The organism is Providencia sp. PROV116, assembly GCF_028482485.1.
GTDB classification, from domain to species: domain Bacteria; phylum Pseudomonadota; class Gammaproteobacteria; order Enterobacterales; family Enterobacteriaceae; genus Providencia; species Providencia rettgeri.
Map to the genome: position 1 here is coordinate 1 of NZ_JAMPQO010000021.1, position 57,671 is coordinate 57,671.

Genomic DNA, 57,671 nt, shown 5'->3' on the forward strand with positions numbered 1-57,671 from the left:
GAGCGAGTGCGTGCAGCCAACACCCCTACAAATTGAAATATGACGAGTATTAGCGTTGAATGATTTCGTCGAACACCCCTCCATTCGCAAAATGGGTTGCTTGCGCGGCTTGCCAGCCGCCAAAGCTGCCATCAACCGTCAGCAGTTTTAGTTCAGGAAACTGTTGTTGATATTTTTTGGCCACTTCGCTATTTCGTGGGCGATAGTAGTTTTTAGCTGCAATTTCCTGCCCTTGCGCAGAATAGAGGTGCTCTAGATAAGCTTCTGCAACCGCCCTGCGGTCACGTTTATCGACGGTTTTATCGACAACAGCGACGGTTGGCTCAGCGAGAATCGAAATACTTGGCGTCACAATTTCAAACTGTCCGCTTTCCCCTAACTCATTTATGGCTAATAACGCTTCATTTTCCCAAGCAATTAATACATCGCCGATACCACGTTCAACAAAACTATTGGTTGCGCCACGAGCCCCTGAATCGAGGACTTCTACATTTTGATACAGCTGTTTAACAAACTGCTTCGCTTTTTCAGAGTCTTGCTGGTTTTTATCTAATGCATATCCCCATGCTGCTAGATAATTCCAACGAGCTCCACCAGAGGTTTTCGGGTTGGGTGTCACCACAGAGACATCTTTGCGGACTAAATCGTCCCAATCTTTGATGTTTTTCGGGTTATCTTTACGAACTAGAAAGACGATAGTCGATGTATAAGGAGCTGAGTTATCGGGAAGTTTTTCTATCCAGTTTTTATCTATACGACCACTTTGTGCAATAGCATCAACATCATAGGCTAAAGCTAACGTCACAACATCGGCTTCTAACCCATTCACCACTGATATAGCTTGCTTACCTGAGCCACCATGAGACTGGCGAACAGTGACGGTATCCCCCGTTTTCTTTTGCCAATAATCACTAAATTCCTGATTATATTGCTGATAAAACTCACGAGTCGGATCATAAGACACATTCAACAATTGAATGTTTTTCGCCCATGTCCCTGTCGCTAACAGCAATAGCAATGCTGTCGTGAATTGTGATTTTTTTACCTGCCATGAACGTGTCATTTGCCTTCCCTCATTAAATTTGCGATAAGGAGAGGCTGACAGATAGCATCAATTACGGGAAATAATTAAAAAGAAAAACTTATAAGAATGAGGAATATATGAACAGAGTATTATCTGGAATACAGGATCAAACCTGCATAGCGGGAAATCACTATGCAGGAGAGATTTGCAATTATAGAGGGATTAGTACAGCTTCTTCGCCGTATCAAACCAATCCTTCTTAAAGACGCGCTTCATATTCATAACCGCATCAATAATGTCATGATGGACTAATTTTTCATTTTGAATACCCACACAGCGCCCGCCGTAGCCTTCCAACAGAAGTTGAATGGAATAAGCCCCCATGCGTGATGCTAAAATACGGTCATAAGCAACCGGAGAACCACCACGTTGGATATGACCAAGAACCGTTGCACGGGTTTCGTGGTGTGTTTCCTGCTCAATATATTTCGCTAATTCACCCACATCACAAACGTGTTCGGTAATAGCAACAATCGCATGGCGTTTGCCTTTTTCAATACCACGTTTGATTTCTGATAATAGTTCTTCGCGGTCAAAAGCCATTTCCTGCTCAGGTAACACTAAGAACTCACAGCCCCCAGCAATCGCAGCAGATAGCGTTAAATCACCACAGTAGCGACCCATTACTTCAACAATAGAAATACGTTTATGGGACGTCGAGGTATCGCGAAGGCGGTCAATAGCCTCAACAACTGTTTCAAGTGCAGTGAAATAACCGATGGTATAGTCTGTGCCAGCAACGTCATTATCAATCGTTCCCGGTAAACCAATACATGGGAACCCAGCTTCCGTCAGTGCTTTAGCCCCCAAATAAGAACCGTCACCACCAATAACAACTAATGCGTCAATATGATTTTTCTTCAGATTATCGAATGCGACAGCACGCACTTTTTCATCACGGAATTGTGGAAAACGAGCTGAGCCTAAGAAGGTACCACCACGGTTAATCATATCTGACACGCTATACCGGTCTAATTGCTTCATGCGGTTTTCATATAGGCCAAGGTACCCGTCAAAAATACCCATGACTTCTAAACCTTCACCTAATGCCGCGCGAACCACACCGCGGATCGCTGCATTCATGCCTGGCGCGTCACCACCACTCGTTAAAACCCCAATTCTTTTAATCTGCTTGACCATGATGACCTCTGATTAATGAACATAAAATTGCAAATCGATAAAACCGTTACGCTGCTAATCTTTTTAACGCTAATTACGCTGGCTTACTAGTGCTGAATTGATTCACCTAACAGCATAATACGGCAAAGAGTGAATTATGCATCTGCTTTCCATCAAGCTTTTATGTTTTATTGTGATCCAGTTTACATAATTCTAGCCGATCACCCCAATAGGTAAATCTTTCAATGCAAAAAAAGCCCTAGAGTACCAACTAAAGCGAATTACCCTAGTTGAATCTTAGTTTGAAATAAAAATTAAGTATTGATGATAACACTTAAATTCCTTCGATGCTGTACCTATAAAACAAAAGAAAAGCACCATTTGGTGCTCTTTTAATTAACGAACAAAAACGAAAATAAAATTGGCCTATGTATAGTAATAACGCGTTAAATGGAAAAAAATAGGCGCGGCAAAACACAATGAGTCAATGCGATCCAGCATGCCCCCATGTCCTTCAATAATCGCCCCAAAATCTTTAATACCACTATCACGCTTAATGGCTGACATACATAACCCTCCCACAAACCCCATAATGGTAATCGCTAATGACATCAGTCCCGCAACCCACCAGCTAAATGGAGTTACCCAGTAAAGGCAAATACCAATAAGCACTGAAGATAATACGCCGCCAATAAAGCCTTCAATGGTCTTGTTTGGGCTCAACTTAGGCACAATAGGCCGTTTACCCATTAACTTACCAAAAACATACTGCAACACGTCTGAAATTTGCGTCACAATAATCAAGAAAAGTAATAATTTTACGTTTTCGCCTTCATAACCTTGAATATTCAGCATCAACAACGCGGGTACATGGCTCAAACAGAAAACCGCCACCAACATTCCCCACTGAATTTTTGCTGTTCGCTCAAGAAAATGAAAGGTATCTCCCGCTAAAGCAATGCGAGTCGGCAAGAAAAGGAAGACAAAGACAGGCACAAAAATTGAAAATAACCCATACCATTCAATACCAACTAAGACATATTGCAATGGAATAAAAACAAAAAAGCACCAAAATAATGCTTCATGGTCACTGCGCCGTGTTGGCGTTAAGGTAATAAACTCTCTGAGTGCAAAGAACGATATCAGCGCAAATAAGATCACCACACCTATATTGCCAAGCACAACAGCCAGTACACAAATAATGCACATGACCCACCATGCACGAATACGCGCATTCAAATTATCAATAGTTGGGGTGCTTTTTTCACCTGAATAACGGTATGCAAGAATACCACCAATAACACTAGCAAATACCAGTATCCCAAAAACACCTGACAACAATAATACTAATTCCCTGTCCCCAATATTCATGGCATTAGCTCCTCAAGCGCTACTTTTGCTCGCTGCAAAAAGGCGATTTTATTTTCATTTTCCATAAGAGGCTCCAGAGGCTTACCAACGATGGCTGAACAAATCACCGGCACAACAAGCTTTGACCCCTTCGGTAACACACGATTTAAATTTTCCAAATAAACGGGAACAACTTCAACATCAGGGTATTTTTTCGCGAGATGGTAAAGCCCACTTTTAAATTGGCTTAAAGTTTCCCCATCACCACGTGTGCCTTCAGGAAAAAATATTAATGAATGCTTTGCCTCTAATACTGACTCTAAAGGAGCTAATGTATTATTTTGAGCTGGCTTATCACCTTTTCTATCGACCAATACCGCCCGAAAAACCTTATTAACTAAATAACGTCGAAACGGTGTTTTGACCCAATAATCTTTAGCGGCAACCGGGTGAACAAAATGACGCATTAACGGCGGTAACCCAGACCAAATAACCAAACCATCAAGATGGCTTGAATGATTGGCATAATAAATACGTGTGGTCATTGAAGGTTGGCACCCTACCCAACGAGTGCGAACACCTGTTAATAAACGGCAGGTTCCCGATAACAGCATGCCCATTCCCTTAGCTAAAAGAGAAATTCTCTGCACTTTTTCCATCTTTTTTCCTTGCTAACGTTTTATCAAACGAAAATTTGCAAAATTACGAAAAGACCTGAATATCGTTTAATTAACAAGATAGAGAGTCGGTTACAGGAGCACAACGGGATAAGTTCTGATTTGCAATATAAGAAAAGTAATATTGAGATAAATAGCAGGAAATACGTGATTGGTGTAGCAATATATCATCATATTACTACACCAAAATAACACTCAACTAACGTCAATAATTAAATATTATTTTTTGTCAGCGGCAATACGGTCACGGATGTTTTGTGCACGTTCGCTTGATGGTGGGTGAGAGTCAAACATGCTTGTCTCGCCGCTACCCATTTTCGCTAATTTTTCAAAACCAGTGACTAAACCGTCAGTTTTAACACCACGTTTTTTTAGTAAGTCATAAGAGAAGTTATCTGCTTCGCTTTCTTGGTGTTGAGAGAACTGTGAGTTAATCAGTTTTTCACCCAGAGCTGCAACTTGTGATGCACTCAGTTGTTCTACAACGCCACCCGCTGATGCTGCGGCAGTACGTGCAGCAACTGCCGCATAAGCAACTTGCATTGCTTTACGTGTATGACCTAATGCAACGTGGCCCATTTCATGACCCAGAACGCCTTCAACTTCGTTATCGTTCATCACATCCATCAGGCCGCTATATACACGCACACAACCATTTGCCATTGCCCATGCGTTGACATCGCTAGTCAGATAAACTTTATAGTTTACTGGAGTACCATCAACTTCGTTACCCAGTGCTTTTGCAATTTTGTCTAAGCGTTTCGCATACTTGCTAGACGCTGGAGCAATTTTGTTTTGCGCATCCATTTCTTTACAAGATTGGTCACTTAATTGTTTAACATCAGAGTCAGTCAGTGTCGCAGCTTGGAATAATTGCATGCCTGAGTTAGTCAACATCCCTTGGTCTAAATTTTTACAACCCGTTAAAATGACAGCAGAAACAGCAACTGCCACAAGCGCTTTCATCTTCATAGAACATTTTTCCTTTAGTATATATAGGTATTATTTTTTAATGACGCTAAAGACTATAAATTCTGCGAAAAATAACAATAGGAATAAAGCCATAATTATCCAATATATGAATTTGATAACGTTTTTATTAAAATTGCAAAATAGACAGAATATTATTCCAATAATAGGTACACATACAGATTGCATGCAAATGGCCATTAGGGCAATGGCCAAAAAATCACTCTAACTACTTAATAAATAACTCAATAACACAAAAATCATTTTCTGTATTCTTTTCAACAATAAATTGCAGAGCTTCTCGATTTTCTTTAATTAATAGAGTGTCAAATGGCTTTAAATAAAAGGAATCTGAATTAATTTTCATACTCAAACGAGGTGTAATATTAAAAATTAAGATCTCACTAGCCCCACTCACCCAAGAATTAATGAACGCAGTATTCACCCATTGTAAGCGAGCCTGATATTTTTCAGGGTTATAGATGACATTAAAATCACGAATTGCACCTTGAACGAGTTCCGCATAAACCTCGCTTTCCCCATTAAAAGCAAAAAATTCTTTTTGCTGTAAGGTCACCGCCGGTTTCTTATCTACATGCAAAATAAGTCCTTCTCCTTCCAATACACCAATAATACGTTGCCGATTTTGGAAAAAGGAAAACGAGCCCGCCGTTTTAACATCTGCTATTGACACTCGCCAATCAAAATCATCTAAACCTTCACCATGGCTGCGCGCCAATTCAAGTGTCGACCCTTGGCCATTTTTCCAAGGCATATTGCGATAATCTTGCGTCGTTAATATCTGAGTCATAAGGTGAACCCTACTTTGGTGGATACATTATTTTTATAGTTAGCTTATCTAATGGCTAACCTAATCATAGATAAGCTATTTTTAGATACTCTTAAACTGTAACTTTAATCCGAGAGAATTAACGATTTTTATAATCGTCATAAATGTTGGATTTCCCTGTCCTGATAGTGCCTTATATAAACCTTCACGACTCATTCCAACTTCTTTAGCTAATTGACTCATATTTCTTGCCTTTGCAATATCACCAAGTGCAGCGAGAACTAGACTAGGGTCACCTTCTTCTAGAATTTCGTTTAGATACATTTGTATTTCTTCTTCACTGTTTAAATACTCAGCGATATCAAATTCTTTTAATTTAGTATTCATAGTTCCCCCTCAACTTCACCAAAAAGGAGTTTAGCTTTATGGATATCTTTCTGCTGCGTTGCCTTTGTTCCACCACAAAGTAAAATTATAATAACATTGCTTTTCTGCTTTAGATAAACACGATACCCTTGTCCTTCATGTACCCTCAGTTCCGAAAAGCCATCACCAATGGGTTGCACATCACCATAATTCCCATTCTTTAACCGCCTAATTCTCATTAGAATTTTAGTTTTAGCTCGAATATCTCTAAGGTTTTTAATCCAACTATCAAAACATTCCGTTGTTAGAACCGTGATCATAAGACTGCTCCTTGTCTTTATGTTTTTATCTTAGCAATCTTCGTTTAGTTGTCAACTATAGTTAACAAACATGAATAAAAGACTAGTTTAGAAATAAAAAAAAAGCCCCTAAAAGGGGCTATAAAAGACAGGGATGGTGTCTATGGCAAGGAAAAACTTCACTTATTGCTACTTCACTACTTACTATGGAACTCAGGATATAAAATTAACTAACTTGCATTACTACAGGTACTAACAACTAAACTTACTGAAACTGCATCGCTTGAAATTCTGCCATTTTATGCTGATTCATTTCTTGTTGGTGAATGTGTTCAAGCTCTGTTTTCTGTTCTGGCGTTAACAACTGGTACAATTCATGATGAATTCGAGCCATTTCAACACGTTGTTCCAGTTCTTTTTGCATTCGTTTTTCAAGTTCTTCACGAACCGCTTTGTCATCAAAGCTATCCGCTATAATTAATTTGTGCAGTGCTTCACGTTCTTTAACTAAAGCAGAGTTATCAACATGATAATGGCGCTGTGTTGCCATTAAATCACGTAATTGCTGACGCTGTTTTTCATTTAACGTGATACCATTAAACATAAAGGTACTGGCACGTTCTTCACTGCTAAATAACTCATGATGTTGAAAGGGCACAACCGCATTGCCTGTTGGCTTAGTCGTTGGCTCGGACTGCATCTGTAACATCAAAGGTGTTGAACTTTCATTTGCAGCACTTTGTGGCTCTTCTGCAAAAGCAACCGCTGGTCCGAACACAAACGCAGAAGCTAAAACTAACATTGCGGTTTTATGTACTGTATTATGTACTTTGCTATGTGTTGTTCTCAGCATTTGACACCTTGTCTCCGAACTGTGCTCGTGATTCAATGTGAACAAATATACACCTGTGGCTGCAAACTAGCGTCAGAGCATGTAAAAGAACGTAAAGTCATGGAATCGTACAGATTGTTATCGTATTTTGGCAGTTGGAGGACTTAAAAAATGCATAAAATCCTATTAGTTGATGACGACCGTGAACTCACGTCGCTGTTAAAAGAACTGCTGGAAATGGAAGGTTTCAATGTTGTCATCGCCTATGATGGTGAACAGGCATTACAGCAAATTGACTCATCCATTGACCTGTTACTACTTGATGTCATGATGCCGAAAAAAAATGGTATTGAGACATTAAAAGAACTGCGCCAAATCCATCAGACCCCTGTTATCATGTTAACGGCTCGCGGTAGTGAGTTAGATAAGGTTCTGGGCCTAGAACTCGGTGCAGACGACTATCTACCTAAACCGTTCAATGACCGTGAACTGGTAGCACGTATTCGTGCTTTATTACGCCGTTCTAACTGGAGCGAGCAAACTCAAGGCGACAATAGCAATACCCCTGTTTTACAAGTTGATAAACTGCAACTTAACCCAGGTCGCCAAGAAGCCAGCTTTGATGAGGAAATTTTGGACTTAACAGGGACAGAATTTACGTTGTTATATCTACTCGCACAGCACCTAGGCCAAGTGGTTTCTCGTGAACACCTTAGCCAAGAAGTACTTGGGAAGCGCTTAACACCGTTTGACCGTGCTATTGATATGCATATTTCAAACTTACGCCGCAAACTTCCAGAACGCACTGATGGCCAGCCGTGGTTTAAAACTCTACGTGGCCGCGGATACTTAATGGTTTCTGCCACATGATCAACAGCTTAACCGCAAGGATCTTTGCGATCTTCTGGTTTACCCTCGCACTAGTATTAATGCTAGTGCTGATGGTGCCCAAGCTCGACTCTCGGCAAATCACCGTCCTGATGGAAAGTGAACAACGCCAAGGGGAGATGCTTGAGCAGCATATTGAAGCCGAACTCGCACAAGCTCCGATGAATGACCTACTTTGGTGGCGGCGTATTTCTAACGCTATCAAAAAATGGGCACCTCCCGGCCAACGGTTGATTATCGTCACCAGTGAAGGCCGTGTGATTGGTGCAATGCCAAGTGAAATGCAGGTAATACGTAACTTTATTGGGCAGTCCGATAACGCGGATCACCCGAAAAAGAAAAAATATGGACGAGCCGAAATCCTCGGTCCTTTCTCCATTCGTGATGGGGAAGACCACTACCAACTATATTTAGTTCGCCCAGCAAGCAGCCCACAATCTGACTTTATTAATTTATTGTTTGATAGGCCTTTCTTATTACTGATTGCCACCATGCTGATCAGTGCTCCACTATTATTATGGTTATCTTGGAGTCTCGCCCGCCCTGCTCGTAAATTAAAAATGGCCGCGGACGATGTAGCGAAAGGAAATTTACGTCCACACCCAGAACTAGAAGCCGGTCCGCAAGAGTTCTTGTCTGCGGGAAATAGCTTTAACCAGATGATCAGTGCCCTTGATGGTATGGTTAGCGCGCAGCAACGCTTAATCTCTGATATTTCTCATGAATTACGCACTCCACTGACTCGTTTGCAACTGGCAACCGCCTTATTGCGCCGTCGCCATGGGGAAAGTAAAGAGCTAGAACGCATCGAAACCGAGACCCATCGCCTAGATAGCATGATTAACGATTTACTGGTGTTATCCCGCAGCCAGCATAAAAACGAAATCTTGCGTGAGAATATCAAAGCCGATGAACTTTGGGGTGATATCCTAGATGATGCTAGCTTTGAAGCTGAGCAAATGAACAAAACGCTCGAAGTCACTTCTCACCCAGGGCCTTGGCCGTTATATTGCAACCCTTCTGCCGTCGGTAGTGCATTTGAAAATATTGTGCGTAACGCATTACGTTATTCGCATACACACATTGCCGTTGATTTCAAAGAAGAAAATAACGGTATTCTCATCACCGTCGATGATGATGGCCCCGGTGTTAGCCCTGCTGACCGCGAGCACATTTTCCGCCCATTCTACCGCACTGATGAAGCTCGAGACCGAGAAACAGGCGGTACTGGTTTAGGCCTTGCAATTGTTGAAACCGCCATAACACAACATAAAGGTTGGGTGAAAGCGGATGACAGCCCATTAGGTGGTTTAAGGTTACAAATCTGGCTACCTGAACACGGCCGATAAATTAGCTTTATTCATTACCAATAACCCCCTTTCTTTTTATTAAAGAAGGGGGGTTATTTTTTTAATCAACATCTACCTACCATTATTAATAGAGAATAGTCCTATATTGCCTCTAAAAACAACAATTCCTAAATACCCGACCAATATAAAACTCTATTTTTATACTATTTAACCCATAAAAAAAGAATAATAGAGAGGAATACTTAAAATTAACCATGTGGTAATCCAAAAAAAAGTATATCGTTTTATATCTTAATATGTTACTAACTTCTACACCGACTATATTAATCTGATATTCTGTTTTACTTAGTTAAAGTGTGATAATTGATATTAACAGAAAGCACAGAAGCCCAACTCAATGCAAATTAAGATACTTATAATGTGGGCTGATAATAATCATATTTTAACTTTATTTAATTTACAGGTTTTCCCTTATTAACCTGTTCAATATTAGGCGAACTCAACTTCAAATGGATTTATCAATGAAAAAATTCAAGCTCACTAAGCTAGCCATACTTGCTGTGTTCGGCGCCATAAGTGCACAAAGCGTTGCGGGGGGATTAGTTCTACCCGATAACAACTTACGCAGTGATCTTGCTTGGCTTTCTGAACGTAACGTCATCCAAATTAGCTTATCAACTTGGCCACTATCCCAAGAAGAAATCACACGTTCTTTAAATAATGCAAATATTACTAATAGCGAACAAGAAGTCATTATTCAGCGCATTAAAAAGAACCTTGACCGTAAGAAAAACAGCGTTCAACTAGAAACTCACCTTGCATCTAGCCACAACTCTATGCCACAGGGCTTTGCCCAGAGTGAATATAGTGATATTCGCTATACCGTTTCAGGTAACTACAGCACTGACGACGTAGACTTAAACCTCACCGCAAATGGCGAACGTGCTTTACGCGTTGAAAATGGTTCTGACTACAACCTCAATGGCTCATATGGTGGTGTAAAAATTTGGAACCAATGGGTATCCTTTGGTGAAATCCCACAATGGTGGGGACCGGGCCACGATGGTAGCTTAATTCGTACCGATGCGGCTCGCCCTGTTACTGGCTTCTTAATTCAACGTGCTGACCAAAGCCCATTTGAAACTCCATGGCTTTCTTGGATTGGTTCGTGGCAATACCAACTCACCGCAGGGCAAATCAAACAATATTCTTCCCAACCCAACACTAAACTGATTGGTTTACGCATGACCATGAACCCAACTGACTTCTTCGAACTCGGTGGTTCTCGCGTAGTCATGTGGGGAGGCGATGGCCGCCCTAATAACTGGAACTCTTTCTGGAACGCGATGGGCGGTAGGGATAATACTGGTGACTATAACGATGACCCAGGCAACCAACTCGCAGGTTTAGACTTTAAACTGAAACTTTACCCGTTAATCGACCTACCTGTCAGCCTATATGGCCAAATGGTCGGTGAAGATGAAGCCAACCTTTTCCCATCGAAAAACGCCTTTATGGGTGGTATCGAAGGTTATCACACACTATGGGGCCAGCCATTAAATTGGTATATTGAAGGTGCGAACACCCATACTGAGTGGGACAAAGACGGCGTAATGTATCGCCACTTTATCTACAAAAATGGTTATTACCAACAAGGTGCATCACTAGGCCATGCGATGGGCGGCGACGGGCGCATGCTCACCACCAAAGTGGAATACACTCTCGATGATGACAACCGCGTCAGTTCTCGCTTGATGTACGCGAAAGTGAATAAATCTAACTTTGATGGCAACAAGTTGTTCCCTAAATCAGAAACCATCAAAGGCGTTGATTTCGGTTGGTGGCATAACTTTGACAATGACGTCAGCACTGATGCGAAAGTTTGGGTATCTAAAACTGATTACGAAACACGCAATGATTTAGGCGCCGCCGTTACGGTAAACGTGCCGTTTAAGTGGTAGTTAGCAGATATTAAGCATATTTTATCAAAAACGGGTTATGTTTTTAGCATAATCCGTTTTTTTATCCCTCGAACATGATTATTCTAGCCAAAAATACGCCATTCATATAATCCCTTATAACAACCAAGTTAATTAATATAATCAATTAAGCATTTTATTAATCTATTCCTACACGGAATTCGGATAAATATAGAAATATTAGGATCTGGCTTTTATTGAACCCACACTAAAAGCAATGATATACAAGGAATAACTTAACTTAAATATTTAATCGCGTACAAAGCGTAAGAATAGGATTATAACCTAATAATTTAAAATAACTTATTCTATTGGTGATTGTGTTAGGACTATTCTCTAACGCTATCGCAGTGATAGTCAGTAACTAGCTTTAATGGTATTATTAATCGCTTTTTACTTGACCAAATAAATGCTGAGGCATACCCTTTGGCGGTAAAAAAACAATAAGCTTTGCTTATCAATTGAGCAAATTAGCAAAAAATGCAATGTTTTCAATTGATAAGTATGCATTTACAAATTCAATGGTGCTCTGGGACCCGACAACCCAGTGCGGTAGCTATGGGTGTTATTAATAATTAACACCTTAAAAGTTAACTATAGACCACTTTTAATTTATTACTTATTTAATAACAAGGTTCTCAGTGAAAATATTCGTGACTGGTGGCGCAGGCTTTATTGGTTCTGCTGTTATTCGCCATATTATTAATAATACTAACGACAGTGTTGTTAATATTGATAAATTAACTTATGCAGGAAATTTAGAATCTTTAGCATCAATTTCTGAAAGCCCCAACTATATATTTGCTCAAGCCGATATTTGTGATTCTGCAGTCATTAAACAACTCTTTGATCTGCACCAACCCGATGTGGTGATGCACTTAGCAGCTGAATCCCATGTTGACCGCTCTATCGATGGCCCAAGTGAATTTATTCAAACGAATATTATCGGTACCTATACTTTATTAGAAGCGGCTCGCCACTATTGGAACCAATTGCCTACCGATAAAAAATCAGCCTTCCGCTTCCACCATATTTCAACCGATGAAGTTTACGGCGACCTTGAATCAACAACTGACCTATTCACTGAAACCACTTCTTATGCACCGAGCAGCCCATATTCTGCATCTAAAGCATCCAGCGACCATTTAGTCCGTGCATGGCAACGTACTTATGGGCTACCAACCATTGTGACTAACTGTTCTAACAACTATGGTCCTTATCATTATCCAGAAAAACTGATCCCGCTTATTATTTTAAATGCTTTAGAAGGTAAGCCATTACCTGTTTATGGTAATGGGCAGCAAATTAGGGACTGGTTATATGTAGAAGACCATGCAAGGGCACTATACAAAGTTGTCACCGAGGGCAAAATTGGTGAAACTTATAATATTGGTGGCCATAACGAAAAAGCCAATATTGATGTGGTTAAAACAATCTGCAGCACCCTCGATAAATTAGTACCAAATAAACCGAATGGTATTAATCACTATGAAGAGTTAATTACTTATGTAACCGACAGACCAGGTCATGACCTCCGTTACGCCATTGATGCTACAAAAATTAAAAATGAGCTGAACTGGGTACCAGAGGAAACATTTGAAACTGGGCTTCGTAAAACAGTGGAATGGTATTTAACGAATGGTGAGTGGGTAGAAAATATAAAAAATGGTAGTTATCAATCATGGGTTCAACAACATTATGGAGATAGTAAGAAATGAAAATCTTGCTTCTCGGTAAGAATGGCCAAGTAGGGTGGGAACTACAACGAGCTTTATTACCACTAGGTGAATTAATTGCCTTAGATAGACACTCGAAGGACTATTGTGGAGATTTATCTAAGCTTGATGATCTAGAAAAAACTATAGAGTTGTTAAAACCGGATGTTATTGTCAATGCTGCGGCTTATACCGCTGTAGATAAAGCAGAAAGTGAGCCCGAATTATCTCAACTAATCAATAGTGAAGCTGTAAAAGTTTTAGCTCAGTCCGCTCAGAAAATTGATGCGCTGTTAGTTCATTATTCAACTGACTATGTCTTTTCTGGAGAAGGTGAACATTTTTGGCAAGAAGGCGATGAAACTGCAGCGTTAAATATATACGGTCAAACAAAGCTAGATGGTGAAAAATACATTCAGCAGTATTGTTCCAATCATCTAATCTTTAGAACCAGTTGGGTTTACTCTACTTATGGTAATAATTTTGCAAAAACAATTCTTAATTTAGCCAAAAAGAGAGAGATATTATCAGTTATCAATGACCAATATGGCGCCCCCACAGGTGCTGAATTGATCGCTGATTGCACGGCGATTGCTATAGTCCAAACGTTACTGGATAAAAACAAATGCGGTGTGTACCACTTAGTCTCTTCTGGTTCAACCAACTGGTATCAATATACTAAATTAGTCACACAAGAAGCACAAATAAATGGTATAGAATTAGCTTTGAGGGAATTAGATGCTATTCCAGCAACCGATTATCCCCTACCGGCCAAACGCCCATATAATTCAAAGATGAATAACAACAAATTTAAAAAAACATTCAATACTGAATTACCAAATTGGGAATTAGGTGTTAAACGCTTAATTAAAGAATTATCAATTAAATAAGAATTTGTAGAATATAAAAATGGAAAAAACGTATAAAGGTATTATCTTAGCAGGCGGTTCAGGAACTCGTTTATATCCAGTAACTATGGCAGTAAGTAAACAACTGCTACCTGTTTATGATAAACCAATGATTTATTATCCATTAAGTACACTGATGCTAGCTGGCATCCGAGATATTCTAATTATTAGTACCCCGCTAGATACCCCTCGCTTTCAACAATTATTAGGTGATGGCAGTCAATGGGGGTTAAATTTAGAATATAAAGTACAAGAAAGTCCTGATGGGCTAGCACAAGCATTTATTATCGGCGAAGAGTTTATTGGTAATGATAATTGTGCCCTTATTCTTGGTGATAATATTTTCTACGGACACGACCTGCAAAATCAACTTGAAAAAGCGACTAAGAAAGAGTCCGGTGCGACTGTTTTTGCTTACCATGTAAATGACCCAGAACGGTATGGCGTTGTTGAATTTAATGAAACTGGTACCGCTATCTCTTTAGAAGAAAAACCTAAAAAACCTAAAAGTAATTATGCGGTTACTGGCCTATATTTTTATGATAACACAGTTATTCAGCTTGCAAAAAACCTGCAACCATCAGAACGCGGTGAATTAGAAATCACCGATATTAATCGCCTTTATCTTGAACAAGGCAACTTATCAGTAGCAATGATGGGTCGCGGTTATGCATGGTTAGATACAGGAACGCACCAAAGCCTAATTGATGCAGGTAATTTTATTCAAACATTAGAAGAACGCCAAGGTTTAAAAGTTGCTAGCCCTGAAGAGATTGCTTACAGAAAAGGGTTTATCACAGCTGATGACGTTAAAAAGCTGGCAAAACCTTTATCCAAAAATTCCTATGGCCAATACTTACTAAAAATGGTTAAAAACAAATGAAAATTACCCCAACTGAAATTTCTGATGTATTAATTATTGAGCCGAAAGTATTTGAAGATGAGCGTGGTTTTTTCTTTGAAAGTTTTAATCAAAAAAAATTTGATGAAGCAGTTGGCTACCATGTAAATTTTGTACAAGACAATCATTCAAAATCAGTAAAAGGTGTACTCAGAGGGTTACATTATCAAGAAGAACCCTATGCACAGGGGAAATTAGTAAGATGTGTTGTTGGAGAAGTATTTGATGTTGCTGTTGATATCCGAAAAGAGTCACCAACCTTTGGTAAATGGGTAGGGGTCAATTTATCAGCCGAAAATAAACGTCAATTATGGATACCTGAAGGTTTTGCACATGGTTTTTTAGTTTTAAGTGAAATAGCTGAGTTTAATTATAAAACAACTAATTATTACCATACACAAAGTGAAAAGTGCATAAGATGGGATGATATAAACTTAAGCATTAAATGGCCTCTATACAGTGCACCAATCTGCTCAGAAAAAGATAATCAAGGTATCCAATTCAATAAGTTATTATAGAAATACAATTGAAGTCATTCTAACGGTTAATTTTAGTACATAAGTATAGTTGCAATTCAAATAACAATAAGAGCAAAACTCACAAGTAATTGTAACTACAATATTTACATATAAACTCATAGTATACATACTTTACGATAATTGTATGTATTATTAAAAATAAACTTAAGGGATTCGCCATGAAAATTCTTGATTGTACACTACGTGATGGTGGTTACTATAATAACTGGGATTTTGAACCACATGTTGTAAAATCTTACCTTCAAGCCGTAGCAAAAGCTAAAATTGACTATGTTGAGTTAGGCTTACGAAACTTTCCTCAAAATCAATTTTTAGGGGCATATGCATATACAACAGAATCTCATCTTGCTACACTTGATCTACCTGAAGGTCCTATATATGGTGTCATGATTGATGCAAAAACTATTCTTTCAGCTCCCCATTCTATTGAAGAGGCTATTGACATACTATTTATACCTTCAGAAAAAAGTAAAATTCAGCTTGTAAGAGTTGCCGCACATTTTCATGAAGTAGAACAAAGTGAAAGAATAGTAAAAAAATTAAAATCCCTGGGATATATGGTTGGGTATAATTTAATGCAAGCGGGAGGTAAACCAGATTCAGTTATTGCAGAGAAATCATCAATAGCTGCATCATGGAATATGCTGGATGTATTATATTTTGCCGATTCATTAGGAAATATGGATACTAATGAAGTAAAACGAATTGTCAAAGCAATAAGAAGCAAATGGAAAGGACCATTAGGTATCCATACCCATGACAATATGAATAAAGGGTTAGAAAATACCTTAACAGCATATAGTGAAGGAGTTGAGTGGTTAGATTCAACAATAACAGGAATGGGCAGAGGGGCTGGCAACACTCAAACTGAATATTTGCTATCTATCATTAAAAATAGTAATTCAAAATATAATGCAAAACCAATCTTTGAATTAGTAGTACGTTATTTTGAGCCCATGCAAAAACAATATGGCTGGGGAAGTAGCCTTCTCTATTTCCTTGGCGCACAAAATGATATTCACCCGACCTATATCCAAAACTTGCTATCCAATCCTCATTATGGTAAGGACGAGATTGTTGGTGCAATAGACTATTTAAGCCAATTAGAAGGAACTACATCATACAATGGCTCCATACTTGATACAGCTATTAATTTCTCAAGTAGCAACCAAAAGATGATACATAGTAAAAGCGATATAACTAATATTTTTGAAGGAAAAAATATTCTAGTACTTGCAAATGGCCCTAGCATAAAAAAATATTCAAGCGCACTTTGCCAATACATAAAAAAAACAAACCCAATAGTTATATCCGTTAATATAATTGATGAAATTCCAGAAGAATTAATTAACTATTATATAATATCTCACAATTCAAAATTCTTATCTGATTCCAAACGATATGAAATGATTAAAAAACCCATAATTCTTCCCAAAAATAGATTTACACCCTCAGAATTAAAATTACTTCAACATAACTCTATTCTAAATTATGGATTGGTAATTGAAAAAAACACATTAGAAATTAAAGATGATTATGTAATATCCCCATATGATGTTACAGCATCTTACACTATGGCACTATTAACTGTAGCTAATGCCAAGAATATAACATTAGCAGGTTTTGATGGATATGAAAAAGAAGATAATAGACAGCAAGAAATGATTGATATATTCAATAAATTTGATTCATTAAAAGTAAAGTCAATCACTCCAACAATATACCCTATTTCAAAAGGTTCCTTATATGCCATCTACCCATAATTATAGTACCTATATTTTTGATTGTGATGGGGTTATTTTAGACTCAAACAAATTAAAAATAGATGCTATGAATAGGGTATTAAATAATATTACTGAACAGTCAGCCTTAGTGGCTGATTGTATTGACTATTTCAAAAACAATTTTGGAAAATCAAGATTTCATCATGTCCAAATATTTGTAGAACATATATTATTAATACCTAAAAAACAAAGAGAACAGTTTAAAAATTTAATTCTTAATGACTATTCTGCATTATGTAAAGAATTATACTTAAACTCTAGCTTAACCCCAGGCTTTTATGAATTTATAAATAGCTTAAAAGGAAAAAAGTATGTAGCAAGTGGCTCTGAAGAAAAAGAATTACAGCTAGTGTTTAAAGAAAAAAATTTAAGCACTTACTTCGATGGTATATTTGGTTCTCCATCTAGAAAATCCGACATTGTCAAATCTATTATTGAAAAAAACAATAGTAAGACATATATTATGTTTGGTGATTCGCTATCAGACCTATCCGCCGCTATAGAAAATAATATACAATTTATTGGTTATACACCGTATTCTAATGTTACCTCCCTATTAATTAAAAAATGTGAAGAGAATAACTTTCAAACCATTAGTAATTGGAGTGAGTTAAATTGATAACAGCATTTCTTCCATGCCGTAAAGGCAGCCAAAGAATTAAAGATAAAAATGTAAAAATTTTTGCTGGAGTATCTGGTGGGCTACTCGAAATAAAATTAAAGCAGCTTTTAGCTTGTAAGGAAATAGATAAAATAATTGTATCTTCAAATGATGATAGAGTTTTATCTTTTTCTAATAAAATCAATCATTCAAAAATTATTATAGATGAAAGGCCAGAGCATTTAGGTAATAGTCAAACAACTACAGATGAATTAATTAAGTATGTACCTACCATAATAAAAGAAGGCTCTATTCTTTGGACTCATGTGACCTCCCCATTTGTTACTAGTGAGATTTATACAAATTTAATTAATACTTATAAAGAAAAATTTTTAGAAGGTTATGACTCTTTACTAACAGCAAAAAAAATCCAAAGTTTTTTGTGGAATTCAAATGAACCTATAAATTATGACAGAAACATTGAAAAATGGCCAAGAACACAGACTATAGAACCAATTTATGAGGTCGATAGTGCCGCATTTATTGCATCACTAGATATATATAAGAAACACAATGACCGCATAGGATTAAAACCTTTTATATATGCTCAAGGAGCCTTAGACTCTATAGATATTGATTGGCCAGAGGATTTTACTATCGCAGAGAAGATATTTGAGTATAAAACAAATAAACACAAAGAGAGCTAAGCCAAGTGCATCTTCCAAAAGTAGCTAAAAATACAATTATATATATAATTGGAGATATAGTTACAAAATCAATACCTTTTTTATTATTACCTATAGTAACTCATTATCTAACTCTAGAAGAGTATGGCCAAGTTAGCTTCTATCTAACTATCATAGAGATTTTAACAATCTTTGTCATAATGGGGGGGCAAAACTACTACCGCTATATATTTTTTTCCACTGAAAATAGGAATGGAATCATTTTCATTCCCTTTTTTCTTTCATCTATATTTTTTCTGATCTTTCAAATTCCGTTATTTTTATATGATGTATTTATAGAGAGCATCGGTAGTTATGTATTTTTACCTACCGTTGCCTTCGGGCAATCTATCTGCGCATTAATAATTTGTAAATTTCAAATGGAAGAGAATCCTATAGGTGTAACTACTATAAATATATCCTTAGCTATTGTGTCTTTTATTTCAACAATAATACTGCTACTAAATGGATTTGGCCTAGAAGGTAGAACTATATCTATAATTATTACACCGGTTCTTATTGGTTGCATTCTAACAATAATTCTACTAAAAAAAGAACATTATTCATTTACAATTATACAAAACCATTTTTACAACTCCCTTAGTTTTGGTGCAAAATCACTAACGACTAGTTTAAGTTGGTGGTTACGTTCGGGAATGGATAGGGTTATTATTCAGCAAATATTAGGTGCTTCTATATTAGGTTTATACGCAATAGCTATACAATTATCTATGGTAATAAGCGTTGTATCTCTAGCATTTAATGTCAGTATTATGCCAAAAATTTTTAGTTTAGTAAGAGAGAAAAAGAAAAAGGTACTTTTAAAATTAATTTTAAGCTCAACTTTAATTATTATATTATTCTCTACAATATTTATCATTTTAGCGCCATATTTAATCGGCTATATTTTACCTCCACAATACTCTAATTCAGTTATTTTGTTAACTCCGATAGTGTGTGGTATTGTTTTACATTTTATTTTCCTATCTTTATGCAATATTGTCACGGCTATGGGAAAACCTGGTACATTATCAGTTATTACAATCGCAGGATCTTTCATACATATTCTTTTATCCTATACTCTAGCAAAAAATATTGGCATTAATGGCATTATTTGGAGTTCTACAATTTCTTATTTAATCTCAATTATACTAATGATTCTAATTTTCTTCAATAAAACAAGCATTAAGGTAGCATAATGTGTTGCTTATTTATGGTTCGAAATTTTCTATCTGTGAAAACGGCATATGCAATTACTGAACAGTATAAGAAAAATGAAAAATATATTTATTCTATAGAATCTGATGATGATGAATATTTTTCCACAATAAAAAATACTGTAGCAACTAATATACCTGTAATTAAAACTGAGCCTATCAATTGGATTTTTAAAAGATTTAATTTTTTATTAAAATACAGATCATTACAATCAAGTTATAAAAAAATTCTTAGTATTTATACTAGATATCAAATTAGTGAAATCTTTATACACTACCCTGTGCATGAAAAAGAAGCACTCTATATGAAGGCAGCTAAAAAACTAAAAATAAAAATAAATTTTTATGAGGAAGGAAGTTGCTTTTATACTGACCGTAGAGGAAGAAAACTAGATGTTTATAGTAGGTTAAAGTTTTTTATACGAAAATCACTCCTAAAATGCCTAAGTATTAACTATGGATATCAATTAAATGCTGATGGCTGGTATTCTATATTACCTGTAAAAAAACAGCCAAATCACCTTATAAAAATATCATATAAAAAAATCGAGTGTCCTAACTTAAAATATTTATTTTTATCTCGTCCCGTTTTTGATGATTACCCTTCAATTTCTTTTGATTTATATATCCAATCCATAATAAAATTCATAAATACAATGCCTAAAAATGAAACACTATTTATTAAATTTCATCCTAGGGAATCACTAGATAATCAAAGAAAGACAATTGATAAATTAAATAGCTACTCTTCCTATATTGAGGTAAAAAAACTCGATTTAAATATAGCTGCCGAAGATATTGTATACAATATGGAAAAAGGCAGTTCAGTTTGTGCTTTTGACTCATCAACACTAATATATGGCAATTCAATAAATTCAAATATTAAATTTCATTCAGTACTAAATCATATTTATATGTATGATGAAATGAATGAGCTTAGTAATTTATACTCGCTATATACCAAAAAATTTAGCCATATTGAATATATAAAATGAATAACAACCTGAAGAAAGTTGATACTTTTACTTTCATAACAGTGTTAAGTATCGCTATACTATGTTTATTACCTTTTTCTCCATATCTATCTTTAATTTTATGTTTTCCTCTTCTTACATTGCTAGAAATTGAAAGTGTTAAAATAAAGAGTTTCTCAGTATTTTTCATTCTTATTTTTATTATATTAATTTCATATTTAGGAGCATCCAGGGGAATATTTGAAACACCTAACGATGACCTAGCTGACTACTATAAAAATTTCATTGCTCTTTCTAAAGGTAATCTCTATGCTCTTTTCGAATTTGGCTTTGGAGTAGAAATAGGTTTACCTTTTTTAAGTTTTTTACTTTCTATTGTGGCACCATATGCCCCCCCCCGTGTTTTTTTACTGTTCCACCTTATTATAATAAATACATTGTATGTTTTATTTATATACAAATACTCGAAAGTTGTTAATATTAAATACAAATCACTACTACTACTAACTTGTTTCCTTTTTTTAGGATATACCGCTGAAGCAAATTTATTGAGGCAGTCTTATTCTTCAATTTTTCTTCTATTTGCATTATTTTCAAAAAATAACAAACAAAAAGTACATTACATTATTATTTCAATGACATTTCATCTATCATCAATTCTATTATATTTTGCCTTCAACTATATATATAGAATAAACTTAAAAAAACTATTGATTTTACTTGCAGCATCACTCCTAACAGCAATATTTTTTGCGTCATTTATTTTGCCAATTTTAGTCCAATATCCTCAAATCAAAATTGATGCTTATATAAATGGTGATGGTGTTAATATTGAAACCATTTTATCAATCTATAAAGAGTTTATAATTATATTTCCCATTTCATTATTTTTATTTATCATTAATAAAATAGATATAAAATACATGTACATGCTAGTAGCATGGTTTGTAATCACATGTATCCTAGAATTTTTAATGTCTGGTATATCCCTAAGGATTAACCACATGATAATTACATTTTTGGTTGGCCCTATTTTATATACAATATTCACGAAATTAAAAAATACAGCTATTGTATTTGCATTTGTTATCATACCATTAATTTTTATATTGAAGATATATTCATTTGTTAACAATAAAAATGAGATGGCTTTATTTTCTGATGGAAATTATTTTTACAGTACACCATTTGAATATGTCGATTTTTTAACTCAAGATATATCTAATAACAAACGAGACTGGAAACGTCTTAATTATGAATAGTATTATAGCGAGTCACTTTATGAAATTTTCACTTATTCTCTGTACTCTAGGAAGAACAGATGAAGTCGCTCTATTTTTAGAATCCCTAAGTTTACAAACTTACCAAAACTATGAACTTATTATTATTGACCAAAATAAGGACGATAGATTAAAAAAAATACTGTCTGATTCATCAATTCAAGATAGTAAGATTTTGCATATTGTGCAATCAGTTCCTGGTTTATCTAGGGCCAGAAATGTTGGCATTCAGCATGCCTCAGGTAATATTATAGCATTCCCTGACGATGATTGTACCTATGATATAGATGTATTAGAAAAAGTAGCATTTTTTTTTACACATAACTCAAATAAACCACTAGCTCTAAGTGTCAACACTCGAGATATTAATTCAAGTTTTTCTCTAATTTTCTCCCCTAAAAATGAATGTTCATTTAGCAAAGATAAATTACTAGGGTGCTCTTTTACTCTTTTTTTCAGTAAAGAAGCCTCAAATATGCTTTTTGATGAACGCTTAGGTGTAGGTTCGGGATTCATTTGGGGAGCTGCAGAAGAAAATGATTTTCTTTACAGATTTTTAACATCTGGTGGTGAAGGATACTATCTACCTTCACCAACCGTTTTTCATCCAGCTAAAGAAAATGATACTTTAGATGTAACAAGAGCATATTTATACGGAGGAGGCTTTGCTGCTTTTAGATTGAAAAACAATGGGTTGGTTAGATTTATTAAGAGTAGCCTTTTAATATTCGTTGATATTTTTAAAAATTTAATTCTAGGGAAATGGAAAAAAGCGTCTTTTAAATTCATTTTCCTTTTGGGATACTTTGTTGGTGGATTGGCATGGAAAATAGCAAATAAATGAAAAAAATACTGATCATTGCACCAAGCTCAATATACGGTGGAGGTGAAGTTTATGTAAAAAACCTCATCAACTATATAAATAAAAACTATATTATTATAGTTGGAGCTTGTAATGAAAGATTAATAAATGAAATTAACAATAATGTTAATTTCATTTTTAAAGTTAAACCATCCACCTCTCAAGCCAATAAGCTTTACAATAATTTGTTAATTAATTACTACTCTTTTAAATATAATGTAGATATTATTTTTTTAAATGGACTCCCCGAATCGGCTCTTTATGCTTTTACCTTATTAAAAAAGAATATAGTTTGCATTGGTCACAGTAATGAGAGTCACTTGCGATATATTAATGACCAACATGGGTTGAAAAATTTCTTATTAAAAATATTATTTAAGCTTTCATTTAAAAAATTAAAATTATTTATTGCCATTAATGAGCAAGCAAAGAGTAATTTATTATATTTTTTCCCTAAATATAAAAAATCTCAAGTTATATATAATGGCGTTCCTGAAATGGTGATTGAAAAGAAAAAAAACAATGATTTTACAGTGGGAAGGATATGTCGATTACTCCCTGATAAAAATGTAAAACTAGCTATTGATAGCATGAAAAAAATCAATAAGGCATCTTTGATTATTGCAGGTGAAGGACCTGAAAAAAACAAACTGGAAGAACATGCCAATAGAAGTAAAATAGACGTAACATTTTTAGGGCATTGTAATGCTGCTGATTTCTTTTCAAAAATTGACGTAATGCTATTAACCACCCCCTCAAATAGTGACGGAGATGCAACTCCACTCGTAATTTTAGAATCGATGTCAGCAGGCATTCCTGTTATATCAACAAAAGTTGGAGGGGTGCCTGAACTAATTGAACATATGGTAACAGGTATTTTATGCGAAGATACTCCAGAAAGTTTTTCAAACGCAATAAATTTATTATTACATGATGAGATGTTATATCAAACAATATCCCATAACAGCAGAAATGCTTATATTGAGCGTTTTAGTTCCAAAATTACATTTGAACAAACACTATCTGAAATTAATAAACACACTAGTAATAATTAATATATTTATGATCACATACAATATATCAGATCAATAATATTGAAAAATATTATAGTTTAATACTGTCACTTACACTTGAATTTAAAAATAATTTGCTGCTTCTCTATTTATTTTTTGTTATTAAAATCACACGTTAGTTATATAATACAATTCCAATAAAGCAATTAGTACATCATCTATTATTCTGTATTCTAGATAGGATAAAAAATTGATACTCGCATTCATTTTCCTTATGCAAAGTAAAAGCGATTTTTTAATTTAATCCAAATATTTAATATTCATTCTTTTAGGTAATGATAGATCTACAGGTTCACATTCAAAGTTGTGTGTAACATTCAATCAATAGTTTAGAAAAGGGAATAAAATTGAAAACAAAGTAGGAATAGATGATTTGCTCATATTGAAGGAATAGGAGGGTAATTATTGATGATGACAAAATCATTAGATCATATTTTAGTATTCACCCCGAAAACCATAATTTTGCAGATTTAGACATACTGATACGAAATCAAGGCGTGAATCATAGAGATATTAATATTGATTCAGATTGCTGGGTAGGCGCTAAAGTAACTATACTAATGCTACAATTATTAGAAATGGCTGTGTTATTGCAGCAAAAGCTGCAGTCAATTCAACTTTTCCTGATAATGTGGTTATTGCTGGGATTTCAGCAAAAATAATTAAAAGAAGGAACTGATGAAAAAACAATCTTTTTTCTTTGTGCATTTATTTAATGACTACAGTGGAAGCCCTTTAGTACTGAAAAACATGATAAATGCAATAAAAAAATCAGGTGAAAGCATTACATTATTGACCAGTAAACATAGTGGATTTTTATCAAATATTAGCGAGACCAGTTACATTAGATTATTTTATAAATACTCTAATATTAAATTAATAACTTTTTTTTTCTTTACATTATCTCAAATTGATGTGTTTTTGAAACTTTCAGTTAATATATTAATTCATCGATTTAAAAAAAATAAATGCACTGTAGTTATTAATACCGTATTACCTTTTTCTGCAGGTTTAGCTGCGTTTTTGTTTGCCAATCGAACAATTTATTACATTCATGAAACACACATCAAACCAAAATTATTAAATAAGCTACTACTTTTTGGTGTTCGTAAATTTTCGGATGAAATAATATATGTTTCTAACTACACAAAAGACGCCATTGACATTCAAAAAAATTGTATTGTCATTCCTAATCCATTAAGAAATGACTTTAATTTAAATCCTAGTCTTGATTTTCATGCTAAACATAATGATAAAAATGTCTTTTTTTCAGGCTCACTTAAAGCATACAAGGGTATATATAATTTCATAAAAATTGCTGAACATTGTCCACAAATTAATTTCATTGCAGCTCTAAATTGCCATGAAACTGATTTTCATGAATTTGTAACTAAGTATCATCATCAAAACATCTCTTTTTTTCATAGACCAAACTTTATTAAATCACTGTATGAAAAATCATTCATTATTCTAAACTTATCAATTCCTGAGGATTGGACTGAAACATTTGGATTATCAATCCTTGAAGGTATGTCGTATGGGTGTGTTCCTATCGTTCCCCCTGCCGGAGGGCCTTTAGAAATTGTTAATCCTGATTTCGGATATTATATTCATTCAAATCATGTAGACAAAATTTCAAAAATAATAAATGATTTATCTTGCAATTATAACGAATGGTATAAAAAATCACAGTCAGCTTTAAATAAGTCTAATGAATTTAGTTTTCAAGAATATACAAAATCTATTAATAATTTTTTAGGAATATAGTGTGAAAGTTATTTCAATTGTAGGAACTGTTGGATTACCGGCTTGTTATGGTGGCTTTGAGTCTTTAATTGAAAATTTGACCAAGAACTCATCAGGTGATATTAAATATAAAGTTTTTTGCTCATCGCAGTTTTTCAAAAATAAAATAAATGCCTATAACAATGCTGATTTAATATATATACCTTTAAATGCAAATGGTATTCAAAGCATTTTTTATGACATTATTTCATTAATAAAAACTTTGTTCTATAAAAATGACGTGACCTTGATATTAGGTGTATCGGGTTGTTTATTCTTGCCTTTTTATAAATTCTTTTCAAAAGCAAAAGTCATAACTAATATCGATGGTTTAGAGTGGAAACGCGATAAATGGGGGGCTGTGGCTAAATGGTTTCTAAAACGTTCTGAGTATTTTGCAGTAAAATACTCGGATATAATTATATCTGATAATCAAGCAATCGCTGATTATGTTAATCAAAGCTATAATTTGTCATCTGAGGTAATAGCATATGGGGGAGATCATGCTATTATATCCAACCATATTGAGAATACTATCCCAACTGGAGATTATTATCTTTCCATTTGTAGAATAGAGCCAGAAAATAATATCTCACTCATTTTAGAGTCCTTTTCTGCCAGTAAAAGAAAAATTAAATTCATAGGGAATTGGAAAAATTCTGTTTATGGCCAGTGCTTATATAAAGAATATCCACAATATGAGAATATAGAACTAATAGACCCCATTTATGACATATCAACCCTTTATAATTATAGAATAAATTGTAAAGCATATATACATGGACATTCCGCAGGGGGAACAAACCCTTCGTTAGTTGAAGCTATGCATATTGGCAGACCCATTTTAGCATTTGACTGTGACTTCAATAGGTATTCAACTGACAATAAAGCTTTATATTTTTCAAACGATAACTCACTTTTAAAATTAATTGAAGATACAGATGATAATATGCTTGTATCTAACTCTGAAAAAATGAAAGAAATTGCTATTGAAAAATATACTTGGAGTAAAATAGCCACACAATATGAAAGCCTTTATTAATAATATGTAAACTTGTTATGAAACTATAAATAGACTATTAAATATCATTTTTATCGAACTATAGCCAGACACTTTAACTAATCGTATAGTATAAGAATCAGTAACTTAGTCGTAAAAAATCTTTACAAAGAGAATGTCCAATATAATTAACCTACAATGCAACGTTAATATCTTCTTTTCCAAAGATTGCTCTCTATAAGCTTCCTTAGAAATTATATTAAAAACGTATAAGTGTGATGATGATAACTCCCACTACTTATATTTTATCTAAACATTTTTTATCATAGGATGGACTTGTGCTTAGTAAGCATCTCTCACTTACATTACTAACCGCCAGCATTTTACTTACAGGCTGCACCGTCACCCCCGGTGCCTATATATCAACCTCAGGCAAAAATGTAGTTGATACGGGTGACCGTGACATTACCAAATTGGTTGATATCTACCCCATTTCACCAAAATTATTGGATGATATGTACACCGCCCCCACCATTGCTAAACCGAATGCGCAGTTAGAAAAGCAACTGACTCACTATGAATACCGCGTGGGTGCCGGTGATGTATTAACCATTACGGTTTGGGACCACCCTGAATTGACTATCCCTGCGGGTTCTTACCGTAGTGCGCAAGACTCCGGTAACTGGGTTCACTCCGACGGCACTATCTATTACCCATATATTGGTAAAGTCAAAGTGATCGGTAAAACCGTTACTGAAATCCGAACCTTGATCAGCAACCGTTTAGCCACCTATATCGAATCCCCACAAGTGGATGTGAGTATTGCCGCCTTCCGTTCACAAAAAATGTATGTGTCAGGAGAAGTCGCCAAACCGGGTACACTCCCTATCACTAACGTTCCTTTAACTATCTTAGAAGCCTTTAATAATGCCGGTGGTTTAACCGAAAAAGCCGATTGGGATAATGTAGTGCTTACTCGTAACGGCAAAGAAACTCGAATTTCGCTGCAATCTCTTGTGCAATATGGGGATTTAACCCAAAACCATTTAATGTTATCTGGTGATGTCCTGTATGTGCCACGTAATGATAGCCAAAAAGTGTTTGTCATGGGTGAAGTGGGTCAACCAACGACCTTAACCATTGACCGTGCGGGTATGAGCATTACTGAAGCTCTAAGCAAAGCGAGTGGGATAGACCAAAATACTGCCAATGCAACGGGTGTATTTGTTATCCGCCCAATTAAAAACCAACCAGCAGAAGACAAAGAACTCGAAGCGCTATTACCGAAAAAAATGGCCGCTGTTTATCAGTTAGACCTATCAGATGCGACATCGCTTGTAATGGGTACTGAATTTAAACTGCAGCCTTATGACTTAGTGTATGTTACCGCTGCGCCTGTGGTGCGTTGGAACCGTTTGATTACCCAACTGTTACCAACTATCGCTTCATATAATCAGTTAACCGAAGGTACCAAGCGTATCCACGACTGGTAATCGATATGTTTAATAATATTCTCGTTGTTTGTATGGGAAATATCTGTCGCTCTCCTACGGGGGAGCGTTTATTGCAACAGTATTTTCCCGAAAAAACTGTTCATTCGGCAGGTATTATCGCTAAAAATGATATGCCCGCTTATGACAGTGCCATCCGGATTGCCGAGCAACATAGCCTTTCCCTTGAAAACCATCAATCACGTCGATTAACCAGCGAAATATGCCATAAAGCAGACTTAATCCTAGTGATGGAAAACGATCATATTGCTAAAATCCACCAGCAGTTTCCTGAAACTCGCGGTAAGGTGATGTTATTTGGGCAATGGATCAATAAAACTGAAATCCCTGACCCGCACAAACGCAGCGATGAAATGTTTGAACATGTTTACCAGTTGATGGAAAAAGCCGCGATTGCTTGGCAAGGCAAAATTTAATTTTATTTATTGGATGACTTAACATTTAACCTATTATGAACACAACAAAAAATAGCTCCCCTGCCTCAGATGAAATCGATCTGCTCGCTCTGTTTAAAGTTTTGAAATCCAACACCATTAAAATTGGGTTTTTTACTGTTATTTTTGCGGCTATCGCCATTGCATACAGTTTATTAGCAACCCCCATATACCAAGCGAATGCGACCTTACAGTATGACAAATTAGGTCAGGTCTCATTACTCGACCAAATGAGTGATGTCATGCCATTTGGTAACAGCAATAACCAAGTCGACTCTGAAATTGAAGTTATCAAATCCCGCATGGTATTGGGCAAAACCGTTGCAGACTTGAACTTAGACACTCAAGCAGCCCCTGAAGGCTTTGTCAGTAAGTTACTTGGTGAAGTGGCTCCCGTCCATATTGCCCTATTTCAATTACCTGAAAACTTAATTGGCCAGCCATTGACCCTAACTTATTTAGGGGATAATAATTATTCCCTAAATGTGGATGGCCAAGTCTTGCAAGGTAAAGTCGGTGAAGTGCTCAAACAAAGTGAAATTAACTTATTAATTTCCAGTTTCGCAGCTGAAACTGGTGAAGAATTTTCGTTAATCAAAAATGCCCGTTACTCTACCATTGAAGACTTACGCAATACCCTAACCATTGCGGAAGTGGGCAAAGGTACCGGTATTATCAGCTTAGCGATTAAAGGTGCGGATCAAGTTGAGAATGTTAACATTCTCAACAGTGTTATCCAAAACTATGTAGACCAAAATACCGAGCGTAAAAAAGAAGTCACCAACAATACACTCGTGTTCTTAGATGGCTACTTACCTACGATTAAAAAGAAATTAGATAACTACGAAAACCAGCTCAATGCCTTTCGCAAAAAGAATGAATCGATTGACCTCTCTCTAGAAGCTAAAGCGGCTTTAGATACTGCTTTGCAGGTCGAAGAGAAACTCAATGAATTGACCTTCAAAGAAGTGGAAATTCAACAGTTATATACCCGTAACCACCCGGCTTATCAGTCTCTATTAGATAAACGCCAGCAACTGTTACGTGAGAAAGAAAAAATCAGTAAAAATATTCAAAAATTACCGAATACCCAACAAGAAATCGTCCGTTTAACCCGTGATGTTGAAGCAGAACAAGCGATTTACGCTCAATTAGTCGCGAAACAACAAGAGCTCAGTGTACTGAACTCCGGTATTACCGCGGATGTGCGTATTATTGACTCTGCGGAGTCCCAACCAAAGCCTGTGGCACCAAAAAAATCACTGATTGTTGCTCTTGCCACTATCCTTGGCTTTATTGTCGGCTGCGCGTATGTCATTGCTCGCGAGTTCTTTAATAATAAAATTAAGAGCACGGAAGATATCGATGCATTGGGTGTCAACGTCTACGCTACCATTCCTTTCTCAGCCCATGAGAAAAAACTGATTGAAGCAGGCAATAAGAGCCCATTAGCGATAGAAAACCCAGCAGATACCGCGGTTGAAGCTATCCGTTCATTACGTACCAGTGTTTATTTCTCGGTAATGAACCAAGGTAACAACCTCGTTATGGTGACTAGTGCGTCACCTGGAGTCGGGAAAAGTTTTGTTACCTCCAATATGGCGGTGGTACTGGCTAACGCAGGTAAGAAAGTTCTGTTAATCGATACCGATTTACGTAAAGGCCGTTTGCATAAAGCCTTTGGCTTAAACAATAAAGCGGGCTTATCTGAATACTTATCGCAACAAAGTTTAGAATCACCGACTATTCATGCCAACGTGATTGAAAACCTCGATGTGATTTGTCGTGGTAAAAATGTTACTCACTCCTCTGAGTTATTAATGGGTGAGCGCTTTAAGCAGTTACTGGATAAAGTCAAAAACCAATACGACATTGTGGTGATCGATACCGCACCAATCTTAGCAATTACTGACTCGGCGATTATTGGTAAATATGTCGGTACTTCATTACTGATTGCTTTCTACGGGGTGAATACCGTGAAAGATGTCGATTTATCACTGAAACGCTTTAAGCAAAATGATATCGAAATTACGGGTGTGATCTTGAATGGTATTGATGCAAGATCTGACGATTATAACTACCATTACGAATATTAAGAATCAGGAATATTGAGATGAATAATCAACACGTTCTCGTTACTGGTGGTCTTGGCTACATTGGTAGCCATACCTGTGTACAGATGATCCAGCAAGGGATGCAGCCGGTTATTTTAGATAACTTGCATAATGCTAACCTTGAGGTGCTTAACCGTATTGAAGCTATCACAGGTGTTAAGCCAGTTTTTTACCAAGGTGATGTGCGTGATGGCCAAATTTTAGAATCTATTTTTGCTAATCATCAAATTCATTCCGTCATTCACTTTGCTGGGTTAAAAGCCGTTGGTGAGTCAGTGCAGAAACCGATTGAATACTATGATGTTAACGTCAATGGCACACTGGTATTAGTGGAAAGCATGAAAAAAGCCGGTGTTAAAAGCCTGATTTTTAGTTCATCGGCAACCGTTTATGGCGACCCTGAAGAAGTACCATTAACAGAAAATTCCAAAGTCGGAGGAACCACCAACCCATATGGAACCAGTAAGTATATGGTTGAGCGTATCCTTTCGGATTTATATACTGCGGAAGATGATTGGTCACTGACATTACTACGTTACTTTAACCCTGTTGGCGCACACCCATCCGGAACCATGGGGGAAGACCCGCAAGGTATTCCAAATAATTTGGCACCGTTTGTTTCACAAGTCGCTGTAGGCCGCCGCCCACAAGTCATGGTATTTGGTAATGATTACCCAACACCGGATGGTACTGGTGTGCGTGACTATATTCACGTGATGGATTTGGCAGATGGCCATATTGCCGCACTAAATAAAGTTAGCCAGCAAGCAGGATTACATGTTTACAATCTTGGTACAGGAACTGGCACAAGTGTGCTGGAAATTATTACTGCTTTTGAAAAAGCGGCAGGTAAACCAATTAAATATGAGATTGTAGCAAGACGCCCCGGTGATATTGCGGAATGCTGGTCTAGCCCAGAAAAAGCGTTGAAAGATTTAAACTGGAAGGCACAGTATTCAATTCAAGATATGGTGAATGATAGCTGGCGTTGGCAGTCCATGAACCCTAATGGTTATAACAGCTAACCTCAACGAGTTATTTCAGAGACGAGCCTTTATGGCTCGTTTTTTGTTTTCAGGGGTACAAATAATTTTTACGGCACAAATCAAAGTTCCACATGAAAACAAACCCATTTGCGCGTAAACTCTTCCCATCATTTCTTATCAAAAATATCAGCTTAACGTTATGCCACACATTGTTTTATTCGAACCGGAAATACCGCCAAATACTGGCAATATCATTCGTCTTTGTGCCAATACTGGCTTTGATTTGCATCTTATTCACCCTCTTGGGTTTACATGGGATGATAAACGCCTACGCCGTGCGGGTTTAGACTATAGCGAATTTGCCGATATCAAGCACCACCATGATTATTTTGCTTTTTTAAAAAGTGAAGGGCTAAACCCGGATAATAACCAATCTGAAAGTGGGGCTCGCGTGTTTGCTTTAACCACTAAAGGTAAGCCAAGTCACAGCAATGTCAGCTACCAACAAAATGACTATTTGATGTTTGGCCCTGAAACCCGTGGGTTGCCACCTTATGTGCTAGATAACATGCCAATGGAGCAGAAAATTCGTATTCCTATGTTGGCAGACAGCCGCAGTATGAATTTATCCAACTCTGTGGCAGTGGTTGTGTTTGAAGCATGGAGGCAGTTGGGGTATACAGGGGCGCTGCTAAAGGACTAGATTATAAAAGGAGCTCAGTTTGAGTTCCTTTAGTTTGAATCAATAAAAAAATGCTCTCCACCAATTAATGGGATCAACCTTGCGAGCACACTATCAAGAACCCCCTCATCAGCAACTACCCCAAACTTCATACTTCTATCTTTCCAAGGTAGTGTTTGAATAAGGTTTGCCGCAGCAACACACGGAGTATCAAGATTATTTATCCCTACTTCTGTTATGTGCCCTCTAATGCTTGTGCTAATAGGACAACAAATTACCAAGCCTGATTTTTTATTATATTCCACACTGGATAAAACGAGTGCAGGCCGATATTTTCCTATTTCTTTTCCTTTCGTTGGGTCAAAATCTAACCAAATAATATCATTTCGCCTTGGTATGTAACTTTTACTCATTCACCAATTTCCATATCATTAATTTGAGCAAGTTCATCTGAATGACTATTATATTCATTCATATTGTCAAGCAAATAAGCTTCAGAAAACATCCTTATCTTCTTTTTGGGAGAAAGAACCAAATTACCGTTATTAACAGAAATATCAAGACGTTGACCAACCTCAATACCTAATTGTTTTAAGATAGCTGATGGGATAACAATGCCTTGGCTATTTCCCCATTTTTTTATAGCAACGCTCATTTCTCTTACCCCATACTTATTTTTGAGTATATTAGTTTCCAAATGTATAAACATTGTATAACTTCATTGAGGTTAAAGCAAATTTTTGGTCGATTTATATACAAATGAAGGAAATCAAAAATGAAAACGATCGAACTAGAACCCTCACAACTCAAATTCCATCCCCATCTTCAAAACCCCAAATACTGCCATTAAAGTTTTGATCCATTTCTAAGGACGGTTTATCGCTGGTTGGTTTACCGACAATGCGTGCTGGAACCCCTGCCACCGTGGTATGCGGTGGAACAGGATGAAGCACGACTGAACCTGCGCCAATTTTTGCGCCGCGGCCAATTTCAATATTACCGAGTATTTTTGCCCCTGCGCCAATCATCACCCCTTCCCTCACTTTCGGGTGGCGGTCACCACAGGTTTTCCCGGTACCACCGAGTGTGACGGATTGTAGGATTGATACATCATTTTCCACAATTGCAGTTTCCCCAATCACGATGCCTGTTGCGTGGTCAAGCATGATGCCACAACCAATACGGGCTGCAGGGTGGATGTCGACGCCAAATGAAACGGAAATTTGATTTTGCAGGTAAACCGCCAGCGCTTGGCGGCCTTCTTTCCACAGCCAATTACCGATACGATAGGCTTGCAAGGCGTGGAAACCTTTCAAATACAATAATGGAGTGGAATATTTATCAACGGCAGGGTCACGTAGGCGAACCGCGGCTAAGTCCATTGCTGCAGAGAAAATCATGCCTTCGTCATTGCGATAAGCTTCCTCAACAATTTCACGCACTTCAAGCGCTGGCATAATCGGCGAGCTCAGTTTATTGGCTAGCATATAGCTGAGCGCACTGCCTAAATTGTCGTGCTTTAACAATGTCGCGTTAAAAAAGCTGGCGAGGAGTGGTTCGCAGTCCGCAAGAGACTTCGCTTCATCTTTAATGAAACCCCAAATTCTATCCAGTTCTTCACGCGACATAATCACTCACCTATCTATTTTTATTAATCATGCAGCTTTGGCATATCGGCAATTTCATCTTTCGTCGCACGCCCTAGTAGTGCTTGCGCCGCCTCTAACACATTTTTATGGCGGTAAAGGATTTGATAAATTTGCTCAGTAATTGGCATTTCAACACCTGCCCGCTCAGCCAGTGCGCGGACTTCCTTGGTATTACGATAGCCTTCAACGACTTGGCCAATCTCTTTTTCTGCATCTTCAACGCTAACGCCATCACCTAGCATCATACCAAAGCGGCGGTTACGGGATTGGTTATCTGTACACGTTAACACAAGGTCACCTAAGCCTGCCATACCCATAAAAGTTGCAGGGTCTGCTCCCAAAGCTGCACCTAAACGACTCATTTCAGCTAAACCGCGGGTAATCAATGCAGTACGTGCATTCGCACCAAAGCCCATGCCATCAGAAATACCGGCACCAATAGCAATCACGTTTTTCACTGCACCGCCCAGTTGCACCCCAACCATATCCGGGTTCTTATAGACGCGAAAGCTCTTGCCGCAATGGAATAACTTTTGTAAGTCATCACCAAATTGGCTATCGCTTGCGGCAACAGAAATTGCTGTTGGTAAACCTGCGGCGAGCTCTTTTGCAAACGTTGGACCGGACAACACAGCCAGAGGAATTTCATTACCTAATACCTCACGTGCCACTTCTTGCAACAAACGGCCAGTATCCCTTTCTAAGCCTTTAGTCGCCCAAATAATACGGGAGTCTGCGCGTAAGTATGGCTGGATTTGTTTTAGTACATCACCAAAAACATGGCTCGGTACCACAATCAAGATATTGGGGCTCGCCTCAACGGCGCGTTTTAAGTCCGTTTCGAGAGATAAACTATCAGGAAAAGAAACGCCAGGCAAAAACGCCTGATTACTGCGATCTTGTTCTAATTGATGAATGTGTTTTGGGTCATGGCCCCATAACACAACCTGATGTGCATTACGTGCAAGCGTAATGGCTAAAGCGGTGCCGTACGAGCCGGCACCGATCACTGTCATTGAAGCAGTATTCATTAAGCGTCCTGTTGAGCTTCTGAGTTCTGCGCTTGTTCACCTTGTTGCTGCTGTAAATAGTTCATGAACAGTGCATCAAAGTTAACTGGCGCTAAGTTCAATTGTGGGAATGTACCACGGCCCACTAAGCTAGTGATCGCTTCACGTGCGTATGGGAACAGGATGTTCGGGCAATATGCACCTAAGCAATGTGCCATTTGAGTACCTTCAATACCTTCGATAGAGAAAACACCCGCTTGCTGGACTTCACACAGGAAAGCGGTTTCTTCACCTAAAGTTGCAGTCGTTGTGACGCGTAAAACAACTTCATAAACACCTTCAGACAGCTGAGTTGAAGAAGTATCTAAATCTAATTTAATTTCTGGCTGCCACTCGTGTTGAAAGATGTGTGGTGCATTAGGTGCTTCAAATGAAACGTCTTTTGCATAAATGCGTTGAATTTGAAAAACCATTTCTGAGTTGTTTTGTTCTGACATAGTTTATGTACCTTTAACTTCCATATGAATTTTCCCTGTCATTCTTTGAGCTACAGGGGTGTTCGCTGCATTGCGCTACCCAAGTCACATACTGCGAATATAACTTGGGAGCAAATACATGCTGGATAACTACTTCTTACCACGAGCTAGCGGAAGGTTTTCACCTGCCCAGCCAGAGATCCCTTCTTTCAGGACAAAGACTTTTTCAAAACCGTGTTGTGCCAGCTGTTCAGCAGGTTTACCTGATTCCATACCACTCGCAGAAACGATAATCACTGGTTTCTGTTTGTGTTTTTCTAATTCACCTAAATTATTCTCTTTAATTTCAGACGGTGTTAAGTTAATAGAATCAATAATGTGCCCTTTACGGAAATCATCGCGAGAACGTAAATCGACAACAACCGCCTCTTCTTTATTAATCAGTGTAATCGCTTGTGAACGAGCAATCACTTTCGTTTTAGAGAAAAGGCCTTTAAAGGTCATAACAACCACAGCAACTAATAGCGCTATCCAAACCAGACTCAATAACATGTTCCGGCTTACAAATTGCATGATTTCTTGGATCATGGGGGGCAATCACTCCCGTTAGTTAAAAACGAATATCAAAGGGTTCTGAGTATACCTTTGTGTTGAGCTAATTACAGCCAATTCCCGCAAACTAGCTTATTTTTTTTGCGCTAAGGCACGCAAAATTAACACCGTTCAGTGAAAAATCGCTTTTCTGTTTCGAAGCGGTACGCAAATATTTTATCATAAACGTGCGAAACAGGTCTAAATCGTGCTTCAAATAGGCAGTGAATAAGAAAAAAGTATTGAATACTGGCTATACAAAATAAATCAGTGATAATAAAACTGTGTTATTTGACTTAATATAGTTCTGATTCAGGGCAAAAGTCCGAATTTATAAATGTTTTCAATACTATTTGTTAGACAGTGCTGGAAACCATCACTTGCAGATGAAATAATCAGTTATTGCATTTAATTGAGGTGATTTATCACGATGGCCAATACACATCATCGAATGAAAATTTCATTTATTCGTCAGGCTATTAGCGCTCTCTTTGGGTTAGGGTTGCTTGCGCTCGCCCCAACACAAACTGTGTTTGCCAACCAGATCACTGAAAATAAAGGGCAATTACATGATTTACTCAAAAGTATTGCTGAAAAAGAAAAAAGCGTAAAAGAACAACAAGCCAAGCGCTCAGCACTGCTTGAACAACTTAAACAACAAGAGCAAAGTATTTCCGCCGCAGGGCGTAGCCTGCATGAAACTCAAAATCAGCTAAAACAATTAGATAAAGAAATTGTTTCCTTAAATAGCAATATCAAGCAGCTACAAACCAAAAAACAACAACAAGAAAAATTATTAGCTGACCAACTAGACGCTGCCTTCCGGTTAGGTAAACACCAAGGGTTAACCCTCATGTTCAAAGGTGAAGAAGGCCAGCGAGAAGAACGTATTTTGGCCTATTACAGCTATTTAAATCAAGCGCGTGAAAAAAACATTGCCGCATTAGAAGAAACCACTAAAGAGCTACAAGAACAAAAACAACTCGAACAAAAAAAACAAGCCGAACAAAAAACAACGCTGGCTCGCCAGCAACAAGAAAAACGAAAGTTGGATAATGCACGTGCTTCACGGCAAAAAACCTTAAATGCCCTTGAAAGTACATTAAAAGAAGACCAAAAAAATCTTGCTGTTCTAAAACAAAACGAAGCGAGATTACGCGACAAAATTGCTCGCGCCGAACGTGAAGCTAAGGCCAGAGCAGAGCGAGAGGCAAAAGAAGCGGCACGTATTCGCGCACAAGTCGCTGAAAAAGAGCGTCAAGCCAAACAAAAAGGCTCAACCTATAAACCGTCAGAGAGTGAACGTTCACTGATGTCCCGTACTGGCGGTTTAGGGCGCCCTGCTGGGCAAGCTATTTGGCCGGTTCGCGGCTCATTGCTTCATAACTACGGTGATGTCATTTCCAGCGAACTACGTTGGAAAGGCATGGTTATCGCCGCTAATGAAGGAACGCAAGTCAAAGCCATCGCTGATGGGCGTGTGTTACTGGCTGACTGGTTGCAAGGCTATGGGCTCGTTGTCGTCGTTGAGCACGGTAAAGGGGATATGAGCCTGTATGGTTATAACCAAAGTGCCTTAGTGAATGTTGGCCAAGAGGTTAGAGCGGGCCAACCTATCGCCTTAGTGGGTAGCAGTGGCGGCCAAGAACGTCCTGCCCTCTATTTTGAAATTCGCAGACAAGGTAAAACCGTGAACCCTCGTCCATGGTTAGGACGATAAATTTTAAATTCAATTAATTAGGATAACATTATGTTGAAGCACTTTCCCTTTCGGCCACTCATTCTCTTCTCATTATTGATGATGTGTCTACCGGTGAGTGCTGCAAAATTAGCGATTGTGATTGACGATTTCGGATATCGCGTCAAGGAAGATAACCAAATTTTAGCCTTATCCCCAGCGGTGACTATTGCCATTTTACCAAGCTCACCTCATGGCCGTGAAGTCGCAGAAAAAGCGCATCAGCAAGGACGTGATATTCTCATCCATATGCCAATGAAACCATTGAGCAAGCAACCATTAGAGAAAGACACATTGGCCCCATCGATGAGTGCAGAGGAAATTGACCGTATTATTAAAAATGCAATAAGCCGGGTTCCCTATGCAAAAGGTATGAATAACCATATGGGAAGTGAGATGACGTCTAACTTGGCAGGAATGCGCCATGTGATGCACAGCCTGTCAAAGTCAAACTTGTTTTTCCTCGATAGCGTGACTATTGGCAATACTCAAGCAGGTAATGCTGCCAAAGAGTACAGCGTTCCCACGTTACGTCGCCATATTTTTATTGATAACCACCAATCGGAAGAAGAAACCCGCACTCAGTTGAATAAAGCCGTTGCTTACGCGCGTAAACACGGCAGTGCGGTTGCCATTGGCCATCCGCACCCATCTACCGTTCGAGCCTTGCAAAAATACCTTGCCCAACTTCCTGCTGATGTTGAATTAGTTGCCGTTAGTGCTCTGCTAAGCCCTCAATCTAAAACTAAACAATCAACATCATTAAGAATGTTATCTGAAGAAGCGAAGAAGGCACAGCCTCAGTCCGAACAATCGATGCAAAATGAAATAAAAACAGCGCCAACCGAAGAAGCTGTTATTGGGCAACCTGAGACCGTTAGCCAACCAGTTCCGCAAGAGCTCGGTATATGTGAGTTTACATTACCAATCTCTAAGCGACAGGGAATTGATTTTATTATGTTTGTTGTTGAGAGTATTTATAACGATAAGGCTTTACAACCCCTGCTGGTTTCGGGCGATAAAGCGCAAAAACGCCCGCTTTTCAAGCAACAGCAGTAAGCCATTTGTATTCCCCCTTCTTAGTGCAAAAGCCAAGAAGGGGACTGGATATGATAAAAATTTAATCCCAGTTTAAAATCACTTTACCAGATTGGCCTGAACGCATGATATCAAAGCCTTTTTGGAACTCATCAATGGGGAATTGATGAGTGATAATTGGTGATAAATCTAAACCAGATTGAATGAGTGTCGCCATTTTGTACCATGTTTCGAACATTTCTCGGCCGTAGATCCCTTTAATAAATAACCCTTTAAAGATCACTTGGCTCCAATCCGTTGCCATTGAGGCAGGAGGAATCCCTAATAGGGCGATTCTGCCACCGTGGTTCATGGTGTCTAACATGGTCTGAAAAGCGGCTGGAGCACCAGAAACTTCTAATGCAACATCAAAACCTTCTTTCATTCCCAATTCGTTCATCACGTCTTTTAAATTTTCACGACTGACGTTCACGGCGCGGGAAACCCCCATTTTTTTCGCGAGTTCAAGTCGATAATCATTCACATCCGTGATAACAACATGTCGTGCTCCCACATGTCGGCACACTGCGGCTGCCATGATGCCAATAGGCCCAGCGCCGGAAACCAGCACATCTTCCCCCACTAAATCAAAGGAAAGTGCCGTATGAACTGCGTTACCAAATGGGTCAAAAATCGCCGCTATTTCATCAGGAATGTTATCGGGAATTTTAAAAGCATTAAATGTGGGGATCACCAAATATTCAGCAAAACACCCTTCTCGGTTAACCCCAACTCCAATTGTATTGCGGCAAAGATGGGTACGCCCGCCGCGACAATTTCGACAATGGCCACAAGTAATATGCCCTTCCCCTGACACTCGGTCACCAATTTTAAAGCCTTTGACTTCCTGCCCAATTGCAACAATTTCCCCTATATACTCATGACCGACAACCATTGGAACAGGAATAGTTTTTTGTGACCATTCATCCCAGTTATAGATATGTACATCCGTACCACAAATCGCAGTTTTACGAATTTTGATCATCACATCATTGTGCCCGAGTTCCGGTTTCGGAACATCCGTCATCCATATACCTGGTTCAGCTTTCAGTTTGGACAGTGCTTTCATAAAAGACCTTTTATTTGATTATTTTTAGTTTTCTACCAATGCGGGTGAATGCATCAACAGCGTGTAAAATATCCTCCTCACTATGCGCTGCAGACATCTGAGTGCGAATACGTGCCAGACCTTGCGGTACAACAGGATAGAAAAAGCCCGTGACATAAATACCTTCATTAAGTAACTCTTCTGCAAAAATTTGGGCAAGTTTAGCTTCACCTAACATGACAGGAATGATGGCATGGTCTGCTCCAGCCAAGGTGAAACCCGCTGCTGTCATTTTTTCCCTAAATAACACAGCATTACGCCATAACTTCTCACGTAATGAATGACCTTCTTTCATCATATCGATCACTTTGATAGATGCGGCTACAATTGCAGGAGCGAGTGAGTTCGAAAATAAATAAGGGCGAGAACGCTGACGCAGCCATTCAACGACCTCTTTTTTCGCTGCCGTATAACCACCGGATGCACCGCCGAGGGCTTTACCTAATGTCCCCGTGATAATATCGATACGCCCCATTACATCGCAATACTCATGGCTACCACGGCCATTTTCCCCAACAAAACCAACAGCATGTGAATCATCCACCATCACCAATGCTTGGTATTCGTCGGCAAGGTCACAAATGGATTTTAAATCCGCGATAACACCATCCATCGAGAACACACCATCTGTGGCAATCAAAATATGGCGAGCCCCTGCTGTTTTGGCTTCCTCTAAACGTGCTTTTAATTCCACCATATTGTTATTGCTGTAACGGTAGCGTTTAGCCTTACTTAACCTAACCCCATCAATAATTGATGCATGATTTAATGCATCTGAAATAATGGCATCTTCCGGTCCTAATAAGGTTTCAAACAGCCCACCATTTGCATCAAAACAGGATGAGTAAAGGATCGCATCTTCCATACCCAGAAAATCCGCCAATTTGTGCTCTAAAATTTTGTGGCTGTCTTGCGTTCCACAAATAAAGCGCACAGACGCCATCCCAAAACCATGGCTATCCATTCCTTGTTTAGCGGCCTCGATGAGTTCTGGGTGGTTTGCAAGACCAAGATAATTGTTAGCACAGAAATTAATAACTCGCTGGCCACCTGCAATTTCAATGTCAGCATCTTGTGAAGTCGTAATAATGCGTTCGTTTTTAAATAACCCGTCGGCTTCAATTTGTACCAATTGCTCTTGAATCTGCTGATAAAATCTTTCTGACATGATTTCTTCCTGTAAAGTGACTATTAATTGAGTTTAATAATAGTCTCTACACGTAGCGATATTCACAGCATAAATAAGTCAAGTTTGTAGCCAAGATCACGATATTTCCCTTGTTCTCATTTAAGTGTTAGCTCAATTCTCTTCTATCAATGCTACCGTCAGCGCCAAGAGATGTTATTATAGTCACCAATTACGATTCTATTTTCTTAACCCATTTGAGGTATATCCAATGATCATAGTCACTGGCGGAGCTGGTTTTATTGGCAGCAATATTATTAAAGCCCTAAATGCAATCGGCCGTACAGATATCCTAGTCGTTGATAATCTGAAAGACGGGACTAAATTCGCTAACCTTGTTGACCTTGATATTGCGGATTATGCAGATAAAGAAGATTTTATTGGCAGTATCATTGCGGGTGATGATTTCGGCGATGTCGATGCGGTATTCCATGAAGGTGCTTGCTCGTCAACCACGGAGTGGGATGGCAAGTATATGATGGACAATAACTATCAGTATTCGAAAGAGTTACTGCACTATTGTTTGGATCGCGAAATCCCATTCTTGTATGCTTCTTCCGCGGCAACCTATGGTGGTCGTAGCGATAACTTTATTGAAGAGCGCCAATTTGAAAAACCATTAAATGTCTATGGTTATTCGAAATTCCAATTTGACCAATATGTGCGTGAAATCCTGCCTGAAGCTAACTCACAAATCTGTGGTTTCCGCTATTTCAACGTCTATGGGCCAAATGAAGACCATAAAGGCAGCATGGCAAGCGTTGCTTATCACTTAAATAAACAAATCAATGAAGGGCAAAGTCCAAAACTGTTCGAGGGGAGCGATACTTTCCGCCGTGACTTTATTTATGTGGGTGATGTGGCTGCGGTAAACTTATGGTTCTGGGAAAATAATGTTTCAGGTATTTTTAACTGCGGAACAGGACGTGCGGAATCTTTCCAAGCTGTTGCTGATGCAGTCACTGAATTCCACAAAGATAAAAATGTGGCTATCGAATACATTGAATTTCCTGAAAAATTAAAAGGTCGCTACCAAAGCTTCACACAAGCTGACCTCACTAAGCTACGTGCCGCCGGTTATACCGCACCATTTAAAACGGTTGCAGAAGGTGTCACCGAATATATGCATTTGCTCAATAAAGACGCGTAACGCTTATTTCTGAAAAATTATTTATGAAAATATTGGTGATCGGCCCTTCATGGGTAGGGGATATGATGATGTCACAAAGCCTTTATCGTACGATCAAGGCGTTGCATCCCCATGCACAGATTGATGTGATGGCACCACAATGGTGTCGTCCTTTACTCGCCAAAATGCCCGAGGTTAACGAAGCCATTCCTATGCCTCTCGGACATGGTGCTTTGGAAATTGGGGAACGTCGTCGATTAGGTAAGAGTTTGCGGGCAAATGGCTATGATCAAGCTATTGTGTTACCAAATTCCTTAAAGTCTGCATTTGTGCCTTTCTTTGCAAACATCCCCAAAAGAACAGGGTGGCGTGGAGAAATGCGCTATGGCCTACTCAATGATATTCGTCCACTAAATAAAGAAGCTTTTCCTTTAATGGTGCAAAGATATGTTGCTCTTGCTTATGATAAGCAAACTATTAAATCAGCTTCCGATATTCCGACACCCATTTTACCGCCTAAACTAGTGACGGTGCCGCAAGAAGTTACTGAAACCCTGCAAACCTTTGGGGTTGATGGTTCTCGCCCTATTATTGGTTTTTGCCCTGGCGCAGAGTTCGGCCCCGCCAAACGTTGGCCCCATTATCACTATGCCTCTCTTGCTCAAACACTGATTAGCCAAAAAGGCTATCAAGTACTGCTATTTGGTTCACAAAAAGACCACGAGGCAGGTGAAGCCATTCGTCTAGAGCTGACCGATGATGCGAAATTACATTGCCATAATTTTTCAGGTAAAACATCTTTAGAACAAGCCGTTAATCTAATCGATGCCTGTAATGCAGTTGTCAGTAATGACTCTGGTTTGATGCATGTCGCGGCAGCGCTAGATAAACCTCTTGTCGCCTTGTATGGCCCAAGTAGCCCTGATTTTACCCCGCCATTATCAGATAAAGCAGAAGTCATTCGCCTAATTACGGGGTATCACAAAGTGCGTAAAGGTGACGGTGAAAGTGGTTATCACCAAAGCTTGATTGATATCCAGCCTCAATTAGTTATCGATGCGTTAACTCGGTTAAATATAGGTATTGAATGATGAGAGTATTATTAGTCAAGACATCTTCAATGGGAGATGTTCTACACTCATTACCTGCACTGACCGATGCACAGCAAGCCATATCGGGTATTCAATTCGATTGGGTCGTTGAGGAAGGCTTCGCGCAAATTCCAACATGGCACAGTGCCGTTAACCAGGTGATCCCTGTGGCCATTCGCCGCTGGCGAAAAAATTGGTTTTCTGCGCCGATCAGAGCCGAACGTGCCGAATTTCGCAAGAAATTACAAGCAACACATTATGATGCTGTCATTGATGCACAAGGGTTATTAAAGAGCGCTTTTCTTGTCACCCGCTTAGCGCATGGTGATAAACATGGCTATGACCGCCATAGTATTCGCGAACCATTAGCCAGCTTCTTTTATGACCATCGTTATGCTATCAGTAAGCAGCAACATGCCGTTGAACGTATTCGCCAGTTATTTGCCAAAAGTCTTGGTTACACCTGCCCAACACAACAAGGCGATTACGCGATTGCTCGACACTTTTTGCAGTCAGAAGAAGAGCATCAAAGCCCTTATGTCATTTTTTTGCATTCAACTACCCGTGATGACAAACATTGGCCTGAAGAAAATTGGCGAGAACTTATTGGACTGATGGCTGAAAGTGGTATCAAAATCAAATTGCCCTGGGGAGCACCTCATGAGCAGCAACGTGCAGAACGATTAGCAAAAGGCTTTGATTTTGTTGAGGTCTTACCTAAACTCACGTTAGCTGAAGTTGCACAGCAAATTGCAAACGCTAAAGCGGTGGTTTCTGTCGATACTGGGCTTAGCCATTTAACAGCGGCACTTGATAAACCTAATTTTACCCTCTTTGGCCCCACCGACCCCGGCTTGATTGGGGGATATGGGCAAGGGCAGCATACGATTAAATCTCCGAATAACCATATTGAGGATATAAGTGCTATCTACACTTATGAACAGTTGAAACATTTTCTATAGAAAGGTATCTTAGCTACTCAAGCCTTTTAGTCTTTTACCGCATCATTTACGTAGGCAATCTTTTTTCGTCTACTCAATACCAGACATTAATTATAATGAATAATTCAATTACAATCATAACGGCATTTTTTGACATCGGTAGAGGAAATTGGAATAGAAAAAATGGCCGATCTAACTCATTAGAGTGCACAAATAATACCTACTATAAGTATTTCAGTAGATTAGCAAAGCTTGAAAACACGATTGTTGTTTTTACAACATCGGATTTACAAGAAAAAATCCTTTCAATGAGAAAAGGTAAAACAACTCATATCATTACGATTGATCTCCATAAAAAATTCAAATTTATTATCAAAAAAATAGAACGAATTCAAAGCAGTGGTACATTTAAACAACTAATCGACCCAAAATTATTACGATTCCCTGAATATTGGTCACCTGAATATGTTTTAATTAATAATCTAAAACCTTATTTTGTCAAAAAGGCCATTGACCTAGGTTTAGTTGATAATGCTCTCGCTGCTTGGGTTGATTTTGGTTATATCCGAAATAATGAAAATATTTATGGAATTAATGAATGGTACCACCCATTCAGTGAAAATAAGATTCACTTATTTACTATACAAGATACTTCAAACCTCACTGATGAACAGTCAATCTTAAAAACAATATTAAGTAATGACCCACATATAATCGGCGGTGTTTTAGTCGCTAGTAAAGAAAAATGGCCTGAATTTTGTAGAATTGTCTTTGAGACACAAAAGAAGTTTTTATCTTCAGGTATTATTGATGATGACCAAGGTGTATTTTTAACCTGTGTAAGTAAGTACCCAAATATTTTCCAATTAAATTACTTAGGGTATATGAAATGGCGGAATGTATTTAAACTATTTAATAATGGTTCAAAATACAATCGTCTTATGCGTTTAGCTATATCACTAAAATTAATTCGATAAATAAGTCTAACTTGTAAGAATAGGCCTTTAAAAAGGCTCTATTCTCAACTAGTAATTATTTCTCTGGTGCAATAAACCCAAAGCACATGGTTTCAGGGGCGGCATCCGGTTCAGAACGATAAATCACATCTTCTTTTTCTATCGTAAATTGTGGCCAGAACTTACGTACCTTGGCAAAGTTTTCATGGGCGCAATCATCATATTTCTTGCCCAGCAATAATGCACCATGTTGACGAATTTCGGCTTCAGTAATATCACGGTTGTACACATTTGGCGGCATATGTTTTTCCATTGACCAGGGTTGGATCACATGCGGTCTATCCTTGCCATAAATAATAAACCATTGATATTGGTTATCTTCTCCACCAACATATTTAACTGGCGTGCCATATCGCTGATACCAACGCTGTTCCCCGTCTGCTATCAAGGTTTTTACGCCAATAAATTTTTGCCCTGCTCCACGGATATTCGCTGCCTGAACCGTGATATAACCAACCACGACTAAAACACCAAAAATGGCAAAACCAACCAATGACTTCTTAAACGGTTTTCTTGGCATCACGGTTATTGAGCCAACAAATAAAGGCGCACTAATAGCCATAAATGGCTGCAACCATTCAGTTATTCGACCACCATCGTGGAAAGAGAACCAGCCGTATATCACAACCAGTGGAAAAAGAAGGATAAAGTTAGCCATGCGGTTAGGCAACGCTTTAGGCCACCCTAACTTTCCGCCACTGCAATAAACAATAATCGCAGCAATCACTAACGGATAAAACACGCTAAGTGCGGCTTGTGTGGTATGAAGATTAAACCCAGGGTCGATTTGTGAATCTACCCATTTGAACGCCGAAAAGTCCGTTGCCATCAACCAAAAGAAATTTGGCAATACCAAAGCAAACCATAAAGCAATCGCAAGGTAAAAAACAGGATGACGATAACTTTGACGAACTTGTTTTACGAATAGGGTCAATAAGAAAACAGACCCAACTAGCGCCAAGGTTGAGTATTTACCCATAGTTGCAAGACCCGCAAATAAGGCAAACGGTAACCACCATGCAGGGTTATCATCAACAGCACGTAAAAAGAAATAGATAACCCAAGGCCATAATGTCACTAAAATATAGTTATCATTATAAGGAATGATATCGAAATTAATGACACCAGATAAATTCAACATTAGCATTGCAAACCAAGCGAAATCACGACGCCCAGTCAAACGAAAGGTTAGCTTCCACACCCCAAGTAAACCAAATGCAATACCGACAAAATGGCTAAAATACCAATAAAAGCTGTAGGAGATATCAAGGTAAATTGCAGGCCACATCATGACGCCAACAAACCATGGGTTTTTAGGTGATCCCCACTCCCCATTCATTCCCCAGTTCACTGCTTCTACTGTGTCATAAGGTACGGTTGGGTCGAAATAAAAACTCGCTAAGATCCAAACTATGGCATAGCTTATGACCCATAAATAAACATATTTATTTGAAATTGATTGATTAGTGGCTGGCATATAGTCTTAAAAAGATAAGCAAAAGTTCCAACATTCCATTTGGATACTACCCTAATAGTAATAAACCAAATCGAATGACTCTATAATAAACGAGGCAGTCTACTATAGTTTAAATGCAATACTAGGATGTGCCATAAAATATTCGCAATTCATTGCTGTAATGTTCAAGTTAATACTCAAAAAAAGACATTACTTAGCTTTATTGCTCTCTCGGGGGTAAATAGGGTTGTAACAGTTTTAATAATCGTTGAAGAGCGCCTTGGTTCTCATGAAGAACCTCAGCGGCATGGCGCCCATAATATAACCGGTAATCTTCATCAGAAAGTAAACTTGTCACGGCTTGAGCCATTGATTCACTGTCTGTCACCGTAATTAAGCCATCTGCTTGAGTTAGTTTTCCACAAATATCTTTGAAATTAAATGTGTGAGGCCCCATTAACACAGGTAGCGCATGAGCTGCCGCTTCGAGCGGGTTATGCCCTCCAGTTTCTACCAAGCTTCCCCCGACAAAAGCAATGTCTGCAATTCCATATAACAGCATCAGTTCACCCATGGTATCACCAATCACCACTTGAACATCTGCGGAAGGAATCGTATTCGCACTGCGACGAATAAAGGTTAAACCGGCTTTTTGAGTTAGTTCTTCTGCTTTGGCAAAGCGTTCTGGATGACGAGGGACTAAAATTAACAATAAATCAGGAAAACCAGATAATAATTTTTGATGTGTTTCTAAGACAATCGCTTCTTCACCCTCGTGAGTGCTGGTCGCTATCCAGACTGGGCGATGCGCCGCCCATTGGCGGCGTAAAGTTATTGCTCTGACAGCTAATTCAGGCGTCACAGAGATATCAAACTTCAGGCTCCCCGTGACACTCAATTGCATTCGCCGCAACCCTAATTGAACGAAACGTTCACCATCTTCCTGATGCTGTGCTGCGACCATGGTGACATTACGAAGCATTCGTTTCACAAAGCTGCCTAGCTTTTGATACCCTGCAGCAGAGCGCTCAGAAAGTCTTGCATTTGCAATAACCAATGGAATTTTACGTTTATGCAACTGGTTAATCATATTTGGCCATAGCTCAGTTTCCATTATGATCACAAGTTTTGGGTCGACTTGTTTCAGGAAGCGGTGCATTGAGCCAGGAAGGTCATAAGGTAAATAAACGTGGTCGACATCATCACCAAATGCAGAAAGAACACGCTCTGAACCCGTTGGTGTCATCGTGGTTACTGTAATTGGTAAAGACGGATAATGATGGCGAAGTGCGCGGACTAGTGGAACGGCTGCGAGGGTTTCCCCGACAGAAACTGAATGTAATAAAATACCTTGAGGTTTTACTTTTCCCGCACAAAAGCCATATCGTTCACCCCAGCGTTTACGATAGGCAGGCGCTTTACGGCTGCGCAGCAATAAGCGAACCCATATAAATGGTTGGATAAGATAAAGAAGTACCTGATATAGACGCAGCAATAACATTCGATCTGATTCACTTACCAAAATTGGCGCTATCTTACCATAAAGCGCAAATAAAAGTGTGTAGAATATGCACCTAAAAATAGCAGTAAAATCTCATCTACAGTTGCAACCCTACTAGATAGCCGATAATGTTAACGCTTATTCATGCTATTTTTTCGAATAGATAATACAAACAACGAGATACTATCATCATGATACACAAGGCTATTTACCCTGGTACGTTCGACCCAGTAACATCAGGACATGTTGATATTGTTACCCGAGCAGCAGCAATGTTTGACCATGTCCTGTTGGCTATTGCTAATAGCCAACGAAAAAACCCGATGTTTTCCCTTGATGAGCGCGTAGCCCTTGCTAAAGAAGTAACTTCTCACCTTGATAATGTTGAAGTTGTTGGGTTTTCTGAGCTTATGGCTAATTTTGCGCAAAAAAATGGCGCAAATATTCTTATTCGGGGCGTTCGTTCTGTGGCTGATTTCGAATATGAGTGGCAATTAGCGAATATGAACCGCCATTTTGTTCCTGACTTGGAAACCGTATTTTTATTACCATCGCAGAGTTTATCCTTTGTTTCCTCTTCTTTAATCAAGGATGTTGCACTTCACGATGGTGATATTTCGTCTTTCCTACCCCCAGTGGTTGCTGAGGCAATGCTAAAGAAACTCAATAAAAAATAGCAAGGTTTCGCTATTTTTGACATTGCGGACAAAAGAAGGTACTACGTTGCCCCTGTTTAATGTTTTCTATTGGCGTACCACACATTGAGCAGGGTTCACCTTTTTTTCCATAGACAAACAATTCTTGGGCAAAGTAACCCGGTTTACCATCCGACTGTAAAAAATCTTTCAGTGTCGTACCGCCTTGTTCAATAGAGCGCTGTAACACCTTTTTGATCTGCAACACTAGTTCAGTAATTTCAGCTAACGTTAAGGTATTTGTGATTTTTTCAGGTGATATTTTTGTCGCAAATAATGCTTCGTTAGCATAAATATTGCCTACACCAACAACGACTTTGTTATCCATTAACCATGGCTTAATTGCCACTTTTTTCTTTTGCGCTAATTCATAAAGATATTGCGGGTTAAAGGCGTCTGATAATGGCTCAGGCCCTAAGTGTGCAAGTACCGAACTGTTTTCTAAATCATCACACCAGAGCCAAGCGCCAAACCGGCGAGGATCCGTATAGCGTAATACCTTGCCATCTCGCATAACTAAATCCACGTGGTCATGTTTTTCTTCAGGCAATTCTTCGGTCAGAATACGCACACTACCAGACATTCCCAAGTGAACAATAATCCAGCCTTTTTGCAACTCAATCAGCAAATACTTAGCGCGACGTTGAACACTCAAAACCGCTTCATCTGATAAACTTTTAATTTGTTCACTAACTGGCCAACGTAAACGACCGTTACGTACAATGGCGTAAGAGATTGTATTACCGACTAAATGTGGCTCTATTCCACGACGACTGGTCTCAACTTCTGGTAGTTCTGGCATATATAAACTCGCATTTTTCGCTTAGGGATACCATTTCGCAATTACCCCCATGAGCTCATCTTTGACAATTTCCCAAGTGAAATTATCATAAGCATGTTTTTTAGCATGGTAAGCTATTTCTTGACTATTTGGGTGATTTAACGCGCTAGTAATATCCTCCGCCATACTCAAAGGCGAAAGTGGCTCCCTGAAAATAAACCCAGTTTTATTATGGGAAATAAACTCTACCATTGCTCCTCGCTGGCTCGCTATCACAGGCCGACCCGAAGCCATCGCCTCTAATGCAACCATACAAAATGGCTCTGGAGCGATGGAAGGTACAGCAATCACATCCGCAAGAGAATAATAGTGCCGAATTTTTTCAGGATGAACACCACCTAAGAAAATACACTGCTCACCCAAATTTTTTGCATAATCTTTTACTTCGTCTTGATATTGCGCTAGTTCACCTTTTAATGCAGCATTTGGGTCACCTACAATGACGAGCTTATAACGAGGGTCTTCTTTAAAGAAAGTCTCGCACGCCTGCATTAATTCAAGTAATCCTTTATCTCTAGCGATCCGGCCAGCGAATAAAACTATTTTATCTTCTGCTGTTAGCCCAAAATCCTCACGCTTGACCTCAGGTGGCTGAGCATAAATTTCACCATCAAACCCATTACGAACAACTTCAATAAGCGCATTTGGTAAACGTTCTCTGTACCAATTTTTCATAAAATGGCTTGGCACAATGATTTTTATGTCTTCAGGGACATCTTTAGGCTCGTACAAATTATGCATGTGTAACACAACATTATTATGTCCTTCTTTCTTAATTATTTTTTTGAAGGATTTAATATGATTGTGAACAAAAATAACACTTTTATTCGGGTTTGGCGAAAATTGATGTTTAATTTTGACAATTCTATCTGCATAAGAATATGGGTCTAACCTTGTCCATTTCTTAAATAGTCTTGTATACACTTTTCCAAACTTAATACGCTCAATTTCACAATACTCATTAACAACAGAATGAGCGCTATATCCATCATTTCGTATACAAACGATTCGGTTTTCAATGTCTAATCGTTTAGCGACATTGTACATCCACGATTCAATTGCAGCCGCACTTTTAGGAGGTATAGAAAATATAGGTGAAACTGTTAAGACAATCTTATTAATCATCATATTATTTTCTTTTTTTTGTATGTTTTTCAAACAAGTAATATATGCCTGACAAAATACCTGATAAATAAGAGCCTTGCTTTAATAAGTGCTTGTACTCTTTTTTCCTTTCAGCAAATTTAGTGGCACACTTTAAATCATCCTTTGTCCAAGGTGATTGTGCTAATGCTTTATAAAAAGGCTGAGAAGAAGGATAGTTCGCCCATTTATGCCAAGGCTTACTCACCCCCGTGTAATGAATTAAAACTGTTTCAGGTGTAATAATGGTTTGATATTTTTGATGAGTTCGGTCATACAGTTCATTTTTTAGTGTATAAACCGTATTAAATTTCTGATTAAGTAATATCAGGTCATTCCTTAAAATAAGGTTTAACACATCTTGATCTGGGTACTTAAATCGTTGTTTCGCATTTTCTGCAGATAACAATTCGAAACATTGCTGAGTAACTCGTTTTTCGTGCCATTTTTTTAAGTTCACAAACATAACACCCGAGTTAAAATAGGTCTCAGCTAACTTTGGAGTGTGAAGCCGTGTCTCACTTTTTGTTCTTACACCGATGTCATCGGCAATAACACCACAAACTTTATCTTTAATTAAATCAGCCGCCAAATTCAATTGGCCATTACAGATAACATCCGCATCCAAATATAGAGCAACATCATAATCTTTCGAGAGATAGTCTAAAGCAACTAACCGAAAATACATTGCTGAAGACCAAATATCAGAAGCTGGCAATGTTTTTAGTAATTGATTATCCAATTCATAAATATGAAATTCAGCTGGAAACTGATGAGAAATAACCTTCAGCTTCTCTAAAAAGCTAGGGCTGACTTTATCTAAAAAATAATGAAATCTGAAGAGCGTATTTGGGTTATTAATAAGTAAAGAGACCGCTGAAACACCAGCACCAAACTGATAGTTTTCATCCGAACCATAAATAACATCAAGACATGGTAATGAGGAATTACTCGTATTAGCCCCCTCATTTAGTAGGTATTTATTTGTTATCAGGTTATTCATGGCACACTCTTTTCTGCTTAGTTGAACTATGTCCCATCATGGCGATTAAAAAACCTAAAAGAATACCTAAAGGCTTAAGGTCCACTTGTTCAAACATCCCACGAACGAGATAGAAACTAATAAGGCTTAACAGCAATGCAATGAAGGCAAAGTAAATTTCCGGTTCATTAGTCCTATTTTTTATCCCTTTCATTGAGGAATAGCACATTGACAAAAATACTGCACTAAATATCACTAGCCCAGCAATACCCGCACCAAACCAAATATAAAGCCAAATATTATGGGGCCCAATAGAATATCTAGCGATCCATTTAGGGTGATGTTTAACTACACTGTTGTATTTCTCATGATATATTTTATCACCAACCCCATAGCCAATTATAGGATTTTCCAGTATAAGCTCAAAAGCGGTTCCTTGCGTACCATTAGTATAACGGTGAGAGCTATCTGTCTGCTCTAGCTTATAAAACAGTTTATTACTTGTATCGGGATAAATTAGTTTAATTGAAATAAGTGAAATTACCGAAAGGCATAATACAACTCCAATTAGCTTCCAAGGACGTTTAAAACACAAAAATAATAACCCCGCGACTGCGGCTGCAACCCATGCCCCTCGAGCTAACGTTCCAAGTAAAACAAACAGAAATACAATACTTAAAATATAGAAATAAATAAGTCTAGATTTAGGCAATAAATACCAAAGAATAGGAAGTATTGGAAAGAAGAAAACTAACGCATCCGAAACATGCCTAAAATCATAGGTAGTAAACGGTAAGATACCCTGCTGATAGGCTATATAGTAGCGGTATAACTCAACAAGTAAAACTAAGGCTAACGATACAGTAAAACTCGTTAATAATAGTTTTGAAATCTCTTTTAGGCTTTCTCTATATAAAATAATTGGCAATAAAAGTGATAAACTTAGTATTCCATAATTCAATAAATTATTGTTAATAGTTTTAATAGATACACTTAATATATTTGAATAAGATGTTGATACGTAAAGAAAAATAGAAAAAACAATAACTAAATATAAAAGTTTATTATTTAATCTTTTTAGCACTTTTTTTGTATCTAAAGACAGATAAACCAAAGATGTGGCTATCATCAAATAGAACAGAATATGCTTATATCTGGTTACATTTTCCACAAAAAAAAGAACAACAAAGATTAGCACCAAAGCTTTGTTATACTTTGAGAGAATACTTTCATTTCTATCTAAAAAAGACATAACTTGCCCAATTATTATTTACTTAATTTAACCAAAAAATACTGAAGATTATTTTTTATACCAGAGAGAATTTTTCCCTGATTAAACATATGCTTAGCACAATAGCGCAAATGATTACTGCTGTTAGCCTTCAGTAACGGAATGTCTTTCCAAGGTGATGCATTTTTTGCATTAATAAAGGGCTGAGCTGTTGGGTAATTAGCCCACTCATGCCAAGGCTTAGTTGGGCCAATATAATGAATCAATACAGTTTCAGGCGTTATTGGGTTCTCTTTTTTACCTTTTTGCAGCTCATAATTAATACTATATTGAGTGTTGTATTTGCCATCAAGGTAAATGACTTTCCCTGTTAATAGCATATTTAAGATATCTTGATCTAAATAGGATAATTTTGCTTTAACAACATCTTGAGAAAGTAAGTCCATTGCTTTCGTTGAGATATCAAATTTTGACCAATTCACTAAATTTAAGACTAAAAAACCTGCATTAAAATATCCCGAAGCGATGCTCGGGATCCCTAACGCATCAGCTCTTTTTTGCCACCAAATGCTATCCCTTTCTGGGACAACTGCAGCTATTTCATCATCTTTAAACGGAATATTTAACAGTGGCTGCAGCGTTCCTTGACACATAATATCTGCATCCATATAGATCATTCTATCTAGCTGGTTTGAAAAGTAATCCGCAATAATAAACCTGAAATAAGTTGCATATGACCAATTTTTGGTACTTGGAAGCGATTTAAGCTGTTCACAGTCAACTAAATAAACTTTAATACTCGTCTTATATTGCTCTGCGAGCTGTTTAAATAATTTACTTTGCTCATCATCAAAGTAGTCAGTAAACACATGAAATGAAAAAGAGATATCAGGATTTGTTTTTAATAGAGAAGCAATCGAGATCCCACAACCATATAGAAAATTACGGTCAATCCCATAGGAAATATGTAAGCTATCATTATTAACAATAGCGTCTGGTGACGATAAATCAATTTGCTGTGTAACCGCATTTTCTTTATTGAAGAACATTTATATCTCTCTTCTCTCTTTGACTCACAATGACTTTCTAATTGTGCGTTCTTTAATTTGTGCAGCTTTGCTTTCCGCTTTAGCTATCAATGATGTTTCTTGGTGCAAAATAACTCGCAGCGATAAGCCAAAATAGATTTTCATAAAACGAAGAATATCACGCTGAGTTAGCCCAATATTTAATGATGAGTAATATAAACCAATTAAATCTTTATTGCGCCAACGGGTTGGAACAGAATTTCTGAGTTGTGCCCGATGTAAATCAATTACTGATATTTTTAACTGTTCTTCATTTTCCGTAAATGGCAAGTGCAGTAAAAAATGGCAAATATAACAATCACGATGGTTAATACCGGTCGCGTGCATTTTACGCACCATCTTCGCAACACGACGAATAATCATTTGTTTGGTACTAAAAGTTGGCGGGTTATCTAGCCAATTTGCACAATAATCTTCCAAACTCACCGTCGGGGTCAGATCTTCAGTAATAATAAAGGAGTGACGACGAAGAGGGTTAATCCCTTTTTGCCCAAAAGCTCGACCATTCATCGTGTCAACTCCCACTTGAGTCAGTTGATGAATAGCATTCCACTCTCGATCAGCGCCTAATACCGGCAACCGAAAAGAAAATAGATTTTTAAGAACTTCCTTTAGTGTAGTCCCATAATGAATTTTTATAAAATAGCTGCGTCCCTCAAGTTCAAAACGCAGAGTTTTACGCGATTCTAACGCACGAAAAACTTCACCTTGTAGCTTATCCACCTCGATAAATGGATCTTTATTCTTCCACAATTCACTAAAAGGGGGTTTTAACTCAATCATTCGCTTCCCCTAAAATAATATCTGCGGCTTTTTCTGGTAAACTATATAAATCTTCTGTATCGGCAAAATATCGCGCATTACTTGCCCATTGTGCTAATTGAACCGGATTTTTTAAACTATCTTCTAGAGCCAAGTTCAGAACCGTTTGCTCAAAGGGCTCATTTACCACAATACCGCATTTGGCTTGGCTAATAAATGAAGCATATCCACACACTTCTGTGACAATAATCGGTAAACCCGCGGTAATTGCCTCTAATAACACAATACCAGCAGCTTCTTGATAAGCCGGGTGCATTAATATATCGGCTGCAGCCATTAATTCTGCAATATCATTACGTCCACTAAAGAAAGAGACTTGTGAGCCGATTCCTAGCGTTTTCGCTAACTGTTGGTATTTCACTGGTTTATCTTGACCGACTACCATCAATAGCGTGTTTTTCTTAATATCATCGGGCAATGCCGCAATGGCTTTTATGGTCCGATCGACGCCTTTACGTTTGAAGTCAGAACCCACCTGCAATACTAAAAATGCAGATTCAGGTATTTGATTTTTTTCACGATAAACTTTTTTAGCATTCGCAACTTGCTTATCATACTTTCTATCTTGGGCAATACCGGGAGGCAGCATATGAAAACGCACATCTTCAGTCCCATAATGCTCTTTAAAATGACTAATTTGATGTGGCGTTAACATGAGTAATTGTGTCGGCTTTCCCACTGCAAAAACAGCTTTTTCAAATGCGGCATAGTGTTTGTAACGAGGCGTCAGCTTATAAAAAAAGCCTTTTTCTTCAGCGACTTTTTGTGCATAACAGACATCTGCTGCATAATAAATATCTAGTCTTGGCATTTTATTGAAACCAACTACCCGCTCAGCAGGATGCTGCTTTAAATGCGCCAACACCCAGTCACAATATTGTGCGTTTCGCCCATGATTCGTTTTTGATGTCACCGGCACGATAATAATTTCAAAGCCGCTAGGCTTATCACCATCCCATGATTGGGTATAGACACGTACGTGATGCCCACGTGATTGGCATTCCGTTGCAATACGTAGAAAATCCCGCTGTAACCCACCAAACGGAAAGTATTTATATAAGCAAAATGCCAGATTCATGTTAATACCTTGTCATCATAGAGCGAATATTCATCGGCAATATTTTCTCTGTGGCTTTAATTACATCGGATGCAGGGACAATAGATAAATACTTTTTACTGCGGTCAAGTTCATCTCGCGGAGGCATAGGTTCATAGTCTCCGGCCCAGAATTGCACACTATTATCGCTCCAAGGCCGCCAAAAAATATGATTTGTCGCACCGAAAAGACACACAATTGGTGTTTTGACTGCAGCAGCAATGTGCATCGGTGCAGAATCAACACCGATGAATAGAGCTGCATGAGCAATCAGTGCGCCTAACTCTGGAAATGAAGTCTTTCCTGCAAGCTCAGTAACAGGCGTTGTTTGGCAACCATTTGCAATATCACTGATACATTCTAAATCTTCTTTACTCGGTCCCGATGTTAAAACCACTTGATAACCACGAGACTGCAATGCATCAATGACGGCTGAAAACTTTTCATTATCCCAACACTTAAAAGCTTGGCGCGCTGTTGGTTGAATAACGACATAGCTGCTATGGACACCTAAGCTTAGTAACCTTTCATCAATATTTTTCCAATCCTGCTCTGAATAAGACATCGTTAGATGCGTTTTTAATTCTTTTATTTCTAACGGCTTGAGCACTGATAGGTTATTCAGAACAACGTGTTCGCCTTCAGGTTCTATCAAATGCGTAAAACTATTACGCCAGTATTTAGAATCTCGATGGGTAAATTGATGGGAAATTTTTGTGTCAGCAGGAATAGCCCGAACTAATACACTCACCATCCACTGATCTGCAAGGTTAACAACTAAATCGTATTTATTTTTACGCAGCTTTAGCAGTAGCTTAATAAAATTACATGCTTTACTCAGCCCACTACTTTTTTTCCCCGCCATGCCGTACAAAGCGTTAATTTCAGCATTTTCAGAGAGAATGGGGATAGTATCCTGATAAAGCAAAACGTCAATTTCAGCATCAGGATATCGGTGTTTTAATGAGCTGATAACGGGTGTTGTCAGCAACATGTCCCCATGAAACCTCATCTTGATCACAAGAATTTTTTTAAACTGTTTTTTCACCA

At 38.0% G+C, this 57,671-nt stretch carries 56 protein-coding genes; 29 read left to right on the forward strand and 27 right to left on the reverse strand.

Going from position 1 to position 57,671, the window contains the following annotated elements:
* Nucleotides 1-49: 49 nt before the first annotated feature.
* From PSE72_RS14480 to PSE72_RS14520, 9 genes are all read right to left on the reverse strand, one after another.
* Nucleotides 50-1,063, reverse strand: coding sequence for a sulfate ABC transporter substrate-binding protein (locus tag PSE72_RS14480; RefSeq protein WP_115168159.1), 1,014 nt, complete (start codon nucleotides 1,061-1,063; stop codon nucleotides 50-52).
* A 183-nt stretch (nucleotides 1,064-1,246) separates the two neighbouring features.
* Nucleotides 1,247-2,224 (reverse strand): 6-phosphofructokinase, encoded by a 978-nt coding sequence (gene pfkA, locus PSE72_RS14485; protein WP_004265237.1) that lies wholly within the window; start codon nucleotides 2,222-2,224, stop codon nucleotides 1,247-1,249.
* A gap of 405 nt (nucleotides 2,225-2,629) precedes the next feature.
* The gene (locus PSE72_RS14490) at nucleotides 2,630-3,574 is read right to left on the reverse strand and encodes a phosphatidate cytidylyltransferase (protein WP_115168160.1); all 945 of its coding nucleotides are present in this window, start codon (nucleotides 3,572-3,574) and stop codon (nucleotides 2,630-2,632) included.
* Nucleotides 3,571-4,212 (reverse strand): lysophospholipid acyltransferase family protein, encoded by a 642-nt coding sequence (locus tag PSE72_RS14495; protein WP_102140622.1) that lies wholly within the window; start codon nucleotides 4,210-4,212, stop codon nucleotides 3,571-3,573. Before PSE72_RS14495 ends, PSE72_RS14490 begins: the two co-directional genes overlap by 4 nt.
* Before the next feature lie 237 nt (nucleotides 4,213-4,449).
* Nucleotides 4,450-5,202 carry a M48 family metallopeptidase gene (locus PSE72_RS14500; RefSeq protein WP_004907010.1) on the reverse strand — a complete coding sequence of 251 codons (753 nt, stop codon included), beginning with the start codon at nucleotides 5,200-5,202 and terminating at the stop codon, nucleotides 4,450-4,452.
* Between the two features lie 226 nt (nucleotides 5,203-5,428).
* A complete protein-coding gene (locus PSE72_RS14505; protein WP_004907006.1) occupies nucleotides 5,429-6,010 on the reverse strand; it encodes a HutD/Ves family protein in 582 nt (193 codons plus the stop codon).
* A gap of 81 nt (nucleotides 6,011-6,091) precedes the next feature.
* The gene (locus PSE72_RS14510; protein ID WP_004265229.1) at nucleotides 6,092-6,376 is read right to left on the reverse strand and encodes an addiction module antidote protein; all 285 of its coding nucleotides are present in this window, start codon (nucleotides 6,374-6,376) and stop codon (nucleotides 6,092-6,094) included.
* A complete protein-coding gene (locus tag PSE72_RS14515; RefSeq protein WP_115168161.1) occupies nucleotides 6,373-6,675 on the reverse strand; it encodes a type II toxin-antitoxin system RelE/ParE family toxin in 303 nt (100 codons plus the stop codon). The genes PSE72_RS14510 and PSE72_RS14515 overlap by 4 nt, the downstream gene beginning before the upstream one ends.
* A 244-nt stretch (nucleotides 6,676-6,919) precedes the next feature.
* Nucleotides 6,920-7,507 carry a Spy/CpxP family protein refolding chaperone gene (locus PSE72_RS14520; protein ID WP_004907001.1) on the reverse strand — a complete coding sequence of 196 codons (588 nt, stop codon included), beginning with the start codon at nucleotides 7,505-7,507 and terminating at the stop codon, nucleotides 6,920-6,922.
* Between the two features lie 150 nt (nucleotides 7,508-7,657).
* Here PSE72_RS14520 and cpxR point away from each other — a divergent pair, with 150 nt between their 5' ends.
* The 22 genes from cpxR (at nucleotide 7,658) to trmL (ending at nucleotide 32,775) form a co-directional block, all read left to right on the forward strand.
* Nucleotides 7,658-8,356: an envelope stress response regulator transcription factor CpxR gene (gene cpxR / locus PSE72_RS14525; RefSeq protein WP_004907000.1), complete on the forward strand. Its 699-nt coding sequence runs from the start codon at nucleotides 7,658-7,660 to the stop codon at nucleotides 8,354-8,356.
* Nucleotides 8,353-9,723, forward strand: a complete 1,371-nt coding sequence (gene cpxA, locus PSE72_RS14530; protein WP_004906999.1) for an envelope stress sensor histidine kinase CpxA — start codon at nucleotides 8,353-8,355, stop codon at nucleotides 9,721-9,723. The genes cpxR and cpxA overlap by 4 nt, the downstream gene beginning before the upstream one ends.
* 482 nt (nucleotides 9,724-10,205) lie before the next feature.
* Entirely contained in the window at nucleotides 10,206-11,645 is a 1,440-nt protein-coding gene (locus tag PSE72_RS14535) for a capsule assembly Wzi family protein (protein WP_115168183.1), read from the forward strand.
* Nucleotides 11,646-12,304: 659 nt separating this feature from the next.
* Nucleotides 12,305-13,381: a dTDP-glucose 4,6-dehydratase gene (rfbB, locus tag PSE72_RS14540; RefSeq protein ID WP_217007841.1), complete on the forward strand. Its 1,077-nt coding sequence runs from the start codon at nucleotides 12,305-12,307 to the stop codon at nucleotides 13,379-13,381.
* Nucleotides 13,378-14,268, forward strand: a complete 891-nt coding sequence (gene rfbD, locus PSE72_RS14545; RefSeq protein WP_115168184.1) for a dTDP-4-dehydrorhamnose reductase — start codon at nucleotides 13,378-13,380, stop codon at nucleotides 14,266-14,268. The genes rfbB and rfbD overlap by 4 nt, the downstream gene beginning before the upstream one ends.
* A 19-nt stretch (nucleotides 14,269-14,287) precedes the next feature.
* Entirely contained in the window at nucleotides 14,288-15,169 is an 882-nt protein-coding gene (gene rfbA / locus PSE72_RS14550; protein ID WP_217007843.1) for a glucose-1-phosphate thymidylyltransferase RfbA, read from the forward strand.
* Nucleotides 15,166-15,705, forward strand: a complete 540-nt coding sequence (gene rfbC / locus PSE72_RS14555; protein ID WP_217007844.1) for a dTDP-4-dehydrorhamnose 3,5-epimerase — start codon at nucleotides 15,166-15,168, stop codon at nucleotides 15,703-15,705. The genes rfbA and rfbC overlap by 4 nt, the downstream gene beginning before the upstream one ends.
* 179 nt (nucleotides 15,706-15,884) lie before the next feature.
* On the forward strand, nucleotides 15,885-17,489 hold the full coding sequence (locus PSE72_RS14560) for an aldolase catalytic domain-containing protein (RefSeq protein ID WP_217007845.1): 1,605 nt from the start codon (nucleotides 15,885-15,887) through the stop codon (nucleotides 17,487-17,489).
* Nucleotides 17,473-18,129: an HAD family hydrolase gene (locus PSE72_RS14565; RefSeq protein ID WP_115168185.1), complete on the forward strand. Its 657-nt coding sequence runs from the start codon at nucleotides 17,473-17,475 to the stop codon at nucleotides 18,127-18,129. Before PSE72_RS14560 ends, PSE72_RS14565 begins: the two co-directional genes overlap by 17 nt.
* Nucleotides 18,126-18,818 carry an acylneuraminate cytidylyltransferase family protein gene (locus PSE72_RS14570; RefSeq protein WP_115168186.1) on the forward strand — a complete coding sequence of 231 codons (693 nt, stop codon included), beginning with the start codon at nucleotides 18,126-18,128 and terminating at the stop codon, nucleotides 18,816-18,818. The genes PSE72_RS14565 and PSE72_RS14570 overlap by 4 nt, the downstream gene beginning before the upstream one ends.
* 5 nt (nucleotides 18,819-18,823) lie before the next feature.
* Nucleotides 18,824-20,035, forward strand: coding sequence for an oligosaccharide flippase family protein (locus PSE72_RS14575; protein ID WP_115168187.1), 1,212 nt, complete (start codon nucleotides 18,824-18,826; stop codon nucleotides 20,033-20,035).
* 14 nt (nucleotides 20,036-20,049) lie between these two features.
* Entirely contained in the window at nucleotides 20,050-21,048 is a 999-nt protein-coding gene (locus PSE72_RS14580) for a polysialyltransferase family glycosyltransferase (protein WP_272689887.1), read from the forward strand.
* The gene (locus PSE72_RS14585) at nucleotides 21,045-22,289 is read left to right on the forward strand and encodes an EpsG family protein (protein ID WP_272690992.1); all 1,245 of its coding nucleotides are present in this window, start codon (nucleotides 21,045-21,047) and stop codon (nucleotides 22,287-22,289) included. Before PSE72_RS14580 ends, PSE72_RS14585 begins: the two co-directional genes overlap by 4 nt.
* A gap of 19 nt (nucleotides 22,290-22,308) precedes the next feature.
* A complete protein-coding gene (locus PSE72_RS14590) occupies nucleotides 22,309-23,151 on the forward strand; it encodes a glycosyltransferase family 2 protein (protein WP_272530885.1) in 843 nt (280 codons plus the stop codon).
* On the forward strand, nucleotides 23,148-24,224 hold the full coding sequence (locus PSE72_RS14595; RefSeq protein ID WP_272690993.1) for a glycosyltransferase family 4 protein: 1,077 nt from the start codon (nucleotides 23,148-23,150) through the stop codon (nucleotides 24,222-24,224). The genes PSE72_RS14590 and PSE72_RS14595 overlap by 4 nt, the downstream gene beginning before the upstream one ends.
* 696 nt (nucleotides 24,225-24,920) lie before the next feature.
* Nucleotides 24,921-26,009, forward strand: a complete 1,089-nt coding sequence (locus PSE72_RS14600; protein ID WP_272530886.1) for a glycosyltransferase — start codon at nucleotides 24,921-24,923, stop codon at nucleotides 26,007-26,009.
* 1 nt (nucleotide 26,010) lies between these two features.
* Nucleotides 26,011-27,069 carry a DUF1972 domain-containing protein gene (locus tag PSE72_RS14605; protein WP_272690994.1) on the forward strand — a complete coding sequence of 353 codons (1,059 nt, stop codon included), beginning with the start codon at nucleotides 26,011-26,013 and terminating at the stop codon, nucleotides 27,067-27,069.
* A gap of 296 nt (nucleotides 27,070-27,365) precedes the next feature.
* Nucleotides 27,366-28,520, forward strand: coding sequence for a polysaccharide export protein (locus PSE72_RS14610; RefSeq protein ID WP_115168195.1), 1,155 nt, complete (start codon nucleotides 27,366-27,368; stop codon nucleotides 28,518-28,520).
* 5 nt (nucleotides 28,521-28,525) lie between these two features.
* Nucleotides 28,526-28,954 (forward strand): arsenate reductase/protein-tyrosine-phosphatase family protein, encoded by a 429-nt coding sequence (locus PSE72_RS14615; RefSeq protein ID WP_004906960.1) that lies wholly within the window; start codon nucleotides 28,526-28,528, stop codon nucleotides 28,952-28,954.
* Nucleotides 28,955-28,989: 35 nt separating this feature from the next.
* Nucleotides 28,990-31,068, forward strand: a complete 2,079-nt coding sequence (locus tag PSE72_RS14620; protein ID WP_115168196.1) for a polysaccharide biosynthesis tyrosine autokinase — start codon at nucleotides 28,990-28,992, stop codon at nucleotides 31,066-31,068.
* A gap of 17 nt (nucleotides 31,069-31,085) precedes the next feature.
* Nucleotides 31,086-32,111, forward strand: coding sequence for a UDP-glucose 4-epimerase GalE (galE, locus tag PSE72_RS14625; RefSeq protein WP_210782371.1), 1,026 nt, complete (start codon nucleotides 31,086-31,088; stop codon nucleotides 32,109-32,111).
* A 160-nt stretch (nucleotides 32,112-32,271) separates the two neighbouring features.
* Entirely contained in the window at nucleotides 32,272-32,775 is a 504-nt protein-coding gene (gene trmL, locus PSE72_RS14630; protein ID WP_115168197.1) for a tRNA (uridine(34)/cytosine(34)/5-carboxymethylaminomethyluridine(34)-2'-O)-methyltransferase TrmL, read from the forward strand.
* 29 nt (nucleotides 32,776-32,804) lie between these two features.
* On the opposite strand, the gene PSE72_RS14635 is transcribed toward trmL, so the two are convergent.
* The 6 genes from PSE72_RS14635 to PSE72_RS14660 form a co-directional block, all read right to left on the reverse strand.
* Nucleotides 32,805-33,167 carry a type II toxin-antitoxin system PemK/MazF family toxin gene (locus PSE72_RS14635; RefSeq protein ID WP_109912519.1) on the reverse strand — a complete coding sequence of 121 codons (363 nt, stop codon included), beginning with the start codon at nucleotides 33,165-33,167 and terminating at the stop codon, nucleotides 32,805-32,807.
* A complete protein-coding gene (locus PSE72_RS14640; RefSeq protein ID WP_004906951.1) occupies nucleotides 33,164-33,409 on the reverse strand; it encodes an AbrB/MazE/SpoVT family DNA-binding domain-containing protein in 246 nt (81 codons plus the stop codon). Before PSE72_RS14640 ends, PSE72_RS14635 begins: the two co-directional genes overlap by 4 nt.
* Nucleotides 33,410-33,560: 151 nt before the next feature.
* Nucleotides 33,561-34,382: a serine O-acetyltransferase gene (gene cysE, locus PSE72_RS14645; protein WP_004906950.1), complete on the reverse strand. Its 822-nt coding sequence runs from the start codon at nucleotides 34,380-34,382 to the stop codon at nucleotides 33,561-33,563.
* A gap of 23 nt (nucleotides 34,383-34,405) precedes the next feature.
* Nucleotides 34,406-35,434 carry an NAD(P)H-dependent glycerol-3-phosphate dehydrogenase gene (gene gpsA / locus PSE72_RS14650; RefSeq protein WP_004265161.1) on the reverse strand — a complete coding sequence of 343 codons (1,029 nt, stop codon included), beginning with the start codon at nucleotides 35,432-35,434 and terminating at the stop codon, nucleotides 34,406-34,408.
* A complete protein-coding gene (secB, locus tag PSE72_RS14655) occupies nucleotides 35,434-35,910 on the reverse strand; it encodes a protein-export chaperone SecB (RefSeq protein WP_004906947.1) in 477 nt (158 codons plus the stop codon). Before secB ends, gpsA begins: the two co-directional genes overlap by 1 nt.
* 129 nt (nucleotides 35,911-36,039) lie before the next feature.
* On the reverse strand, nucleotides 36,040-36,477 hold the full coding sequence (locus tag PSE72_RS14660; protein ID WP_004265159.1) for a rhodanese-like domain-containing protein: 438 nt from the start codon (nucleotides 36,475-36,477) through the stop codon (nucleotides 36,040-36,042).
* A gap of 433 nt (nucleotides 36,478-36,910) precedes the next feature.
* Here PSE72_RS14660 and envC point away from each other — a divergent pair, with 433 nt between their 5' ends.
* Nucleotides 36,911-38,200, forward strand: a complete 1,290-nt coding sequence (gene envC / locus PSE72_RS14665; protein ID WP_115168198.1) for a murein hydrolase activator EnvC — start codon at nucleotides 36,911-36,913, stop codon at nucleotides 38,198-38,200.
* Nucleotides 38,201-38,230: 30 nt separating this feature from the next.
* Complete coding sequence (locus PSE72_RS14670) at nucleotides 38,231-39,277, forward strand: divergent polysaccharide deacetylase family protein (RefSeq protein WP_115168199.1); 1,047 nt, start codon at nucleotides 38,231-38,233, stop codon at nucleotides 39,275-39,277.
* A gap of 61 nt (nucleotides 39,278-39,338) precedes the next feature.
* Here PSE72_RS14670 and tdh read toward each other — a convergent pair whose 3' ends face one another.
* Both tdh and PSE72_RS14680 read right to left on the reverse strand, forming a co-directional pair.
* Nucleotides 39,339-40,364, reverse strand: coding sequence for an L-threonine 3-dehydrogenase (tdh, locus tag PSE72_RS14675; RefSeq protein WP_115168200.1), 1,026 nt, complete (start codon nucleotides 40,362-40,364; stop codon nucleotides 39,339-39,341).
* Between the two features lie 10 nt (nucleotides 40,365-40,374).
* A complete protein-coding gene (locus PSE72_RS14680; protein ID WP_115168201.1) occupies nucleotides 40,375-41,571 on the reverse strand; it encodes a glycine C-acetyltransferase in 1,197 nt (398 codons plus the stop codon).
* A 229-nt stretch (nucleotides 41,572-41,800) separates the two neighbouring features.
* On the opposite strand from PSE72_RS14680, the gene rfaD reads away from it, so the two are divergent.
* The 4 genes from rfaD (at nucleotide 41,801) to PSE72_RS14700 (ending at nucleotide 45,727) form a co-directional block, all read left to right on the forward strand.
* Nucleotides 41,801-42,739 carry an ADP-glyceromanno-heptose 6-epimerase gene (rfaD, locus tag PSE72_RS14685; RefSeq protein ID WP_004906933.1) on the forward strand — a complete coding sequence of 313 codons (939 nt, stop codon included), beginning with the start codon at nucleotides 41,801-41,803 and terminating at the stop codon, nucleotides 42,737-42,739.
* Between the two features lie 23 nt (nucleotides 42,740-42,762).
* Nucleotides 42,763-43,809, forward strand: coding sequence for an ADP-heptose--LPS heptosyltransferase RfaF (gene rfaF / locus PSE72_RS14690; RefSeq protein ID WP_115168202.1), 1,047 nt, complete (start codon nucleotides 42,763-42,765; stop codon nucleotides 43,807-43,809).
* Nucleotides 43,809-44,771 (forward strand): lipopolysaccharide heptosyltransferase RfaC, encoded by a 963-nt coding sequence (gene rfaC, locus PSE72_RS14695; RefSeq protein ID WP_115168203.1) that lies wholly within the window; start codon nucleotides 43,809-43,811, stop codon nucleotides 44,769-44,771. Before rfaF ends, rfaC begins: the two co-directional genes overlap by 1 nt.
* A gap of 95 nt (nucleotides 44,772-44,866) precedes the next feature.
* Nucleotides 44,867-45,727: a WlaTC/HtrL family glycosyltransferase gene (locus PSE72_RS14700; RefSeq protein WP_115168204.1), complete on the forward strand. Its 861-nt coding sequence runs from the start codon at nucleotides 44,867-44,869 to the stop codon at nucleotides 45,725-45,727.
* Nucleotides 45,728-45,782: 55 nt separating this feature from the next.
* Here the strand turns inward: PSE72_RS14700 and PSE72_RS14705 are convergent, their stop codons facing one another.
* Both PSE72_RS14705 and waaA read right to left on the reverse strand, forming a co-directional pair.
* Nucleotides 45,783-47,243 (reverse strand): glycosyltransferase family 39 protein, encoded by a 1,461-nt coding sequence (locus PSE72_RS14705; RefSeq protein ID WP_004906925.1) that lies wholly within the window; start codon nucleotides 47,241-47,243, stop codon nucleotides 45,783-45,785.
* Nucleotides 47,244-47,442: 199 nt separating this feature from the next.
* Nucleotides 47,443-48,723, reverse strand: a complete 1,281-nt coding sequence (gene waaA / locus PSE72_RS14710) for a lipid IV(A) 3-deoxy-D-manno-octulosonic acid transferase (protein ID WP_115168205.1) — start codon at nucleotides 48,721-48,723, stop codon at nucleotides 47,443-47,445.
* Between the two features lie 191 nt (nucleotides 48,724-48,914).
* Between waaA and coaD the strand changes: the two genes are divergently transcribed.
* Nucleotides 48,915-49,400, forward strand: a complete 486-nt coding sequence (coaD, locus tag PSE72_RS14715) for a pantetheine-phosphate adenylyltransferase (RefSeq protein WP_004906920.1) — start codon at nucleotides 48,915-48,917, stop codon at nucleotides 49,398-49,400.
* A gap of 10 nt (nucleotides 49,401-49,410) precedes the next feature.
* Here coaD and mutM read toward each other — a convergent pair whose 3' ends face one another.
* The 8 genes from mutM to rfaQ are packed head-to-tail and all read right to left on the reverse strand — an operon-like array spanning nucleotide 49,411 to nucleotide 57,669.
* Nucleotides 49,411-50,220, reverse strand: a complete 810-nt coding sequence (gene mutM, locus PSE72_RS14720) for a bifunctional DNA-formamidopyrimidine glycosylase/DNA-(apurinic or apyrimidinic site) lyase (RefSeq protein ID WP_115168206.1) — start codon at nucleotides 50,218-50,220, stop codon at nucleotides 49,411-49,413.
* Between the two features lie 21 nt (nucleotides 50,221-50,241).
* Entirely contained in the window at nucleotides 50,242-51,417 is a 1,176-nt protein-coding gene (locus tag PSE72_RS14725; protein ID WP_245211149.1) for a glycosyltransferase, read from the reverse strand.
* Nucleotides 51,389-52,405, reverse strand: a complete 1,017-nt coding sequence (locus PSE72_RS14730) for a glycosyltransferase family 8 protein (protein WP_209102526.1) — start codon at nucleotides 52,403-52,405, stop codon at nucleotides 51,389-51,391. Before PSE72_RS14730 ends, PSE72_RS14725 begins: the two co-directional genes overlap by 29 nt.
* Nucleotides 52,398-53,636: an O-antigen ligase RfaL gene (rfaL, locus tag PSE72_RS14735; protein ID WP_115168207.1), complete on the reverse strand. Its 1,239-nt coding sequence runs from the start codon at nucleotides 53,634-53,636 to the stop codon at nucleotides 52,398-52,400. Before rfaL ends, PSE72_RS14730 begins: the two co-directional genes overlap by 8 nt.
* 14 nt (nucleotides 53,637-53,650) lie before the next feature.
* Nucleotides 53,651-54,664, reverse strand: a complete 1,014-nt coding sequence (gene waaO / locus PSE72_RS14740; protein ID WP_115168208.1) for a lipopolysaccharide 3-alpha-galactosyltransferase — start codon at nucleotides 54,662-54,664, stop codon at nucleotides 53,651-53,653.
* A 24-nt stretch (nucleotides 54,665-54,688) separates the two neighbouring features.
* Nucleotides 54,689-55,486: a lipopolysaccharide core heptose(I) kinase RfaP gene (rfaP, locus tag PSE72_RS14745; protein WP_115168209.1), complete on the reverse strand. Its 798-nt coding sequence runs from the start codon at nucleotides 55,484-55,486 to the stop codon at nucleotides 54,689-54,691.
* Nucleotides 55,479-56,603, reverse strand: coding sequence for a glycosyltransferase family 4 protein (locus PSE72_RS14750; protein ID WP_115168210.1), 1,125 nt, complete (start codon nucleotides 56,601-56,603; stop codon nucleotides 55,479-55,481). Before PSE72_RS14750 ends, rfaP begins: the two co-directional genes overlap by 8 nt.
* Before the next feature lies 1 nt (nucleotide 56,604).
* Nucleotides 56,605-57,669: a lipopolysaccharide core heptosyltransferase RfaQ gene (rfaQ, locus tag PSE72_RS14755; protein WP_042851478.1), complete on the reverse strand. Its 1,065-nt coding sequence runs from the start codon at nucleotides 57,667-57,669 to the stop codon at nucleotides 56,605-56,607.
* Between the last annotated feature and the right edge of the window lie 2 nt (nucleotides 57,670-57,671).

Coding starts and splice junctions, on each gene's coding strand:
- PSE72_RS14480 (WP_115168159.1), bottom strand. CDS start 1,063: ATGACACGTTCATGGCAGGTAAAAAAATCACAATTCACGACAGCATTG.
- pfkA (WP_004265237.1), bottom strand. CDS start 2,224: ATGGTCAAGCAGATTAAAAGAATTGGGGTTTTAACGAGTGGTGGTGAC.
- PSE72_RS14490 (WP_115168160.1), bottom strand. CDS start 3,574: ATGAATATTGGGGACAGGGAATTAGTATTATTGTTGTCAGGTGTTTTT.
- PSE72_RS14495 (WP_102140622.1), bottom strand. CDS start 4,212: ATGGAAAAAGTGCAGAGAATTTCTCTTTTAGCTAAGGGAATGGGCATG.
- PSE72_RS14500 (WP_004907010.1), bottom strand. CDS start 5,202: ATGAAGATGAAAGCGCTTGTGGCAGTTGCTGTTTCTGCTGTCATTTTA.
- PSE72_RS14505 (WP_004907006.1), bottom strand. CDS start 6,010: ATGACTCAGATATTAACGACGCAAGATTATCGCAATATGCCTTGGAAA.
- PSE72_RS14510 (WP_004265229.1), bottom strand. CDS start 6,376: ATGAATACTAAATTAAAAGAATTTGATATCGCTGAGTATTTAAACAGT.
- PSE72_RS14515 (WP_115168161.1), bottom strand. CDS start 6,675: ATGATCACGGTTCTAACAACGGAATGTTTTGATAGTTGGATTAAAAAC.
- PSE72_RS14520 (WP_004907001.1), bottom strand. CDS start 7,507: ATGCTGAGAACAACACATAGCAAAGTACATAATACAGTACATAAAACC.
- cpxR (WP_004907000.1), top strand. CDS start 7,658: ATGCATAAAATCCTATTAGTTGATGACGACCGTGAACTCACGTCGCTG.
- cpxA (WP_004906999.1), top strand. CDS start 8,353: ATGATCAACAGCTTAACCGCAAGGATCTTTGCGATCTTCTGGTTTACC.
- PSE72_RS14535 (WP_115168183.1), top strand. CDS start 10,206: ATGAAAAAATTCAAGCTCACTAAGCTAGCCATACTTGCTGTGTTCGGC.
- rfbD (WP_115168184.1), top strand. CDS start 13,378: ATGAAAATCTTGCTTCTCGGTAAGAATGGCCAAGTAGGGTGGGAACTA.
- rfbA (WP_217007843.1), top strand. CDS start 14,288: ATGGAAAAAACGTATAAAGGTATTATCTTAGCAGGCGGTTCAGGAACT.
- rfbC (WP_217007844.1), top strand. CDS start 15,166: ATGAAAATTACCCCAACTGAAATTTCTGATGTATTAATTATTGAGCCG.
- PSE72_RS14560 (WP_217007845.1), top strand. CDS start 15,885: ATGAAAATTCTTGATTGTACACTACGTGATGGTGGTTACTATAATAAC.
- PSE72_RS14565 (WP_115168185.1), top strand. CDS start 17,473: ATGCCATCTACCCATAATTATAGTACCTATATTTTTGATTGTGATGGG.
- PSE72_RS14580 (WP_272689887.1), top strand. CDS start 20,050: ATGGTTCGAAATTTTCTATCTGTGAAAACGGCATATGCAATTACTGAA.
- PSE72_RS14585 (WP_272690992.1), top strand. CDS start 21,045: ATGAATAACAACCTGAAGAAAGTTGATACTTTTACTTTCATAACAGTG.
- PSE72_RS14590 (WP_272530885.1), top strand. CDS start 22,309: ATGAAATTTTCACTTATTCTCTGTACTCTAGGAAGAACAGATGAAGTC.
- PSE72_RS14595 (WP_272690993.1), top strand. CDS start 23,148: ATGAAAAAAATACTGATCATTGCACCAAGCTCAATATACGGTGGAGGT.
- PSE72_RS14600 (WP_272530886.1), top strand. CDS start 24,921: ATGAAAAAACAATCTTTTTTCTTTGTGCATTTATTTAATGACTACAGT.
- PSE72_RS14615 (WP_004906960.1), top strand. CDS start 28,526: ATGTTTAATAATATTCTCGTTGTTTGTATGGGAAATATCTGTCGCTCT.
- PSE72_RS14620 (WP_115168196.1), top strand. CDS start 28,990: ATGAACACAACAAAAAATAGCTCCCCTGCCTCAGATGAAATCGATCTG.
- galE (WP_210782371.1), top strand. CDS start 31,086: ATGAATAATCAACACGTTCTCGTTACTGGTGGTCTTGGCTACATTGGT.
- trmL (WP_115168197.1), top strand. CDS start 32,272: ATGCCACACATTGTTTTATTCGAACCGGAAATACCGCCAAATACTGGC.
- PSE72_RS14635 (WP_109912519.1), bottom strand. CDS start 33,167: ATGAGTAAAAGTTACATACCAAGGCGAAATGATATTATTTGGTTAGAT.
- PSE72_RS14640 (WP_004906951.1), bottom strand. CDS start 33,409: ATGAGCGTTGCTATAAAAAAATGGGGAAATAGCCAAGGCATTGTTATC.
- cysE (WP_004906950.1), bottom strand. CDS start 34,382: ATGTCGCGTGAAGAACTGGATAGAATTTGGGGTTTCATTAAAGATGAA.
- gpsA (WP_004265161.1), bottom strand. CDS start 35,434: ATGAATACTGCTTCAATGACAGTGATCGGTGCCGGCTCGTACGGCACC.
- secB (WP_004906947.1), bottom strand. CDS start 35,910: ATGTCAGAACAAAACAACTCAGAAATGGTTTTTCAAATTCAACGCATT.
- PSE72_RS14660 (WP_004265159.1), bottom strand. CDS start 36,477: ATGATCCAAGAAATCATGCAATTTGTAAGCCGGAACATGTTATTGAGT.
- envC (WP_115168198.1), top strand. CDS start 36,911: ATGGCCAATACACATCATCGAATGAAAATTTCATTTATTCGTCAGGCT.
- PSE72_RS14670 (WP_115168199.1), top strand. CDS start 38,231: ATGTTGAAGCACTTTCCCTTTCGGCCACTCATTCTCTTCTCATTATTG.
- tdh (WP_115168200.1), bottom strand. CDS start 40,364: ATGAAAGCACTGTCCAAACTGAAAGCTGAACCAGGTATATGGATGACG.
- PSE72_RS14680 (WP_115168201.1), bottom strand. CDS start 41,571: ATGTCAGAAAGATTTTATCAGCAGATTCAAGAGCAATTGGTACAAATT.
- rfaD (WP_004906933.1), top strand. CDS start 41,801: ATGATCATAGTCACTGGCGGAGCTGGTTTTATTGGCAGCAATATTATT.
- rfaF (WP_115168202.1), top strand. CDS start 42,763: ATGAAAATATTGGTGATCGGCCCTTCATGGGTAGGGGATATGATGATG.
- rfaC (WP_115168203.1), top strand. CDS start 43,809: ATGAGAGTATTATTAGTCAAGACATCTTCAATGGGAGATGTTCTACAC.
- PSE72_RS14700 (WP_115168204.1), top strand. CDS start 44,867: ATGAATAATTCAATTACAATCATAACGGCATTTTTTGACATCGGTAGA.
- PSE72_RS14705 (WP_004906925.1), bottom strand. CDS start 47,243: ATGCCAGCCACTAATCAATCAATTTCAAATAAATATGTTTATTTATGG.
- waaA (WP_115168205.1), bottom strand. CDS start 48,723: ATGTTATTGCTGCGTCTATATCAGGTACTTCTTTATCTTATCCAACCA.
- coaD (WP_004906920.1), top strand. CDS start 48,915: ATGATACACAAGGCTATTTACCCTGGTACGTTCGACCCAGTAACATCA.
- mutM (WP_115168206.1), bottom strand. CDS start 50,220: ATGCCAGAACTACCAGAAGTTGAGACCAGTCGTCGTGGAATAGAGCCA.
- PSE72_RS14730 (WP_209102526.1), bottom strand. CDS start 52,405: ATGAATAACCTGATAACAAATAAATACCTACTAAATGAGGGGGCTAAT.
- rfaL (WP_115168207.1), bottom strand. CDS start 53,636: ATGTCTTTTTTAGATAGAAATGAAAGTATTCTCTCAAAGTATAACAAA.
- waaO (WP_115168208.1), bottom strand. CDS start 54,664: ATGTTCTTCAATAAAGAAAATGCGGTTACACAGCAAATTGATTTATCG.
- rfaP (WP_115168209.1), bottom strand. CDS start 55,486: ATGATTGAGTTAAAACCCCCTTTTAGTGAATTGTGGAAGAATAAAGAT.
- PSE72_RS14750 (WP_115168210.1), bottom strand. CDS start 56,603: ATGAATCTGGCATTTTGCTTATATAAATACTTTCCGTTTGGTGGGTTA.